General features: G+C 57.0%; 33 protein-coding genes (2 of these 33 only partly in view). 14 read left to right on the plus strand and 19 right to left on the minus strand.

The features are described from left to right. Positions 1–1,228: the 3' portion of an ATP-binding protein gene (locus Pla100_RS10525; protein ID WP_231602929.1), read on the plus strand. It extends 356 nt beyond the left edge of the window; the window shows 1,228 of its 1,584 coding nt (coding positions 357–1,584); its start codon lies off the left edge, out of view; its stop codon occupies positions 1,226–1,228. A 523-nt stretch (positions 1,229–1,751) separates the two neighbouring features. Here the strand turns inward: Pla100_RS10525 and Pla100_RS10530 are convergent. Further along, a complete protein-coding gene (locus tag Pla100_RS10530) occupies positions 1,752–1,943 on the minus strand; it encodes a hypothetical protein (RefSeq protein WP_146577640.1) in 192 nt (63 codons plus the stop codon). Between the two features lie 399 nt (positions 1,944–2,342). Here Pla100_RS10530 and queG point away from each other — a divergent pair, with 399 nt between their 5' ends. The 6 genes from queG (at position 2,343) to Pla100_RS10560 (ending at position 13,068) form a co-directional block, all read left to right on the plus strand. After that, positions 2,343–3,503, plus strand: coding sequence for a tRNA epoxyqueuosine(34) reductase QueG (gene queG / locus Pla100_RS10535; RefSeq protein ID WP_231602930.1), 1,161 nt, complete (start codon positions 2,343–2,345; stop codon positions 3,501–3,503). A 145-nt stretch (positions 3,504–3,648) separates the two neighbouring features. Further along, positions 3,649–6,696, plus strand: coding sequence for a zinc-dependent metalloprotease (locus Pla100_RS10540; protein ID WP_146577641.1), 3,048 nt, complete (start codon positions 3,649–3,651; stop codon positions 6,694–6,696). A gap of 27 nt (positions 6,697–6,723) precedes the next feature. Further along, positions 6,724–7,380, plus strand: coding sequence for a tRNA (adenine(22)-N(1))-methyltransferase (locus tag Pla100_RS10545; protein WP_146577642.1), 657 nt, complete (start codon positions 6,724–6,726; stop codon positions 7,378–7,380). 238 nt (positions 7,381–7,618) lie between these two features. Further along, on the plus strand, positions 7,619–8,176 hold the full coding sequence (locus Pla100_RS10550; RefSeq protein WP_146577643.1) for a hypothetical protein: 558 nt from the start codon (positions 7,619–7,621) through the stop codon (positions 8,174–8,176). Between the two features lie 60 nt (positions 8,177–8,236). Next, entirely contained in the window at positions 8,237–9,520 is a 1,284-nt protein-coding gene (locus tag Pla100_RS10555) for a metallophosphoesterase family protein (RefSeq protein ID WP_146577644.1), read from the plus strand. Next, entirely contained in the window at positions 9,517–13,068 is a 3,552-nt protein-coding gene (locus tag Pla100_RS10560; RefSeq protein WP_197167825.1) for a YhaN family protein, read from the plus strand. The genes Pla100_RS10555 and Pla100_RS10560 overlap by 4 nt, the downstream gene beginning before the upstream one ends. Before the next feature lie 151 nt (positions 13,069–13,219). Here the strand turns inward: Pla100_RS10560 and Pla100_RS10565 are convergent, their stop codons facing one another. From Pla100_RS10565 to Pla100_RS10590, 6 genes are all read right to left on the minus strand, one after another. Further along, positions 13,220–14,755, minus strand: coding sequence for a hypothetical protein (locus tag Pla100_RS10565; RefSeq protein ID WP_146577646.1), 1,536 nt, complete (start codon positions 14,753–14,755; stop codon positions 13,220–13,222). A gap of 207 nt (positions 14,756–14,962) precedes the next feature. Further along, positions 14,963–17,647: a VWA domain-containing protein gene (locus tag Pla100_RS10570; RefSeq protein ID WP_231602931.1), complete on the minus strand. Its 2,685-nt coding sequence runs from the start codon at positions 17,645–17,647 to the stop codon at positions 14,963–14,965. Beyond that, positions 17,644–19,581: a vWA domain-containing protein gene (locus tag Pla100_RS10575; protein WP_146577647.1), complete on the minus strand. Its 1,938-nt coding sequence runs from the start codon at positions 19,579–19,581 to the stop codon at positions 17,644–17,646. Before Pla100_RS10575 ends, Pla100_RS10570 begins: the two co-directional genes overlap by 4 nt. Then, complete coding sequence (locus tag Pla100_RS10580) at positions 19,578–20,468, minus strand: DUF58 domain-containing protein (RefSeq protein ID WP_231602932.1); 891 nt, start codon at positions 20,466–20,468, stop codon at positions 19,578–19,580. The genes Pla100_RS10575 and Pla100_RS10580 overlap by 4 nt, the downstream gene beginning before the upstream one ends. 418 nt (positions 20,469–20,886) lie before the next feature. Continuing rightward, positions 20,887–21,351 carry an IS200/IS605 family transposase gene (tnpA, locus tag Pla100_RS10585; RefSeq protein WP_146577649.1) on the minus strand — a complete coding sequence of 155 codons (465 nt, stop codon included), beginning with the start codon at positions 21,349–21,351 and terminating at the stop codon, positions 20,887–20,889. Between the two features lie 339 nt (positions 21,352–21,690). Further along, the gene (locus tag Pla100_RS10590) at positions 21,691–22,692 is read right to left on the minus strand and encodes an AAA family ATPase (protein ID WP_146577650.1); all 1,002 of its coding nucleotides are present in this window, start codon (positions 22,690–22,692) and stop codon (positions 21,691–21,693) included. A 117-nt stretch (positions 22,693–22,809) separates the two neighbouring features. Between Pla100_RS10590 and Pla100_RS10595 the strand changes: the two genes are divergently transcribed. The 3 genes from Pla100_RS10595 to Pla100_RS10605 all read left to right on the plus strand — a co-directional run bounded on the left by Pla100_RS10595 (position 22,810) and on the right by Pla100_RS10605 (position 35,331). Continuing rightward, positions 22,810–32,496 carry a tetratricopeptide repeat protein gene (locus tag Pla100_RS10595; RefSeq protein ID WP_197167827.1) on the plus strand — a complete coding sequence of 3,229 codons (9,687 nt, stop codon included), beginning with the start codon at positions 22,810–22,812 and terminating at the stop codon, positions 32,494–32,496. 362 nt (positions 32,497–32,858) lie between these two features. Continuing rightward, positions 32,859–34,175, plus strand: a complete 1,317-nt coding sequence (locus tag Pla100_RS10600) for a Gfo/Idh/MocA family protein (RefSeq protein ID WP_146577652.1) — start codon at positions 32,859–32,861, stop codon at positions 34,173–34,175. 109 nt (positions 34,176–34,284) lie between these two features. Further along, positions 34,285–35,331 (plus strand): leucine-rich repeat domain-containing protein, encoded by a 1,047-nt coding sequence (locus Pla100_RS10605; RefSeq protein WP_231602933.1) that lies wholly within the window; start codon positions 34,285–34,287, stop codon positions 35,329–35,331. 16 nt (positions 35,332–35,347) lie between these two features. Here Pla100_RS10605 and Pla100_RS10610 read toward each other — a convergent pair whose 3' ends face one another. The 8 genes from Pla100_RS10610 to guaA form a co-directional block, all read right to left on the minus strand. Beyond that, positions 35,348–35,905, minus strand: coding sequence for a hypothetical protein (locus tag Pla100_RS10610; RefSeq protein WP_146577654.1), 558 nt, complete (start codon positions 35,903–35,905; stop codon positions 35,348–35,350). A gap of 21 nt (positions 35,906–35,926) precedes the next feature. Continuing rightward, entirely contained in the window at positions 35,927–36,973 is a 1,047-nt protein-coding gene (locus Pla100_RS10615) for an ankyrin repeat domain-containing protein (protein ID WP_146577655.1), read from the minus strand. A gap of 385 nt (positions 36,974–37,358) precedes the next feature. Next, positions 37,359–37,937, minus strand: coding sequence for an ECF-type sigma factor (locus tag Pla100_RS10620; RefSeq protein ID WP_315853465.1), 579 nt, complete (start codon positions 37,935–37,937; stop codon positions 37,359–37,361). 133 nt (positions 37,938–38,070) lie between these two features. Next, entirely contained in the window at positions 38,071–42,345 is a 4,275-nt protein-coding gene (locus Pla100_RS10625; RefSeq protein WP_146577657.1) for a hypothetical protein, read from the minus strand. A gap of 361 nt (positions 42,346–42,706) precedes the next feature. Next, positions 42,707–43,045, minus strand: a complete 339-nt coding sequence (locus Pla100_RS10630; RefSeq protein WP_146577658.1) for a hypothetical protein — start codon at positions 43,043–43,045, stop codon at positions 42,707–42,709. Positions 43,046–43,185: 140 nt separating this feature from the next. Continuing rightward, positions 43,186–44,865, minus strand: a complete 1,680-nt coding sequence (gene ettA, locus Pla100_RS10635) for an energy-dependent translational throttle protein EttA (RefSeq protein WP_146577659.1) — start codon at positions 44,863–44,865, stop codon at positions 43,186–43,188. A gap of 212 nt (positions 44,866–45,077) precedes the next feature. After that, a complete protein-coding gene (locus Pla100_RS10640) occupies positions 45,078–45,683 on the minus strand; it encodes a Uma2 family endonuclease (RefSeq protein WP_146577660.1) in 606 nt (201 codons plus the stop codon). Positions 45,684–45,687: 4 nt separating this feature from the next. Continuing rightward, on the minus strand, positions 45,688–47,298 hold the full coding sequence (gene guaA / locus Pla100_RS10645; protein WP_146577661.1) for a glutamine-hydrolyzing GMP synthase: 1,611 nt from the start codon (positions 47,296–47,298) through the stop codon (positions 45,688–45,690). A gap of 201 nt (positions 47,299–47,499) precedes the next feature. On the opposite strand from guaA, the gene Pla100_RS10650 reads away from it, so the two are divergent. After that, positions 47,500–49,572, plus strand: a complete 2,073-nt coding sequence (locus Pla100_RS10650) for a c-type cytochrome domain-containing protein (RefSeq protein ID WP_197167828.1) — start codon at positions 47,500–47,502, stop codon at positions 49,570–49,572. 632 nt (positions 49,573–50,204) lie between these two features. Here Pla100_RS10650 and Pla100_RS10655 read toward each other — a convergent pair. Together Pla100_RS10655 and Pla100_RS10660 are read right to left on the minus strand one after the other, a co-directional pair. Then, positions 50,205–50,672: a YraN family protein gene (locus Pla100_RS10655; RefSeq protein ID WP_146577663.1), complete on the minus strand. Its 468-nt coding sequence runs from the start codon at positions 50,670–50,672 to the stop codon at positions 50,205–50,207. Next, on the minus strand, positions 50,669–53,032 hold the full coding sequence (locus Pla100_RS10660) for a DUF4159 domain-containing protein (protein WP_231602934.1): 2,364 nt from the start codon (positions 53,030–53,032) through the stop codon (positions 50,669–50,671). Before Pla100_RS10660 ends, Pla100_RS10655 begins: the two co-directional genes overlap by 4 nt. Before the next feature lie 247 nt (positions 53,033–53,279). Here Pla100_RS10660 and Pla100_RS10665 point away from each other — a divergent pair, with 247 nt between their 5' ends. Then, positions 53,280–54,275, plus strand: a complete 996-nt coding sequence (locus Pla100_RS10665; protein WP_146577746.1) for an AAA family ATPase — start codon at positions 53,280–53,282, stop codon at positions 54,273–54,275. A 310-nt stretch (positions 54,276–54,585) separates the two neighbouring features. Here Pla100_RS10665 and Pla100_RS10670 read toward each other — a convergent pair whose 3' ends face one another. Then, the gene (locus tag Pla100_RS10670) at positions 54,586–56,241 is read right to left on the minus strand and encodes a putative ABC exporter domain-containing protein (RefSeq protein ID WP_146577665.1); all 1,656 of its coding nucleotides are present in this window, start codon (positions 56,239–56,241) and stop codon (positions 54,586–54,588) included. Beyond that, positions 56,234–56,965 (minus strand): ABC transporter ATP-binding protein, encoded by a 732-nt coding sequence (locus Pla100_RS10675; protein WP_146577666.1) that lies wholly within the window; start codon positions 56,963–56,965, stop codon positions 56,234–56,236. Before Pla100_RS10675 ends, Pla100_RS10670 begins: the two co-directional genes overlap by 8 nt. A gap of 229 nt (positions 56,966–57,194) precedes the next feature. On the opposite strand from Pla100_RS10675, the gene Pla100_RS10680 reads away from it, so the two are divergent. Continuing rightward, positions 57,195–57,452, plus strand: coding sequence for a putative signal transducing protein (locus tag Pla100_RS10680; protein WP_146577667.1), 258 nt, complete (start codon positions 57,195–57,197; stop codon positions 57,450–57,452). Positions 57,453–57,504: 52 nt separating this feature from the next. Then, a protein-coding gene (locus Pla100_RS10685) for a DUF4832 domain-containing protein (RefSeq protein ID WP_197167829.1) crosses the window boundary here: on the plus strand, positions 57,505–57,671 show its 5' end (the start). The gene runs 1,126 nt beyond the window's last position; 167 of the gene's 1,293 nt are visible here — the first part of the coding sequence; the start codon lies at positions 57,505–57,507; the stop codon falls past the right edge of the window.

The raw sequence follows: 57,671 nt of genomic DNA on the forward strand, positions 1-57,671 counted from the left end.
GCAGGAAAGTCGGATCAACGAAACACTGCTCGAAGCCATCATGTTTCGCTACCTCGTCAATGCCGGAGAAGCGGAAGGCCGCCAAATCGCCGATCAAGTCCAACTTCCGTTTCGTTTGATTGAACCAATCCTCGAACGATTTAAGAAAGACCACCACGTCGCCTACAAGAGTTCGACGGCCACGAACGATTACGTTTACGTTCTGACCGAATCGGGGCGAGCCATCGCCCGCAGCCACCTGAGCGACTCAACCTACTACGGCAGTTGCCCCGTCAGGCTGCCGGACTACATCGAGAGCGTCAAAAAACAAAGCATCGAAGGACAATTCCCCAAACGCAGTGACCTGGTTCGCGCCTTCAACGACTTGCTCATCAATCCCAAGATGCTTGAGCGATTGGGACCGGCAATCGCAAGCGGACGAGGAATGTTCCTTTTCGGCTTCCCCGGCAACGGCAAAACATCGATCGCCGAACGGGTGACCGGCGCTTTCGGAAAGTACATCTGGATTCCTCGATCGGTCGATATCGACGGAGAAATCCTGCGGGTCTACGACCCGATGAACCATGTCGTCCGAATGCCGGAAGCCTCCAGCGGCTTACTCGACTCGCAGAATTTCGACAAACGCTGGGTCCGCATCGAACGACCGACGATCGTGGCCGGGGGCGAATTGACGATGGCGATGCTCGAGGTCCTCAATAACCCGACAAGCAACATCAGCGAAGCGCCGCTTCAAATGAAAAGCAACTGTGGAACGCTCGTCATCGATGACTTCGGACGCCAGAAAATGTCGGTCGATCAATTGCTCAATCGTTGGATCATTCCGCTCGAGAAACGCTATGACTATCTCAACATGGCTAGCGGCAAGAAGATTCAGGTTCCGTTCGATCAATTGGTAATCTTCAGCACCAACCTAGAACCCAAAGACTTAGTAGACGATGCTTTCTTAAGACGGATTCCTTATAAAATCGAAGTGCAAAACCCACCCGAACAAGACTTTCGCAAGTTGTTTGAAATTATGTGTAAGGTGACGAAGATCCCCTACAACGCAGCCGCTATCGACTATTTAATCAAGACGCATTATCTGCCGATCAACCGACCGTTTCGCAATTGCCAACCCAGAGACTTGCTTCTCCAGGTTCGCAATTATTGCCTTTATAATGACCTCGAAGTCGAGCTTAAAAACGAATACTTCGACTTCGCCTGCGACAACTATTTTTCAGTAATGTAAGTCACCGTGATAACGAAGTGGTGATTGCCCATGTTGGCAACCGCACTGTTCACAAATGTTTTCTCATGGGGGGAGGATGCAGGCTCTGGAAAAAATTTCAAACATTGGAAGGTCTGGATCAAGGAGTATTTGCGGCAATTCTGCAGCCATTTCGGCGTGGATCTGTTCAGCTTTCGTGCTTGCGTCACCCCCGAAACCCGAGACCGATCCCGCACGAGGTTCATGCAGCATGCAACTCTTGTTGCGATTGCTGTGGCGGATTTGGGAACGCTAATCTGAGCTAGTCGAACACTCATTGGAGCCTCCTGCTCATCGTGTTGTATATTCTGATCAGTGTGCGATCAGCGGAGATTAGCGTTCCGGTACCTTCGGTAGCGAGATTCGGGGTCAACGTTCATTCCTTTCTTCGTTTTCCACAGGTGCACTGCGTGACCTGTGGCTGATGGCTTGGATCCCTGCGGGATGGTTGATGACAAGTTCGCCCGGCAACTCTCCGACCGGACTACCTTGTTGTTCGAACTTGTCAGTGACCGGGACCACGCTGATCCCCTTCGTAATGTTCCTCGATTGGGCCGTATGTTTGGTTGTTGTTGGCTGCGGATCTGGCACAGACGCCGACGAGATCCTCGGTGCAGGTTTCCAGCGAAACGACCTGCAGATTGGAAATCGCTTGGGGCGGCGGATCGGACTGATCCTCAATCGCAACGATCAGCACCGGTCCTTTTGCCGATCGTTCTCGCGAATAGATGTTAAGGCGGCTACGCCGCAAACAAACGAGCCCGACGCGCAACGGCGTGTTGATTTAGTACTCATCGAAACCCGAAGCGTGAGCGAGGGATACTTAAAAGAGAATTAATGGCGATCAATCCCTCGCTGACGCATCGGGTTACGATTAAACCAACACGCCGCTGCACGTCGGGCTTGTATACATTGCCTTCAAAAAACACCAAAAGCGGCGATAATGGATGTAGAACTTATCCGGAAACGATTCACCGCGTGGCGTTCGTTGGGACTGTTTTGAAGAGAACCGGGGTTAATGCCGTTTCGGCTGCACGCGAATTGAACGAATGAAGATGAACTTGTGACACTGCCTAACGACTCGATCGATCCACGCGTGCTTGTTGATCAAATTCGACAGGCCGCTATCGAGGAAGGGTTCGCCGCCTGCGGGATCACCCACGCCGTGCCCAGCGAGGGGTTTGCGGATTTGGTTGCGTGGGTCGATGCGGGTTACGCCGCCGGCATGAGCTATTTTGCCGATCGCATTGATGCCTACCGACATCCTTTAGGTGTTTTGCCGGGTGCGAAATCGTTGATCGTTTTGGCGATGCCGTATGACGCCACCGACCCGAGACCGCTTGTTGATGCCCCGGATGTTTTGTCGGTGGCTCCCGGCGAAGCGAGCAGACGGATGCCTGTCGGACGTGTAGCTCGCTACACGTGGCGTGGCACCGACTACCACGATGACATTCACCCAAAGCTAAAGCGACTGTGTCGGTTGATCACCTCTCTCGCGCCGCAGTCGAAAGCACGCGGTGTCGTCGATACAGCTCCGTTGATGGAGCGTGAAGTCGCCCAATTGGCCGGACTGGGATGGCGCGGCAAAAACACGCTTTTGCTCAATCGAGATTTGGGCAGCTATTTTTTCTTGGCTTGCGTGTTGGTCGACATCGAGTTGCCCGCCGACGAAGCTCATGAGACGTCGCATTGTGGCACCTGCACGGCTTGCTTGGACGCTTGCCCGACCGACGCGTTTGTGCAGCCACATGTGTTGGACGCGTCGAAGTGCATCAGCTACCTGACGATCGAAAGCCGCGATCCGGTGCCGCTGGAGTTGCGTTCGGGAGTCGGCGAGTGGCTGTTCGGGTGTGACGTTTGCCAAGAGGTTTGCCCATGGAATCGCAAGCCGACGCGGCGGGCGATGCAAGAACGGGGGCAAGAACGGGGGCAAGAACCTCAGCCCGAACCCGGGCTGAGAATTTCAGAGCAGCCGCAAAGCCCAACCGAGATGAAACCTTCGGATCTCGGTCGGGGATATCTCGAGTTGCTGCCCTTTTTCACGATGTCCGACGGCGAGTTTCGGCAGACGTTTCGCAAGTCGCCGCTGTGGCGACCCCGGCGTCGGGGGTTATTGCGAAATGCGTCGATCGTGTTGGGGAACGTGGCCGGGCCGGAAGCGTTGCCGGTTCTACGAGCCGCCGCCGACGACGAGGATGCGATCGTCCGTGAATCCGCCCAATGGGCGATCGACCAAATCGAAGGCCGAATTTCCTGACGGATTGTTTCGCCATTAGCGGTTTTATCGGATAAAACTATAGGAATCCCTTCTTCGTCGCGATCCGTGGGGCTGGGTTGTGACGTAAACTAACTCGTTGTTTGACCCCACTTTGACGGACCTCTGGACCATTTGGACGCTTGGTATGAAACTGAACTGCCGTTTAACCGCTCTCCTGCTCGCATCGATCGTGGCGACCACGTCTGGTGCGATTTCATCGGCATCGGCCGCTGACACGTTGCCTGAATTTTCGAAGGTATCCGAAGGATTTGAGGCCGTTCCCGTATCCGATCAACAGATCGACAAAGGTCTTTTCAACGTCTGGAAGCGTGAAAAAGATGGTGCCGTCATCGGCGAACTGCCCAAGAATTTCAAAGGCAAGAACTACTTCATTGCCTTGACGCTTAGCAGCGGTGACCGCTACGCGGGTTTGCAATCGGGTGACTGGGTCGTGCAATGGCGACGCTACGATGATCGATTGGCGTTGATCGCCCCGAATCTCGATGTTCGGGCCACCGGCGACGATGAATCCAAAGCCTCGGTCAAACGTTTGTTCACCGACCGTGTTTTACTTGACGTGCCGATCTTGGCGATCGGTCCCCAAGGCGGTCCGGTAATCGACTTGGATTCCTTGTTGGTCGGCAACGCGACGAAGTTTTTTGGTGCAGCGATTCGCATCACCAACTCTGGCTTGTATTCGGTCGAATCGCTCAAGGTCTTTCCAGCAAACGTGGAACTTGCGTTCGAAGTCGTGGGCATGGGCGGTCGTTTGCAGACGCTGCACTATTCCTTTAGCGAAGTCCCCAGTGCAACCAGCGGATTCAAACCGCGTCAGGCTGACGAACGTGTTGGCTATTTCACGACCTCGTTTTCGGACTTGAGTAAGTATGAAGATGAAGACACTCGGGTGCGATTCATCAACCGTTGGCAATTGGAAAAACGCGATCCAAATTTGAAACTCAGCCCGCCGAAAGAACCGATTCGGTTCTACGTCGAACACACCGCCCCGGTCCGCTATCGCCGTTGGATTAAAGCGGGAATTGATTATTGGAACAAAGCCTTCGAGAAGATCGGGATCGTCGATGCGATCGTCGTGGAGTACCAGGACGCCGTGAGCGGTATCCACATGGAAAAGGACCCTGAAGACGTTCGTTACAACTTCGTTCGTTGGCTCAACAACGATATCGGAACCGCCATCGGCCCGAGCCGAGTTCATCCCGCGACCGGACAGATTCTTGACGCGGATATCATCTTAACCGACGGGTGGATTCGACACTTCAACTTCAACTACGTCGACCTCATGCCAAAGCTTGCGATGGAAGGCGTCAGCGCTGAAACGCTCGCTTGGTTGGGTACCCGCCCGAATTGGGATCCCCGCGTTCGCATGGGGGCACCTGAGAACAGCCATGCTCTGAGTGCCAAGTACGCTCGCCAAGCCGCTCAACCGATGGCCGGCTACCAAATGGCCCAAGCCGACCCTTCACTACTCGGCGATGATGAGTTCGACGGATTGATCGGACACATCAGCCAAAAGAACGGGATGTGCATGGCCGCCAACGGGCGCAGCATGGACTTGGCGCTGGCCCGCATGAACTGGGCTTTGTCGTTGCACGCGGATATGGAGGCCGAAAAGAAAAAGAAAGACAAAAAGAAAGAGAAGAAGGAAGAAGAACAAGAGAAGGCCGAAGCGGCAAAGACCGACGAAGCCAAATCCGACGACGCCAAGAAAGATGACGACGCTGAGAAGAAGGACGAAAAGTCCGACGACGAAGCGAAGGACCAGAATGACGAATCCGGTGAAAAGAAGGATGCCGACGACGAGGAGAAAGACGAAGTCGCCAAGGAGGACGAGGCCGACTTGCTCGACGGTATGCCGGAATGGTTCGTCGGTCCGTTGCTTGCCGATCTTGTCGCCCACGAAGTCGGACACACGCTCGGCTTGCGACACAACTTCAAAGCCTCATCGTTATTCACGATGGACGAAATCAACAGCGAGAATGTCAAAGGCAAAAAACCTTTCACCGCCTCGGTGATGGACTACACGCCGATCAACTACCGCTACGAAGCCGGTGAAATCCAAGGCGATTACGCAATGACCGACATCGGCCCTTACGACTTTTGGGCGATCGAGTATGGCTACACGCTCAAGGACGCTTCGCTTCCGGAAATCTTGAAGCGTTGTTCGGAACCCGAGCTGCAGTACGCAACCGACGAAGACACCAGTGGTCCGGATCCTTACGCTCGTCGTTACGACTTTGGCAAAGATCCGCTGAAGTACGCAACCGAACAAATGAAGCTCGTTGAACTGTATCGCGAACGATTGCTCGACAAGTTTGTCAAAGATGGTGACAGTTGGGCGAAAGCTCGACGCGGTTACGAATTGACGCTCGGGTTGCAAATGCGATCGGTCAGCATGATGGCCAATTGGATCGGCGGCGCGTTCGTGCATCGTGACAAGAAGGGCGATCCGGGCAACCGTGTTCCGGTCGAAGTTGTCCCGGCGAAGGACCAACGTGACGCATTGCAATTCGTCATCGAAACCAGCTTCGTGGACGAGGCCTACGGCTTGAAACCGGAGATCTTAGAACGTCTTGGTGTGGATAAATGGATCGATGGGAACGCAATGCACGGCATGTCGGCGGAAGCCACCTGGCCGATTCACGATCGTGTGTTGGACATGCAAGCCTCGGCGTTAACCTTGTTGCTCAACCCTACGACGCTGCGTCGCGTTTACGACAACGAACTGCGATTGCCGGAAGATCAAGACGCGTTGACTCTGCCAGAGTTGCTCGCCAAGGTCACCGACAGCGTTTGGACGGAACTCGACGAAGCCTGCCCGGACGACCGCAACGATCGCAAACCGATGATCTCGTCGCTGCGACGCAACTTGCAACGCGAACATCTGCAACGCTTGGTCGATTTGATCTTGGAAGATGCACCGCGAACGGCGGCTTATCATCCGATCAGCAACCTCGCGCGGATGCAATTGCGAACGCTCGGTGAACGAATGGAATCCACGCTCAGCAAATGTGGCGAGAAGATGGATGCTTACTCGAAGGCTCACCTGACCGAGAGCAAAGAGCGAATCGCTCGGGCTCTCGAAGCCGGGTACACCTACGGTGGCAAACAGCAAATGTCTCCGATCATGATGTTGTTGATGGGACAACAGCAACAAGAAGACGCGACCAAGTAACGGTTCAACGAATCGTTTCCATTCGCGATGCCGCGACTCGACCCACGCTTGCGATTCGTCGCCGGTCGGATCCGATCTCAAGTTCACGCTGACATCGGGTCCGACCACGGTCATTTGTTGGCGGCGCTCTTGGCGACCGGCCGAGTCGTTCGCGGCATCGCGATCGAGAATAAACCCACGCCTCTGGCCAATTCGCGGGTCGCTCTCGCACGTTATGCCTGTGACGTGCGGAGCGGTGACGGACTCGAGCCACTCCAACCGGGCGAAGCCGATTCGTTGAGCGTTTGCGGCATGGGTGGGCGAAGCATGGTTGAGATCCTAACGCGTTTTCCAGATCGCGTTCCCGACCATGTTGTCCTGCAGCCCAATCAACGATCCGACTTGATCCGGCGGTGGGGGTTGGCTTCGGGATTCCACTTGATCGACGAACACTGGGTGGGCGATCACCGTTTGTTCGAAGTCTTGGAGTTCTCCCGCGCGGCGGCCGACGTGTTATCGCACGATGATCCCGCTTATGAAGGACTGGATCGTTCCGCAGCCGTACTACTGGGACCACACCACCTCCGTCGCCGCGAAACCAAGTTTGTCGAGCGGTTGTGCGAAGAACGAGCTTACTATCAAGGATTGCAAGTCTTGACCCCGGCTAGTCGCGAACGACTCGACGCGATCGAAAGATCAATCTAAATCCTCGTTCCCAGGCTCCCGCCCTTTTGATAGGCCACAAGTCCTTATGGATTGCTCCCCTGCCAGCTCGTCTGGCAGGAAGCCGAGGTTGGCAAGCTAGACACAAGCCTCAATTCGCCCAACCTTCCGATTTTCACTTGTGCTCGCCGCTTGAAGCGGCGAGCACAAGTGAAAATCGGAAGGTTGGGAGGGCGTCGTTGTCTAGCTGGCGAACCTAAATCACCCACGAGACGAGCTCGTGGGGGTCAAAAAAGAGGTGGCCTATCAAGAAGAGCGGGAGCCTGGGAACGAGTTTCAGCATGCGTTCCAATCGGCCGCAAGCTGCTATGATGTTGGAAAAGATTTCATTTTCAACAAGGAAACCACAGTGAGAGGATCGGGCGGAACCGAGGGAGGCACGCGGATGTTCGGGATCGGCGTCGCGATGGCGATCGCGGCGGTCTATCTGTTCTTTGATTCCGTCCGAGTGGCGACCGGTCACCCCGGCGCGATCTCAGGCATGTTGGGCGGAGGACGCGGTCGTTTGATCGAAACGACGTCGATGGGAATCGTGTTTGTCCCGTTCTTCCTTGGCGTGTTCTCGTTGTTCGTCGACGCGCAGCGAAAGTGGGCCTGGGGGCTGACGTATCTGGGAATCGCGATCCTCGCGGTCGAAGTCCTCAGCCGGGTGCGTTTCATCATCGACACCAAGTTGACACACATGTTGTTGATGTTCACCCTGTTCGCCGCCGGATGTGCGTTCATGTTCCGCAGCTATCGCCCCGACCCGTCCGATGGGCCGCGTTCGTCCGGCTAGCGGCTTGTCTAAATTTAGCGCACCGTTTTCACGATCCATCATTTCTTTTGAGAGAAGCGTTTGTTTAAGTTCATTCATTGTGCGGATATTCACTTGGACAGTCCGCTGCGTGGGCTGGAGAAGTACGAGGGGGCTCCGGTCGACGAGATTCGAGGAGCCGTTCGCCGGGCGATGAATCACCTCTTCGAACTCGCGATCGAAGAAAAGGTGACGTTCGTATTGATCGCCGGTGACATTTACGACGGCAAATGGGACGATCACCAAACCGGCCTGTACTTCGTCAAATGGTTGTCGCGTTTTCACGAGCACGACATCCCGGTTTACGCGATCACGGGCAACCATGACGCCGCGAATAAGATGACGAAGTTTTTGCACTTGCCGTCCAACCCGAACGGGCAAGCGGTCATGCTGTCGTCTCAATTCGCCGAAACCGTTCGCCTCGATGACATCGGTGTGGCGATCCACGGCCGAGGATTTGCCGATCAAGAAGAACGCGAAAATTTGGTGCTGGATTATCCCACACCGGTATCGGGTTATTTCAACATCGGAATGTTGCACACTTCGCTCGACGGTGCCGTCGGAGGCGAACATCAACGTTACGCACCGTGTTCGCCAGCGGACCTCTGGCAACGCGAGTATCAGTACTGGGCTCTCGGGCACGTTCACACCCGCAAGCATCATCACAAACCCGATCAAACCCCGATCGTCTTTCCCGGCAACCTGCAAGGCCGACACGTCCGCGAGACCGGGCCGAAGGGATGCGAACTAGTCACCGTCGATAATGCCGGAAATGTCTCACTGAGCTTTCAAACGCTCGACGTGTTTCGTTTTGAAATATGCGATGTCGATGTCGGTGGTGTCCGCGAACCCGACGAGGTGTTCGGCCGATTCAACGAGGCAATGCAACCGCTGGTCACGACCGCGAACGGGCTGCCGATCGCCGTTCGGGTGATCGTTTCGGGAGCGTCGGAGGCCCACAATCGTTGGCTCAGCGATCTGGAAACGTGGCAGCAGAGCATTCGAGCCAACGCATTCTCGATCGATGCCGACGTGTGGATCGAAAAAGTCCAATTCAAAACGCAGCCTCTTCGAACCCTTTCGGCCGAAGACATGAGCGAGGGCGCGATCGCCGAGTTGATGCGGTGTTTCGAGGAAGCTCAAGATGGAGGCGATTTGGTTTCTGAGTTGCTTGCGGAATTGGAACCACTACGAAAGAAGCTTCCGATCGAATTGCAATCCGATCACGACCAATGGATTCCCGGCGATGCGGCAAGCCTGCGCGAGATCTTGGCCGAAGTGCAACCGATGCTTCTGCAGCGTTTGATGACGGAGAATCAGCGATGAGAATCCGACAACTCGATCTGATCCGCATCGGTCCGTTTACCAATCAATCTTTGACGTTCAACGATCGACCGATTGCCGAAGACTTGTTTGCTGAAAGTTCGTTCGACTTCCATTTGGTCTACGGTCCCAACGAAGCCGGCAAAAGTTCATCGCTGCGAGCGCTCACGCAGTGGTTATTTGGGATCGCCGGTGAAACCAAATGCCGCGACCATTTTGTTCACGCGTACAAAGACTTGCGGATCGGTGGAACGATCCAAAGCCACGACGGCGACACGCTGACGTGCATTCGACGGCCCGGCGGTCAGGCTTCGTTGCGAGCCGAAGGAGACCGAAAGAAACTCGATCCGTCCGTGCTATCTGAGTTTCTCGGCGGCTTGACCCGGGAACAATTCGAGACGCAATTCGGGATCGACATTCACCAACTCACCAACGGCGGCAAGGCGATTGCCACCGGCGGCGGCGAGATTGGCGAATCCTTATTTGCCGCCGGATCAGGGTCGGCCAACATGCCGACAATCCAAAAGCAACTCGATGATCAGTGCGAAGCGTTGTTCAAACCGTCCATCGCGACCAAACCGATTATCAACGCCTCCATCGCCGACCTGAACGCGGCTCGCAAAGAGGTACGCGAGAAAAGCGTCAAGAGCAAAGATTGGCAACGCCGTTTTGACGAACTGGCGGAGTTAAGAACGGAGAAAGTTAAGCTCGATCAACAACAAATCGAACTGCAAGGCGAGCGAGATCGGCTCGGCCGAATCCGTGATGCGTTGCCCGCGATCGGACAATGGAACGACCAACAACGCGAACGGGCCGACTTGGGAGAAGTCATTCGTTTGCGAGACGACTTTGTTTCCCAACGCGTCCAGGTTTCTTCCGAATTGACGGCCGCCCGTTCCGCACAAAAACTCGCGACCGAGGAAATTGAATCACTCTCGGCCAAGCTCGAGAAACTCGGCGACCGGCCGATGATCTTGGATCACGCCTCCGCCGTCGAAAGCTTGTTCGAAAACCTCAGCCTCTATCGGCAATGGGTTCAAACGTCGCCGACCCTCGCGGCGCGGCATCGTCAATTGCAAACCAGTGTCCAAGACGCGCTGAAGACACTCGGCAAAGAACCAGATTGGAAAAACGCCGACGCCTTGCGGATCAGGCCGGATGTTCGTGTTCGGATACGCGACCTCGCCGAGCAACGATCAGGCTTGTTCGCTTCGGTCGAACAAGCCAAACGGGAACTCAACCGCCGAAGCGTGGATCTCGAAAGCCTCACCGCTCGCTGGCAAACACTGTCACCTCCCGACGACGCCACGGGGCTCAAGCGAACGATCGCGGCGGCACAGAAACTTGGTGACCTCGACGCGACCATCGCAACCCAAACGGATTTACTTGCTGACTCTCGATCGCGGGCCGCCGGGCTGCTCGAACGCTTGCCGCTGTGGTCGGGCCGGCTCGATGACCTGGAATGTTTGTCGATCCCGAGCCCCGAAACCGTGCTGCGTTTTACCCGCGATTTCGAGCTGGTCGATCAAACGCTTCACTCGCTGAACGACGAACTCAAACGGATTCAAGACGAAGTCGCGACGGTCGAAGAATCGTTGCACACGCTGACGATGCAAACGGACGTCCCCACCGAAGAATCCTTGGCTCAAGCTCGCGATCAACGCGATCAACAATGGTCGGAACTGCAAGTTCAACTGCGTTCGACATCCGATCCGAACCAAGACGACCGTCTCGACGAATCTATCGCGGAATTGACCGAATCCGTTCGGCTTTGCGACGAAATGAGCGATCGGCTGCGCCGCGAAGCCCAACGTGTTTCGGAGAAGGCCAGGCTGCTTGGTGCTTTGCAGCGATGTCGAATTCAAATCGAGAACAACACCGCCGCTCGCGATGAGGCGCAGGGTGAACAGGAATCGATCCAGAAAGCTTGGTTGGTTGTTTGGGAGCCCTCCGGTATCACGCCGATATCGCCGTCGGAAATGACCGGTTGGCTGGCCAAGTATGACGAGTTGATCGAACTGTCGGAGCGCATCCGCGGACAACGCGGCGAACTCGAACGTCAAACCAAGATTCGGCAAGAACACCTTGACGCGTTGCAAGTTTATCTTCCGAACAAAGTGAATGATTCGTCATTGTCGACCGCCTTGGACGCGTGCGTTGACCGATTGGACGCCAATACAACCGCCCTGCAACAATTCCAACAACTGTCCCAGCAGATCGAGGATTTGCAGAAAGAGAAGTCCAGCGCGGAGACCGACTATGCCGAATGCGAACAAGCCAAGACGCAATGGCAATCGCAGTGGCAACATGCCATGGTCTCCCTGCAATGTGACGAGGAACTTTCGGCCAAAGAAGCTCAAGCGGTCTTGGACACGATTGACCAGTTAGTCGCCGACATGGACGCCGTGGCCCAAGTCGGTGACCAAATCCAAACCAATCAACAACAAATCGAAAGTTTTAAAAGCCAGATCATAGCTTTAACCGAATCGCTCGGCGGCGAGGATTTCGTTATGAAATCTGAGACGTCGCCCGATCAAGTCGTGGCGTACTTGCACGATCGACTCAAACGAGCTCGCACCGAGCAAACGTCTCGAGACCATTTGCTTTCACAACGACAAGAAGCCGAGACGCGATGTCAAAAATCGAGCGCCGATATCGAAGTTCAGATGGCCAAGTTGTCGCAACTTTGCCGGGAGGCACAATGTGATTCCGCCGATCAATTGCCTGAAATCGAACAGAGATCAATCCGTTGCCGCGGGATCGATCAAGCGATCGCGGAAAAAGCAAGCGAACTACGTGGGCTCGCCCAAGGCGCCGATCTCGAAACGTTCATCGCCGAGGCCTTGCAGGAAGATCCCGATCGTTTGAACCCGCGAATCGAACAACTCAACGAACAACTCACCCTAATCGAACGGGAACGCACCGAACGCTCCAAAACGATCTGGGAGCGTGAACACGAATTCAAACAGATCGACGGCAACGATCAAGCCGCGATCGCCAACGAGAACGCCGAAGAGGTCATCGCCCGATTGCAAACCCAAGTCGACCAATATGTACGAACCAAACTCGGGTCGGCCATGTTGCGAAGCGCCGTCGCCCGCTACCGCAAGCGGAATCAAGGCCCCGTTCTCAAGCGAGCCAGCGAACTGTTCGCGAGCTTTACGCTCAGTAGTTTTTCCGGGATCGACACCGATACTAACGATGAAAACGAAAACGTCATCGTGGGAGTTCGAGGCGGAGAACACTCAACCGATCGGAGGTTGATTACCGTCGACCAGATGAGCGAAGGAACCTGCGATCAACTTTTCCTCGCGTTGCGAATCGCGTCGTTGGAATGGCATCTCGAATCCAATCCCCCCGTGCCGTTTATCGTCGACGACATTCTCCTGAAATTCGACGATCAACGGTCCGCCGCGACATTGCGTTGCCTAGGCGAGTTGTCGTGCAAAACCCAAGTGATCCTGTTCACGCACCACGAGCATTTAATCGACGTCGCGCGGGAAGCACTGCCGGCAGATGTTTTGCAAGTCCATTCACTGGGCAAAGCTTGAACCAACGATTGCTGAACTTTTTGGGTTGCGCAAAAGTTTTTTCGAAAAATGGCAGGCGGGCGGGAGTCGCGGAGCGACGGAAGCGATTCGCCCCATGCGTGAGCATGGGGTGTGGATCCGCGGCCCCCATGCTGACGCATGGGGCTACATGCTATCGCGGCTCCGCCGCTGGAAGCGTGCTCGGACGAATGTTTTCGAAATACTGACGGACCGTTTCGCGATGACCGAGCGGCAACGGTTCGCTGTCCAAGACCGCTTCGGCTTGGTTGCGGAACTTTTGGTATTGGTTCGCGTATAGTCGGGCCGCGTCCTGTTCGCCTTCGGGGGCCGCGATCACTTCGGATTCACTCGGGCCGTCGCCCTGTTGTCCGGTCAGCTGTTCTTGATTGCGTGTCGCGTCGAGCCGCGTCGCCTCTCCGTCGTTCGCTTTTCCGGTCGCACCACGTCCCCACGAGTTCTTGGGGCTGTTGCTCTTGCTCGCATTGTTGCCTCCATTCTTTCCGCCCCGGCATTGACTTTTGCATTGGGACAACTTGTTCAATTGGCACGCCATGCATTCGCCGATCTTTTTGCATTGGCTTTGGCTCTTGCAAAGCCCCGCCAACTTGCACATCCCGTCTTTGCATTCGGATAAGTTCTTCGATTCCAATCCGGCCTGCATCTGCTCGGCGGCACCGGACAGTTTGCCTTGTTTGCCGGCCGGTAATTTCGACAAGAACTTTTTCAAGTTGTCCGCCACGGCGCGGCGTTCTTTATCGCTCAAATCCGCCGGGTCGATCTTTTCGAGTTTTTCGGATGCCTTGTCGTAGTCGCCTTCCTTCATCGCGGCCGCAGCCGCCTTCATCGCTTCAGATGGCTCGATCGCCGCCGCGAGGGCTTGCATTTGGGCATCGGTCATTTCCAATTGCATCGCTTCACGAGCTGATTGGATGGCTTGCTCCATTTGCGACAGTGTCGCCAACATGTCCCGCTCGTCCATCGATTCCTTTTCGAGTTCCTCAATCAAGTCGTCGAGCTTCTCGGTCAGTTCATCTAACTCCGGCTGGTCGATGTTCTCTTTGAGTTGTTCCAATTCATCGAGCATCGTCTCACGCAAGTCGTCAGCTTGATCGACCGCGAGAGCGACGGGCATCGCATCGATTCCCGAGTCGAGCGGCGGACGGGCCAATCCCAACAACGCCGTCGCGATCACCAGCATTGATGCGGCCGAATACAACGCGGGTCGGTTGGCGGTGATGGGGACGCAAGCCTGCGGATTGATTTGACTTAGATGCCGACGGGCGTCGTCGGCTTGCAACAACCGAACCGGATCGGCGTCACATTGGAACTGCAGCCCCGAGATCGTGCGATCCTTCAACTGGTAATGTTGATCCACCAATCGCGCCGTGACGCTCGAAGGCACGGGAACCAGTGCACCGACCAACGCACCGGCCGACGCAAACGCGAGCATCACAACGGGCAACACCATCCAAGATACCGGTGCGACCGCGACGCTGATGCAAGCGACAATCAACGCGACGAAACAACCGGCCGCCAACCCGACGCTGGCCCAATGCCCCACATTACGAAGCCGGATACGCTGCGAAACGCTCGCGAGCAAACTTTCGATCGTCGGGAGATCCGATGTCGGTGTCGTCATGGCTTGGATTCCTGTAGAAACCGGTGAAGGGTTCGATTCAACAGACATTCTAGGGGTCCGCCCAACCCACCGCGACGCAAAAGCACGAAATTTTCGCTGCAATGCCCCCGCAACCCTCGCCTCCCCTCGTTCCCAGGCTCCCGCCTGGGAACGCGATGCGCCGCAGGCTCCCGCCTGCCGAGTTCAGTGACCAGGAGGCGGGAGCCTCCAAGACAGTGCGTTACCAGGCGAGAGCCTGGGAACGAGTTTTTGCGGCTAGGCCTGTGTCCATTCGATTCGGCGGAGGCCTACGTCGGCGATGAACAGGCTCACGGCTGCCATCAACAGCCACGGCCACATCGGGACCGGGTCGCGAGCGGTCCGGTCATCGGTGGCCAAAATTGCCTCGACATCCTCCCCGAACCGACCGCCGCTGACCTCCGAGATTTGAGTCAGCTTTGCCTCGTCGGTCGGACGCAAACGCAACTCCTCCGGATACCCGATCGCCAAACCACGAGATTGGCGGACGGTCGTTCCGTCATTGGCAACTTGGGCTAAATCCAATTGGTACGTCCCCCGCTCAAGTGAAGGCAACTCGGCTTCGTATCGCCCCGCTGCGGTTTGTCGCATTTCGATCTTTTCCAACTTCAACTGCGGATCGATCAACGTCACCGTCGTCGGCCGCTCGTCAATGAAATTGCCGTCGTCATCGACCACGTCCATTTGCACCGTCGTTCGTTCGTCGTCGGTTTGAATGTCGACAAAAATTCCGCGAGCGTCACTCTTACGCATCGCGTGACGGATCACCTGAGCCCAAAACGGTCCGAAGTCGGGCCACGCGAGCCACTCCGCCGCCCAACGTGCTTTGGCATCGCTGGTGAACGCGACCGTCATCCCCAACCCGTATCGCCACCAAGCCAACAACGGGTCGCCACTTTCACTGGCCAACACGAACTCACAAGTCGGTTTGGGACGCGTGACGACATAACCCAACAACAACGGCGCGAACTCCAAGTCAATGCCTTCGAGCACCTGAGTCGGCCGGACGACTTGGGGCAAGAACGGCAGTTCGTTGATCGCCGACTTACTCGCCTCGACGGTCTCCTTTGCGAACACCTGCGGGATGGATTGGGGGTCGTCGCAGAAGTAATAACGTCCGCCGCCGATCCGCGCGATGTCCTCGAGCAACTCCTCCGACGACCCTTGACCGAGTGCCACCGTCGACACCGTCATCCGGCTAGCGGCCATCTCGCCGGCCATTCCTTCAAAATCACCCGGCGACGAAATGCCGTCAGTCAACATGATGCAGTGTTTCAGTTTGGCTGACGCGCCGGCGAGCGCCTCGTACGCGTCCGACATCGCCGGATACATGTTCGTCCCACCGCCGGCATCGATCGTGGCGATTTGATCGATCACGTATCCCTTGTCCGACGCCGATCGCAGCTCATTGATCCAGTAACTTTCACCGTCGAACGCGATCACGCCGATCGAATCGCGGGGACCGAGCAACTCGACGGCCGCCCTCGCGGCGTCTTTAGCCAATTCGATCTTCTCACCTCCCATCGAACCACTCTTGTCGATCACCAACACCATCGCCAGCGACGGCTTTTCGCGTTCCTTTTCGAAGTTGCTGCGGACGGGCAAGATTTCTTCGAGTTGAGTTCGGTAATAGCCACCGAGCCCGAACGATTGATCGCCGCCCATCATCACCAACCCGCCGCCCAAGTCTTGCACATAAGTCCGAATCACATCCATCTGCCGCATCGTCATCGCGGTCGCCGGAACGTTAGACAAGATCAAACATTCATAGCCCTGCAACTCCGAAAGCGACTGCGGCACGCCGGCGGGCGGACGAACTTCGACGTCGATCTTTTGTTCGTCGAGTGCCCATCGCAGCGAATCGGTTTGATCGGTATCGGGATCGATCAACAACACGCGAGGCCGACCCGACGCGGCGACGATGGCGGATTGCTCGTTGTTGTCGAGCAACGTGTCGGAGTCTCCGAAACCGCGGAGCCGCGCCGCAAACGTAACTTGCCGTTGGCCCGTGACCGTTTGACGAATGCGAAACTTGGTCTCGCCGGCTTTGACTTCGATCGGTTTGGCTTCCTCGTCGCCGATCCGGATATCGCCGCGATAAACATCCAACATGCCCGTCGTGTCGGTGTTGCTGTTGACGACGACTTCCAAATAGAACGGTTCGCCTTGGCGAACCTGAGCCGGTGCCCGCAAGCTGGCGACTTGGACTTCCGGTTCGCTGCGACCGGGCAGCGGCACGGTAAAGATCGGCATCCCCGCCGACGTCGCCGCCGCCACGCCGTCGTCGAACGTCTCGTTGCCGTCGCTGACCAAGACGACTTTGGAAACGTACCGGGGCGGGATCGCGGCCGCCGCAGTCCGCAGCGCTGACGCCATGTCGGTCCCGTACTCTGGTTCAGGCTCGAGTTCCATGGCTGGTTTGGCCGGTCGTTCGGCGTCGGCGTCCAACTCCGTGTCTTCGGATTCCGAATCGGATTGCTCTAGTGCAACGACTTGTTCCTGCACGATCGGGCGATGCGTTTGCGTCAGCTCGCCGGGGACGCGGTCGAACTCTAAAAAACGCAGCTCGATGTCTTCGCGCAGATCCGCCGCCCGGGCCAGTGTTTCGGCAAACCGATCGGCGACCTCGCCCGCTGCCGCGTCGATGCTGGCGCTGCGGTCGATCGCTACCACGATCATTTGACGCTGCGTCGCTCGCAACCAAACCAATCCGGTCAATGCCAGAGTCAACAGCAAGACGACAACGATCCGAACGGCTAAACTGACACGACGCTGCCAAACGGGAAAATCGCTGAGGCTACGGACATGAAACCACAACAAAACCGGAATCGCGATCAACAGCCACGCCAGCAACTCCGGCCGCATCCATTCCCAAACGCTCGCGGCCAACATCGATGGAAGACTGGCGATTGGTTCGCTCATCCGACGATCCTCCGTTGGTACAGAAACCATTCGCCGACGATCAAACCGAGCGCCACACAAGTCAAATAGAACCAAATCGAGCGGTATCCGGCTTGCTGGCGCCGCGGTGCCGCCGATTCCAATTCGCCGCGCGGCCGCAAATCGCTTTCCGACGCGTCGCACAAGTTCACCGCCGCCTTCTTGATCGTTTCACCAGAGCGTTGCAACGTCACCAACCCGGCCCGCGCGACCGGACCGACCAATGCCGTTTCACCTTCGGTCGTCGTCACGTGAACGACGCCGTCAGGATCGGTCCATGTCCAAGCGTTCTCGGGGACGGCGTTCTCGGGGACGGCGTTCTCGGGGACGGCGTTCTCGGTTGTCACGGCTTGTTGCGTTCTGGTTCGCGTGGGCAATTCAATTTTGGCCAGCCGACCGGTTTGCAGGGACGGCTCGATTTCACCCGAACGCGAAAGAAACCAATTGACCGCGTTAGTCATTAGCACCGGGAATGCAATCCGCAACGGCAAATCGCCGTCGTCCAGGTTCGCCGTCAGAACGACCATTCGATCTTCGCCCGCGACCCGAGACGCCATCAACGTTTCTCCGCCCGCGTCGACCAACAACGGCGTCGCCGCGTCGGTCATCGTTACCCCGCGGGCTCCCGCCAGGATTACGTTTTGCAACCGGACGTGCGGCATCAACGGCGAGGTGCTGTCCTGAGACACCACGATCGGTTGATCGATCGGTTCTCCTAACGTAAACGCGTCGGTGTCCGCGCGCGGGTCGATGATCAACACAGCACCGCCGGGAATCGTTGCCGATTCGCTCCGGTGCAACACCGTGAAACCATCCGTCGGGGAATCCGCCGAGGCTTCGTCAGTGATCGTCAACTCGACCAGCGGAATCGCACCCAAAACACTTTCCAGGTACAAGCTCGGTTGACTCGTCACCAAAGTTACCGGGATTTTCGCCCGCTGCGGCAAGATCGCCCGGGCGACGTTGTCGACGGCTAACGCATCGACGGCCAAGGCATCTTTGGTTTTCGCATCGTCGGTGCCGTTCAGTTCGATCGTCGCCGAAAGAATTCCTCCGGCGGCCGACGCGCCCACGATCGTGCGTTTCCAAACTTCGCCGGGTGCCAATTCGATCGGGATCACGTCGACCAGTTCTTCATCCAACTCCAGACTCAACCGACATCGCGTCGGTGTCTCGGCGAACGAAGAAACCTCGACCATCGCCGCGTAGCCGATCGGATCGACCAGCGACCGACGGACTGCCAATCGCGTGATGGCCACGTTGTCTCGTGGCGAGCCGACCAAAACCAAACGCACGTCGTCGGCGGCTGCGATGGTTTGATTGCCGGAAAAGGCTCCGTCGCTGATCACGACGATCTCGCGTCGCTCGGGGGAACGGGTCATCCGCCTGGCCGCTTCGACCGCCTCGACGACACGCGTCGGACCGTCGGTCGGCGAGACCATCAGCAACGCGTCGCGAACGGCGGGCCCGAAATCGGTCATGCCGACAACGACGCGAACGGCACCGCCGGCGGTCACCAGTGCGATCTCGTCGCCGTCGCGCAGTTCCCGCACGACGCCTTCGGCCGCTCGGATCGCGGCGGTGAATCGGTCGGTGTCGTCCGGCTCGATCGCCGACATGCTGGCCGAGTTATCGACGACCAACACGATTTGCCGAGTCGCCTGTTTTTGCCCCGTCCACAACGGATCCAACAGTGCCAACACGATCAAAGCCAAAAACGCAAGTTGCAGCAACAGGCTCAGCAGATGTCGAAGCCGTTGCCACCACGAACGTTGTCGTTTTTGGTCGAACAGTTCGTCCCAAAACAGCAACGTCGAAACCGCCTGTTTCTTCAGCCGCGATCGCAAAATATAAAACACGATGATCGGGATGGCGGCGGCGAGCCAGATCCAGCGTTCCGGCGAGACGAAGTTCATGATACGGCTCCGGCCATACGCATCATTTTCAACAACACCACGTCAAAGGGCACGTCCGACGTCGCCCGCGTGTGGCTGAGTCCATACGTGCGGCAGTATGCTTCGACATCGCGAACGAAGTTTTGGAACAACGTTTCGTATTGTTTCAACTTGCGTTCGGTGATCGTCACCTTGGTCGACCGGTTGGACTCAACGTCAAACAACTCGACATCGCCGAGCAGGTTAGGGTGTGCTTCGGCGGGAGTGTGGACCTGGATCACGTGCGGTTCGAATCGTTGATGCCGAAGCGAATCGACGCCCTCGCGAAAGCCGGCTTGGTCGAACAGATCACTGACGATCAAAACCAAACCGCGTCGTGGAGCGCGGCGGGCAAAATCCTTGGCGACAACGGCTAGGTTGGTCGCGATGCCCGAGGTTTGCAGTTTTTCCAGGTAGCGGAGCATCGACAGTGCGTTGTTTTTGCCTCGGATCAACGGCAGCGTCGAGCGAATTTGATCGTCATAACTGATGATCGAAACGCGGTCCAAGTCGGCCAGCGCGATGTAAGCGATGGCGGCGGCGATTTGCCGAGCGAAGTCGAATTTGTTGACCGCTTGAGCAGGATCGGTCGCCGACGAGTCCATACTGCGGCTAGTGTCGAGCAGGATATAAACGTGTAGGTCTTCTTCTTCCTCGAACCGTTTGAGCAATCGATCGCCGTGTCGTGCGTAAACGTTCCAATCGAGATAGCGAAGATCATCACCTTGAATGTATTCGCGGTGATCGGAGAACTCGATCCCGCCACCGGTTTGCTTGGTCCGACGCTGAGCCAATAGTTGTCCCTGAAACGCTCGCTTGGAAAGCAGCGACAAGTATTCGAGCCGTTTGAGAAAGTCGGAATCAAACAAAGAACGATTCGCAGGGACGTGTGATGGAGAACTGGAAGACAAAGGATACAGGAAAAGTCACGGTCCCTCTCGCGTCAGCGATGGGTTCATAAAAAAACAGATCGGCGAGTCGCGAAGCGACGGTAGCGGTTAGCCCCACGCGTGAGCGTGGGGTTCGCGAGAAAATTTGAGTCCGGGAGTCGCGGAGCGACGGCAGGCAATCTGTCGCCGCTTCGCGGCTGGGTGTATGGTTTCACTCCAAAATCCCCACGCTGACGCGTGGGGCTACATGCTATCGCGGCTCCGCCGCTGGGTTCGCCACGTGACTCCGTCGCGGTGTTCGTTTTTAGTCGCGGAGCGACGGCAGCAGTTAGCCCCACGCGTGAGCGTGGGGTTCACCGGAAAATACGAGTCCGGGAGTCGCGGAGCGACGGCACCTTCATCCGAAATGCTCGTCCTCGAAAAGCCGATCGGGATCAAATTCGATGTCATGGCGTTTCAGAAAAGACCGATACTCCTCGGCAAACGTCAGTTTCCGATGATGTTTCCGTTGATTAATGATGTAACGTCGCACCTTTGGGAGTTGCGGATAGCTGACGGTGAATGCGCTATATCCCTTCTGCCATTCGAAACGACGCTTGATCTCAGGCAGCTCGTTGACCCACCGGGACGCATTGGCTTTGATGTCGCGGATGGCGTTGGAAACCGTTTGAGTCGCCGAGACATGCAGCAACAGGTGGATGTGATCTTCGATCCCTCCAATTTCAAGCAACACGCCGTCCTTCTGGCGGACGATCCCTCCGATGTATTCGTATAAACGTTCACGCAACGAATCGACAATGATCGGTTTTCTGTACTTGGTACTCCACACGGCATGGTAGGTCAGTTTCGTGAACGAACTCATGATTGTGCTCCGACGTGGGTTCCTGTCGCCGCTTCGCGGTTGGGGTAGGGAAAAAACTGAAACCCCCACGCTCACGCGTGGGGCTACATGCTATCGCGGCTCCGCCGCTGGGACCGCAACGCGACTCCGTCGCGGTGTTCGTTGTTAGTCGCGGAGCGACGGTAGCAGTTAGCCCCACGCGTCAGCGTGGGGTTTGCGCGAGATAACGAGTCGGGGAGTCGCGGAGCGACGGCAGGCAATCTGTCGCCGCTTCGCGGCTGGGTGTGTGGTGTTGTTCCGGAATCCCCACGCTCACGCGTGGGGCTACATGCTGTCGCGGCTCCGCCGCCGGGGCGACCGTTACACCGACACCACGCCGGACTCCAGCAAATCCGTGATGATTTGATCCGGTTGGATTGATTCGGCTTGGCCTTCGAAATTCAGCATGATCCGGTGCCTCAGCACGTTCGTGGCGACGGCTTGAATGTCCTCGGTCGCGACGTGATAACGGTCGTCCAATACGGCGTGAATCTTGGCCGCGAGAATCAATCCTTGAGCGCCGCGTGGGCTACTGCCGTATCGCACGTATTGCCGCACCATCTCCGGTGCAATGTCTTGATCCGGATGCGTTCGCATCACCAACTCGATCGCATAACGCCGCACGACATCGGCAATTTGAATTTTGCGACTGATCGCTCGCATTTCCATCACCCGTTCCGGCGAAACCAATTTGGACGCCGTCGGCATGTCACCAGCCGTCGTGCGGTCCATGATCGTTTCCATTTCCACCACGGTCGGAAACGGTACTAATATCTTGAACAAAAACCGATCCAACTGCGCTTCGGGCAGTGGATAAGTGCCTTCCATCTCGAGCGGATTCTGCGTCGCCAACACAAAGAACACGCCTTCGAGTTGATGAGAGATCCCGCCGACCGTCACGCTGTGTTCTTGCATCGCTTCCAATAACGCCGATTGAGTCTTCGGCGTCGCCCGGTTGATCTCGTCCGCCAAAATAATATTGGCGAACAACGGACCGCGTTGAAAATCAAACGCTTTGCCGCCACCATCCGATTCGATCAACACGTTCGTGCCGATCAAGTCAGCGGGCATCAGATCAGGCGTGAACTGGATTCGTGAAAAAGACGAATCGATCACATCGGCGAGTGTGCGAACCAATAACGTTTTCCCGAGACCGGGGACGCCTTCGAGCAAAACATGACCGCCGGCGATCATCGCGATCAAGACGCCGTCGACGATCGGCCGTTGCCCGACGATGACTTTCCCCAACTCGTCTCGCAGGTTTTGAAAATCGGCTCGGAAATCGCGAAGCTGGTCGCGCAAGTCAGGGTCCACGTCACTCATCGAGTACATTCCTCAGATAAAAATTCTCGGCCTTGCGGCCCCCAAACGTTGCAATCGGACGGGCCAGCGGTTCCGATAGCGTATCCGAATTGTCCGTCCCGTATGGAAAATCTACTGATGGTCGCAAAACGATTCCTCGAAATTCTGGTCGCGCTCGCTTTGGTGATGCCGGTTGTTGTGGTGACGGGCCAAGAACCCGGAGATTCGGCGGCGGCCGATCGCGAAGCCCAGATCGCCGAAAGATTCATGCAGGTTTTATTACGAAGGCCCGCCCAAGGAACGGCTCTGGACCGCGTTTATGGGTACCACGTTCAAGCCGGTACGCTCGACGCGATGCTGGAAAACCTCAAAACCGATGTTGATGCCGGTACCGACAATGCGGGCGCGAAGGCCATGTTGTTGGGGCTGTTGCAATTGCAACGCGGTACCGACGCCGAAGCCGCCGAATCGCTCGGCCGCGCCGAAAAACTAAGGCCCGATGATGCCATGGCCAGCTATCACTTCGGGAAAGCGTTGCTGTTAGTCGGCCGAGGCGAAGCGGCCGCCGAGGCATTTGAACGGGCTATCGATCGCAAACCCGCCCGCAACGAAGCCCTACCCGTGTTCACCGAACTGGGCCGGCTTTATGGGCGGAGTCAACAAACCGACAAGGCGCTCGCGGTTTGGAATCGCCTCGAACAAACCTTCCCCGGCGACACCCGCGTTGGTGAACAAATCGCCCAAACATTGGCCGAAGAAGGTCAGAATGAAGAAGCCCTCAAGCGGTATCTCGAACTCGCCAAGAAAACCTCCGCTTCAGGCGACGCGCGCGGCATCGGTTACCAAGTTGCCGCCGCCGAATTGAAACGACGGATCGGAAAATCTGACGAAGCACTCGCGGATTTCGAAGCGATCTTGAGCCGATTGCGGCCGTCGAGCTGGCTGCACTCAGACGTCCGGCGACGCATCGAGGCCGGATTCCTGCGCAGCGGTGATTACGCTGCGTTGGCCGATTACTACGCGGGCCAACTCGCAAAACAACCCGACGCGATGGAACTGCGGATGCGGCTTGGCCAAGTCCAATCCAAGGCCGGGCTGTTGGCCGACGCGGAAAAAACGCTCGTCGAAACGGTCGAGTTGGCACCGACCGAAACCGAGCCACGGTTGGCGCTGATCGACTTGTATCAAGCGACCGCCAAGACCGCCGAAGCCGCCGAGCAATTGCGGGTGCTCGTCGAACAGGATCCCGAGAACCCGGATTACCTGATCCGGCTCGGCAACACGATCCTGGAAGACACGACCCAGGACAAGCCGGCTCGTCAAAACGAAGCTGCGGCGGTTTGGCAACAACTCGCCGATGCCCGCAAGGACGACGCGGTCATCACGGCGCAAGTCGGCGACTTGATGCGGCGAATCGAACGGGTCGATGACGCGATCGCGATGTACAACCGGGCGATCGAATTGGCTCCCGACCAACCGCAGTATCGCGAATACTTGGGCGAGTACCTGCATCGACTCGGCCGCCAAGACGAAGCGATGACGACGTGGAATTCGATCGCCGAAGGTAAACGAGGGACGCGTGACAATTACATTCGTTTGGCCGAAGTGCTCAACACGTTCGATCATCCGGACAAGGCACTCGACGCCTTCGCCCAAGCAATCGAACTGGACCCGACGTTTTCGCATCGACTCCGGTACACAGAACTGTTAACACGTGCGGAACAATACGACGAGGCAATGTTGCAACTCGACGCGTCCGAGGTAGCCGCCGAAACACCGGAAGAACGCGAACAATTGCTGAGATCACGGATCGGCGTTTACGCCAGCAGCGGAACGTTGGAAGAACGGACCGCCGAAGCCTCGAAAACGGCCGAAGCCTCGGGATCGGCTCAAGACTACCGGCGATTGGCGTTGATGCTGGACGCGTCGGCGCGAACCGACGACGCGGTCGCCGCGATCGAATCGGCGATGAAAGCCGACCGGGCTGACATCACCGCCATGGAAGTCGCCGCAGAACTGTATCGCAAATCATCACGCTCGGCCGACGCGATCACGATCTATCGACGTCTCGCGGAAGTCGATCCGCGGTTCCTGCCGAACTACTTGAAACGGATCGCGTCCTTGCACATGGAACTCGGCCAAGTCGAACTGGCTTTGTCCGCAGCTGAGGAATTGATCCAAGCCGGGCCGGGCAATCCCGAGTCGTACCGGTTTTACGCCGAACAGTGTTTCCGAGTCGGCCGTGACGACGAGGGTATTGAAAAACTTCGCCGGGCTCTCCGCGCCGCCCCTCGCGATCGCGACGCACGGCGGGCACTCGCGTCGGCGTTGGACGATCGGTTCCGCACCGACGAAGCGATCGAGTTGTACTGGGCTCTGTTGGAAGACAACGATGATCTCTCCGAGCAACGCGGTTTGATCAAATCGCTCGCCTCGCTTTATGGTCGCAAAGGCGACTTCGATCGGTTGCTCAGCCGGTTGGAACTGCGCGGGCGGGAATCGTCCGATATGCGCACGGCGACGTTGTTGATTTCCGAAGCTCATCGTTCGATGGACGATCTCGGTGCCGCCCGGATGACATTGGAACCGCTGTTGGCCGAGAATCCCCGCGATGCGGAACTGATCGCCCAATTGGTCGACTTGTCCGAAGCGGCCGACGACTTGGAAACGGCGCTGCAGTATCAAGCCCAACTGACCAAACTCGCCGATACACCGGAGAACCGAAATCGCGAATTGAAACTGTTGATCAACAGCGGCCAAATGGACCGAGCCGAAGCGACGCTGCAACGGATGCAGGCGATTACCGATCCGCTAGCGATGATCGACATCATCGATCGATCCTTGATCCGAAAGGAAAGCGAGTCGGTGGTGCGGTTTTGCAAACTGGCGTTGGAAAAAGACCCGGGATTGTGGGAAGTCCGCCCGCGTTTGATCGCTGGTTTCATCGAAAGCCAACGCTACGACGAGGCACTCGAGGAAATCGAAAGAGTCATTGATCTTGATCTGCCTGGCGACGTGCTTAGCGAAAAACGCAAGGATATGATCGAGAAAGCGAAAGCCCGGGCACGGTCGTCATCGACATCATCCAACGCCATTTACCCGAACCGCGAATCCGACGACGGGTCAAGATGGATCGGATACGTCGGCGGCATGTCCAGCTTGGCCCGCTATCACAAACTCGGCCAATACGCGCGGATGAACTTCAGTTCGTCGCAGACTTCGGGAATCGATCCCGAAGACGTGTTGCACGCCAAGCTGTTTGCCGAAACGTATCGCATGATCATCGCGTCCAAGCAAGGAAAGCTCGATGAGTTCGCGACGATCGAGGGATTGAATGATGAAGATAAAGTGAGCGTGACCGACGACATCGAGTGGCTGAAGCGTTTTTATCTATTCGCGTCGTTTCGCCCATCATTGGAATCACGATCGACGTCGCAACTGGAGCCAAATCTGGAAACGGCGACTTGGAAATTGATCGAACAAGTCCCCTCGTTCCGGCCCAGTATGCTGTACCGGGTTCTCAGCAGCCGCGCTAGTCTCCGAGCACGACAGACGCGATCGGGTGCGTCCAAAGTCAACATCGAACCGCTCAGTGATGAGCGAATCGAGTTGATCGCAAACGTCGTGGCCGGATTCAATGAAAAGGACCTCACCGGCAACACGGTTCAGGGCTACACCGCGTCACACTTTTACAATGAACTCAAAGAATCAGGTCGTGAAGAAATAGCGGCGAGCGTTCGCGATTCGTTCCCGATGTCGACCGACACGCTGCAGGATGCGATGGCGTCCGTGTCCATCGCCGCCCGGTTCCAAGACACGGGCAAAGCCGCCGAATTGCTCGATGGGGTGATCAAAAAATTGCCCGGTTGGGCACCGACGATTTCAGCGAACGACGCCTACGCGATGAGCCGAGCCTCCGCGCAGTTTGCCAACATTGCGGAGATTGATGAAGCGACTCAATTGTCCATCGCCGATTTGACGATTGCGCTTCAAGCGATCGTGAATCAAAACACACGTCGGTCTCGGCGGTCGACATCCTCATCGCTCGGTTTGGTCAACACGTACTCCAACCGCAATGGATCGTATCAACAACTGAAACTTCAAGTGCCACTGGCGAGTGACCGACTTCCATCGAACCTGGTCACCGCACTCGCCCAATCTGGCTTTGCTAATCCCGGTTCAGATCTTTTCGAGAAGGCGAGGCGAAATTGGAAAGACGGCGACTTGGTGTTGGCCGGGCAATCCTCATTGGCCGCCACCGAACGAGAACTGCGTGACGTGTTGGTCGCCTATTCCCATTGGTGGGACGGCGAGATCACGAAGACGTACGACGCGATCATCCAACTCTCCGAAGCCGACCCCGAAGACAACGATTGGTGGATCGAGCGGGCTCGTTTGGCGGCCGAGCTCAAGATGCCCGAAGCCTCACTCGAGGCACTCGATTCGATCCACCCGACCGATCAATCGACACTGCAAATCCGCGAACTTGCGGCAATGAATCTCGCGTCGCAACTCGGTAACTTGGACCGTGCCAAAACGGCCGCGCAGCGACTCTTCGGTATGCGGCTGGACGTACAAACCGAACTCGCGTTGGCGGACCAATTAACCCGTCTGGGCATGCGTGAAATGTCGGCCGCCGTGCTGCAGCGGTCACGTCGCCGGGGCGGACAATCGGTCAGTGACCTGCTTTCGCTCGCCGATCGTTACGTGACCAATGGCGACACCGACGCCGCCGCCGAGATCGCTTACAGCGCGATGCGAAAACTCAGCCGTGGAGGCGACTCCAATGAAGATTATTACCGCCGCCGAGCCGTGGAAATGTTGCGCCGTGGCGGACGTTTGGACGCCATCATCGAAATGGCGGAAAAACGGGTCGCGTCGTCGTCGACATCACTGTCGCTGAAGTCCGAACTGGCTCAGCTCTACACCGCCGCCGGTCGCAAAGACGACGCCGAAAAGGTTTTCGGAGAGATTGCTAAATTAGAGCCGAACGACCCCAAGACGTTATGGGAAACGGCCAAGCGTTTGCAATCCGCTCGAAAGTACGACGAGGCGGCTGTGAAGTTTGCCATTGCCGCCGTGAAGGAACCCGGTTTACTCAACAACGGCTACTACGTGATGACCAATTGCATCGGCCAGTGCAAGGACCGCGAACCAGCCTACAAAGAACTGATGGGTCTGAATCTGCAGTCCGTTCAAGGATACATGCTCAGCCAACTCGTCGATGTCAATCGCGGTCGCAGCGGCGATCAAACGCCCGGTCCGTTTGAGAAATCGTTCCTGGCAAAAGTGTTAAAGGAGTGTTCGGTAGAGGACCTCGAAAGCGTCTTGCGGACTGTCATCCGCGACGCGGCGATCATGAAATCCGAGGCGGTCGTCGATACGGTACGGCGAGTCCTGACGAGCGACGAGACGTTCGATCCGCGCAGCCAAGTCTGGCAACGCGGTTCCTACGGCAGCGATGGTCGTTTTTACGGCATCATCGACCCGTGTTTGCAGGTGCTCGGAAACCACGATCAACTCCGAGCCGAAATCCAAGCCGCCTTGCTTCAACGCATTGAGATGCCTAAAGCAAAAGATTCCGAGGCCGGATCACCGATCGCTGAAATGATGTTGGTCGCCACGCGAATCGGTGACGAACCCGAGGCGAAGTACCGGCCGACCTTGGATCGCATGATGGAAATGGGGCATGATCAAATCCCGTATCAAATGTGGTGGCAGATCGGCCAGGTGCTTGAAAAACAAACCGAACTGACGCAGATCACCGTTGAGGTCTATGAGAAGGGCATCGCCGCATCGGAAGGTAACAACACAATGCGTCAGTTCCAATATTCAATGCATCCACGCTTGGCCGATGCCTACGTGGCCGCCGGGATGAAGGACAAGGCTCGCGAGAAACTGTTGGAGATGTACGCCAACACGGACCACAGCCAAGACAACCAATACAACCCCGGCTACGGTGATTATCAAGATTTGGAAGCGTTCAAAAGCATCGCGAGCAAATTGGTCCGATCTGGTTCTCGGGTGTCCGCCATTCCAATCTACGCCGAAGCGTTATCCAAACCCGAACGGTTTCAAGCCGCCAAGAACTGGGGTGGCGGCGATCGATACCAAGCGATCTTTGAAAAAGAACTCGCCGCGACCTTGAAAAAGCTGGACGAGAATGACTTCGCCGAATACTTGTCGCTACCGCCGATCGAACAAAAGACTGAGCCGGCCGCTAAACAACCCAAGCCGTCATCGAAACCGGTCGCATCTTTTTTTAGTACCCCTGGATCGACCACCAACTCCACAAAAAAGCGAGAGTTCGAAACCGGGTTCGCACTATGGCCGATGCCGCTGACGACGGATCTTGAGCCATCACAAAGCAGCGTTGCGGCGATCGTGGCTGGAAAACTCGCCGAGAGCGAACCGGGTCGCGAAATGATGGCCGAATTTGATGAGAAACTAGCCCAACGGCTCAATGAAACGCCCGAGGATCCTTCGCTCGTCGGCATGCGAGCGTTGATCGCGATCGCGACGGAACAAGACACTGCACCAGAGCACTTCGATCGTTTGTGCGAGATCGTCCCGAAGGTCGAACCGCAGGGCAAAACCGCAATCCCGAGCCCGAACATACTGGCGTTGGTCTCACCGGCGTTGGTCGGGTTGGCATGCAACGACGCACAAACCAAAACCGCAGCCGGTCGTTTGGCCGACCGTTTGATCGCGCTGGCCAACGCGTCAGAACGAAAAGGGATCGCTGAAGCCTTGACGCTCGGCAAGATCCGCTATTCCGAAAGCGACGCCGATAGCGACGAGGGCAAACAAGCGATCTTACGAGCGTTGTTGGATCGCGCCGCACCGGCGACGACTCCGCCGAAGGTACTCGGCGCGGAGGCGGCGGAAGATTGCGTCCGCGTGGCCGAAACGGCCGTCGCGGCGGAAGCTTGGTCGGTGGCGATCGATGCGATCGGCCGGGCATTCGGTGGCGGTCCGCCACTGCGGACGATCGGTGGCGATGACGCCAGCGGAACTTTCATGCTGCAAACACGCAATCGTTCATCCAACCGCGAACCCAACACCAACGAACTCGACGCGATCATTCGGCGAGTGCACGGAGTCTTGGAAACCATGACTCCCGCACTGGAAGAAGATCATGGATTGGCCGAGTCCGCGTACGAAATGTTGATCTCCGTCGTGATGCCAATCGAGCGAGACAAGGAAGTTTTTCCGTACCTGAGGGATTTGATGCGTCCCACTCAAAACACTCCCTTTGCGATTGCTGAAAAGGAGAAAGCCTCTAATTTTGCCGGCCATGCCCAAACGCTCGTCGTCGCAGCCAAGGCGGCCGGAAAGCTTGACGAGTTAATGTCGCGTTTGTCCGAACGAAGAGAGACGGTCCTGTCAAAACCGCTGATCGATTTTATCTCTTTCGAAACGGCCGCCGCACAAGACGATGAAGCATTGCTATCCAAAGCGATCGACGATCTTTTTGCCTCGTGCGGCATCGTTGAAGCATCTGCCCAAGGCAAGACAAGCCCCGCGGATGCGGCGACTCCGTCACCGACAACGGAGATGTCTGCCCAAGCGAGTTTGGACAATCAAACGATCGCCAATGTTCTGTTGCACGTCGCGTATCGACTCGAGGAGCGTGAAGGAAAGACACCGCAAGTTCAGTCGATCTGGCGGCACCTGTTGCATCTCGCCGGCAAAGACAACGCCATCAGCCAAGCGATGGCCCATTGGCGTCGTATCATCGACCAGACGGTCCGCAACGCAGACCTCAACGACGACCAAGTCCGAGAATGGATCGAGTTGTACCTCGGCAGCGTTCGCCAGTTTTATTCTCGATACAACCAATCCGGTTTGGCCGAACAACAAACCGCCTACGCCGCGAGCAACTTGGCCCGTTCGGCGATAGCCGGTAGCCGATTCTTGATCGCGGCTGAATTATCTCGTCCAAGGATCATCGAATCGCATCGGCAATCCGATTCCAATAACAACGCGTTCTCAACGCTTGAAATCGCCGGAGCAGATGCCAAAACGCGATTCGAATACCTCTCCTACTTATTATTCGGAGATTCGAATCAAGAAGTTGCTGGCGAAGGTTTAATACCGATGGTCGGTTATTCGGTGTACGCCGAACCGCCGGAGGTTCTCGCCGAGGCCGCACCATCGTTGTCTCAGGCTCGCAACCTGGTCATCGCCGCCGACGATGTTCCGCTCGAGTCGATCGGTTTGGCCTTGGCCGTCACGGCCGCCGAATGTGGGCAAACCGACGAGTTGATCACCCGACTGACCAAGTATGTCGTGACGCCCGGTGACGAAGCCGACGCCATGATCGGGCTCGCGTTGCTAGCCGACGGCCGCAACGACGCGGCTGGCGAAGTGCTGCAACGCATGTCCAAGCGACTAAAAGACACGCTCCCAAAAGAAACCGTCGACTCACCCTTGCCTTACGAATCGACCATCTTCCTGGTGCGGGCGTACGATGTCGATTCGATGCGAGACGCTGTCAAAACGGCTTACAATCATTTGATCGTTCATGCGAGAAAACGTCGTCTGGGAAACAGGGCGGGCTACTACAACAAAGCTTTGACCCGAATCACCGACTCCTTTGCCGCCACTTCAGCAACCGACACGCGATTAGACCATTGGGTCGCCTACCAAACTCCCTTGCCGTACACGTCCGTAACGCAACACAACATGCCTAAATGGGCGGTTGATGATGGTTCGCTGCTGTACGGTGGCGGACTGGACGTAAACCTGATGATGTTCAAGTATCCTCTGGTTGGCGATTTTTCATTCCAAGTCGTCCAGCGTCCGCAGATCAGAGGTGCGTTCTCGGTTACCTCCAATGGCATCGCCTACATGACTCAGACTTTCACCAAACTCGCATTCGCTCGCGGGCTCGTTGGTCGTGGTCAAGTCCAACGCGACATCGCCGAGACGGAAAAAAACAAACCCGTTAAAATGGAACTGATCCATCGAGGTGATGAGATCACCTTTCGGGCCGACGATGAAGATCTATTTGTCGATGAGCGATCCCAAGCGTTTCCATTCGTCGGCCTCTACATGCAAAGTGGCTCCACCAGCGAAGCGTCTGATTTCGTCATCTCCGGCAGCCCGACGATCCCGCGGCAAGTCGATCTGTTGCATCCGAGGTTGCGTGGTTGGTCTTCCCACATCTTGAGTGCCGCGTTGCCTCCGCTGCATTTACCACTCACCTCGGACCAGAACGCCAAATCGCTCACCAAAGAAAGACTCGAGCAAGCCGAGCAAGCCGCCAAGAGCTTGCGATGGCTTGTCGTCGAGGATGAATTGCGAAACCGGATTCTCGATGAGGGATACAACCAGGCCGCCACGTCTCACGTGCATTACCAACGGCCACTTCTCGATGGCGAAAGTTTCGCCTACGAATTCTGGTACGATCCAGAGAAAATGGAAGTCCATCCGACGATGGGCCGGGTAGCAATGATGGTGCGCCCCAGCGGCATCCAACTACGTTGGCTGCCGCAATCAAGCTCGTTCGAGACGCGTATCCGTCCGGAAGTTTCCGCCGAGTCAACCAAGCAAGAACGAGACTTTGATCCTGATGAGATACTCGTCGACGGCAACTTGACGCTCCGCCCCGGCGATTGGAATACCGTCCGCATAACAGTCCAGGGTGAACAAGTCGTCATCACGGTCAACGAACAACCGGCCGCACGGGTTACGATGGCATTGGACCGACGCCCTGGTTTGCTGTGTGAGAAAGAACGTCAGTGCCGCGTTCGCAAGCTCACCCTGTCAGGCGATTGGCCAGAAACCTTACCCGACAACTTGCTGTCTCAACCAAAATAGTTCACCAATCACCCGAATCCCTCGTGCCCAGGCTCCCGCCTGGGTACGCACTGCCTTGGAGGCTCAGCCTCCCGTTTCCAATCTCTGTTCCAACTCCTCAAGCGAGTCCCCGCCAACCAGCTTTGTCGCACAACAACTATCAGCCGCAACACAGCATCGATGATCTCAGATAAAATACGCACCCGTATTACATCAGTTATCGCCGCGTTTGGTGTTTTTTGAACGCAATTAATACAAGCCCGACGCGCGAGCGAGGGAATTCGTTCCAAACTTTTTGATACCAGCGAATCCACTCGCTTGCGCGTCGGGCTTGTATGCTTGCGGCGTAGCCGCCTTAAGAACTAACAGAACCAGGATCCATCATGCAAACATTCAATCGACGCCAGTTCATCCGTACCTCCGCGATCGGCTGCGGCAGTTTCGCGACGATTGCTGGAGGTTTTTTCAGCGAGACGCAAGCAGAAACCAGTTCGTCGGCGAATGAGAAATTGAAGATCCTTTGCATCGGAACGGCCAACCGGGCTGCCGCAGACATCAACGGGGTCCAAGGCGAAGACATCGTTGGGTTGTGCGACGTGGATCAAACCTACTTGGACCGCGCCGCCGTCGGGTTCCCCAACGCAGCCAAGTTTACTGACTATCGCGAGATGATCGATCAGGAAGCTTCTCGCGTCGATGCGGTCGTGATCGGCACAACGGACCACCATCACGCTCCGGCGACGATGCGTGCGATCAAAGCGGGCTTGCACGTTTACTGCGAAAAACCGCTAACGCACACGGTCGCCGAAGCCCGCATGATCGCCGAAGCGGCCAAAGCCAAAGGAGTCGCGACTCAACTGGGAACACAAATCCACGCCAGTGACAACTACCGCCGCGTGGTCGAGATCGTTCAAAGCGGAGCGATCGGCGATGTCGGCGAGGTCCACGTCTGGGTGGGAAAAGGTTGGGGTGGCGGTGATCGTCCCGAGCAAGCCGATCCGGTGCCCGAGCATTTGAACTGGGATCTGTGGCTCGGCCCCGCGCCCGAACGCCCTTACGCCAACGGCCGTTATCATCCGGCCCAATGGCGACGTTGGTGGGACTTCGGACAAGGAACCCTTGGTGATATGGGCTGCCATTACATGGACCTGCCCTTTTGGGCCTTGGGACTGCGGCATCCGACCTCTTGTCAAGCGGAAGGCCCCGAAGTTCATCCAGAAACTTGCCCCTTGGGACTGAAAGTCAACTACCAATTTCCCGAGCGCGACGGGCTGCCGCCGGTCAATCTGACGTGGTACGACGGCGACCAATGCCCGCGAGAAGTCGCCGGCGAACGTGTTCCTGGTAGCGGCGTGATGTTTATCGGAAGCGAAGGCAAACTGTTCGCCACCTACACGAACTACAAACTCTTTCCCCAAGACAAGTTCATCGACTTCCAACCGCCCGAAAAAACAATCCCAGACTCCGTCGGCCATCATGCCGAATGGATCCAGGCGTGCAAAGACGGTTCACCCACAACTTGCAACTTCGATTACTCCGGGGCCTTAACCGAATCAGTGCTGTTGGGTAACGTGGCCTATCGAACCGGCCAAACGTTGAACTGGAACGCCTCCGAACTGAAAGCGATCGATTGCCCGCAAGCCGACGCGTTCATCCACAAGGACTACCGCCCAGGCTGGGAAGTCTCGCCGCTTGCTTGAATTGAATTCGAGTGAACGATCACATCACCATTTTTCAATGATCCGGAGTGTAAAAGCCGCCGGTTCAATATCGTATTTGTCTCTTTCAGTAGCCCGAGGAACGTTTCCCTTGAAACCCTTTCTGCTTACCGTTGCCTTCGCCCTGATCACGATCGGATGTGATCGACAACCAATCACTGCACCCGAATCCGTGTCCACACCGACAACAACACCTTCCGCACCCGCGGCAACCGTACCGTCGGACGATGCGGAGGCGGTCGCGGTAGTCGAAGCGGTCACCGAACAGATTCGCCGCGGAGACCAGGGCCAGATCATCGGTTTGGATTTTCGCGAAACCGGAGTCACCGACGATACCTTGGTCGCGGTAGGCAAGCTGTCGCAATTGCAGCAACTTGACCTACGTGATTGCAGCATCAGCGACGCGGGCCTCGCTCATCTAGACAATCTAAAACAGCTCAAAGCGTTGCGATTGTCGGGAAAAAGCGGTGCCACGAATGTGACCGACGATGGGATGAAACACCTCGCCAAGCTACCAAGCCTTAAGCTACTGAGCCTCGACTCGTTGTGGGTTAGCGAAGTGGGCCTAGAGGAACTTCGTGGCATGAATAGTTTGCAAGAACTCTACATGGCCGAAACGACCATTGGTGATGAAGCCATCGAGATCATGGCGTCGATGCCCAACCTCAAGAAACTCCGGGTCGCGAAAACACAGATCGGAGCACCGGCAATCGCCGCCATGCCGAAATTGCAAAAACTTGAGGAGCTCGACATGAGCGAGTGCGCCCAAATTTCCGACGACGCGATGGAGCCGCTCGGAAAAGTAACAACGCTGAAAAAACTGAACCTGTGGCGTGTGAATGTCTCCGACGAAGGTCTTCAACCGGTCGGCGAATTAGTCAACTTGGAGTCCTTGAATTTGGACAACACCCGACTGACCGATGCCGGACTCCCGACGATCGGAGGACTAACCCGATTAACCTTCTTGCACCTCGGTTCGACCTCGATATCCAACGCCGGACTGAAGGAACTCACTGAGCTGACGAAGTTACAAAACTTGATCGTCACCCGCACCGCCGTCACCCAAGAAGGCGTCGACACATTGCAACCCTCGCTACCGGATACGGAGATCCAATTGGTTCATACAGACGACCAATAACCCGATTACGCAATGTCTACTTTTCATCAGCGTTTGTTGTTGAAATCGCTGCATCGGATGCGTGGACTTCCGATACCGACCGGACTTCGATCCCCGATCCCCTGACCACCATGGCATCTTCGGCAAATATCGGATTTTGCGAAAAATCATCGTCGTCGGTGAGTGTAGGTTGACTCCATGTTTTGCCCGAGTTCCATACGCCTTCCACGATCACGGTTCGCCCGACCATCCCTCTCAATGTTTCTGATGGTACGAACTTGGTCGGTAGAATCGGCGTTTCGCCAACCATGAATTCATGCCCCAACCAGGCCTGCGTGCTCTTCACATCCGGTCGATAGTGCCTCAAAACGCCCTGAGCGGATCTTGTGTCAACGGATTGGAGTTCGCTGGTTGGAAAAGCCGATCCCGCCACATTCCCTGGCACACCGGGGGCATTTCCGTTCTTTCCAGAGCAGGAAACTAAAAAACCGACCGCAATCATCATCGAGAATAGACGCATCGCTCTACTTTGAGGGTTCTGTTCGGAATTGAGTAACCCGTTTCGACCATCGGGAGATTCGTAGATGAAACTCATGTCATTCGATTGTTGCAGGAGTCATGAAGTTCGGGACTGCAGCAGTTCGACGATCGCCTGCCATTGACGAGAGTGTTTTCCGACAACATCGATGGCCGACTTTCCAGCGCTGTTTCGGATCGTCGGATCGGCCTCGTGTTTGAGAAGTAGTTCAACCGATTGACGTTTGCCGAGACGCGCTGCTCGAATCAACGCCGTCGCATCGTCTCCATTGCATACACGATTAATGTCAACGTTGTGCTTCAAGAGCAGATCGATCGATTTTGGATTGCATGCGGCCTGAACGAGAAGAGAGTAACGCTTCACGTCAGTCGTCTCAGGCGGTAAGCCAGCATTCAACAACATCCGAAGCAGCTTTGGGTCGCTAAAGTTTCCGTGCGGGTACTCGCCATCACCTACCTCGCTCAAGTCATTGCCGCATGCTTCCAACTCCGCCTGAATCTGATCGAACAATCGATCTCGATCGGGCTTGGCCAACAAACGGAAAAGCTTTTTCAAATTGGGTGCATGTCGCTTACCCGTGTTCTCGATGGCATTCGTTTCGTCTGCGGCAGGTTTCATCGACGCGCGAACCTTGAAAGACGCCGAGTCCATCTTCTCAACGAGTTTCGAGGCAGCGGCAATGCGTTGCTCGTTGCCCCGCTGCGTGGATGCCTTCGGTCGCCACGCGACGCCTTCTGTCTGTGTACACTTGGACCGAAGCGGAAACCTCGATACCACGGCAAGGCCAGTCGAAGTCGTCAGTTCATCAAAGCATCCGGCACCGATTCCGTCGGTCAGTTGCCCCTCGAAGTCCTCTCGCAATGCCTTGATTTCTTTCGGAGTCAGCTTGCGTCGACTGTCGACCTCAACGGTCAAGGCAAGGTTACGCTTCTCATCGACAAATAAACGCGGATAACCACCACGTAACGCACATTCTTCCGCAAAGGCCAGCTCCGCATAATTCAGCACAGAATCGGTGTGACAAGCAAGGCCGTCAAGTTTTGGGATAAGCCGCTCCGACGCAACAATGGCACCGTCGTGATCGACCAACTGTGCCCGCAACGAACTCAGGATTTTAAATCGCATTTCATTGACCACTTAGGATTTCGAATAAAGGCTAGGATAAGCGATCTAATAGGGTGCCGTCCATTATTCATCCCAGTCCGGGTGGTGCCATCGACTTCTCACTGCGTTGAGTGCACGGTCTGGTTTTGACTTTCTTCCGTGCTCGTACTCAGCATCGCTGTGCGCGTGCCGGTAACGCTTCGACGCGCCGCCGTAGATCGATGTCTTCGCCACAGGCCTTGTCAAGGAACGACGCGTGCGACACCTCATCGGGCAACTCAAGAGCTGCGGTAAAAATTTCCTCTTCGGTCACAGCCAGATCCAGACTCTGCAGGGAGGTGATTGTCGGAAAGTCGACAGACGTAACCTCAATGCGAAATTTCTGCCACTGGCTAGCCAACTATTTTCAAGATTTCTTTTCGTTTGTTTCAATCGCCCGCCTCAGCCAGGCCCGCGCATAAGTCCAGTGCCGCCCTGCTGTCCGCTCAGCAAGTCCCATTGTGGCGGCAGCTTCCGCGAGCGTCAGTCCACCAAAATAACGCAACTTGACGAGTTCCGCTTTCAAAGGATCTTCCGTTTCCAGTTGCCGCAGTGCTTCATCAAGTGCGATTAAGTCTTCGTGAACTTCAGGAGCCGCGGTAATCTCCGGCATCAGATCGAGCCGCACCAGACCTCCACCATTTCGCACTGCCGCTTTGCGGCGGGCACGGTCCACGAGAATACGCCGCATCGCTTCCGCAGCAGCGGCAAAGAAGTGACCGCGACCGTCAAACTGCTGATCGCCGACCATTCGCAAGTAGGCCTCATGCACAAGCGCCGTCGCACTCAGCGTATTGCCAGGGGCCTCGGCAGCAATCCGCACGGCAGCAAGCTTGCGTAACTCGTCATAAACAAGCGGCAAGAGTTGCTCTGCCGCTTCAGGCTTTCCTTGACCAATGATCGTAATCAATCGAATGACTTCATTCATAGTCGCGTAATTCACCATCTTCAATACGAGGGCAACCAAGTCAATCGAGAAGATGCTGCCCGTTGCCAATAGTGCCAGTTGCCAATGGTGCCAGCTGCCGGGTCTTCGCTATCGCTGCGACCCAGCCTACGAATTTATCGGGCGGATTGGTTTATGGTCTTTTTTTGCGCATGTGGGGTAGGCGGCGGCCTTGGGTGGCGGCGGTGGTGAGTTGAATGCGGATGTCGTCGAGGGTGAGAGGGCTGACGGGGATCGTGATGAGGTCTTGGAGGTCGATCTCGCTGACTAAGTTTCGCTTGCCGATCTTTTCGACTTCTTCGTCGAGCGCTGATAGCCAAGGTGGTAAGTCCAAACCGACTCCGACGGGGCGTTTGGATAGCTCATGGGCTTCTTGTTCGAGTTGCTCGAACGCGGCGCTGTCGCGGTTGGCTTCCGCGTCGGCCATCGCGGGGGCGATGAAGGCTCGCATGCGATCGATCGTCATCGGCTGGACGAAACGTTCTTCGATTCGATCGGCGATGGTGGGCATTCGCATCGAGTATCGTTGTTGAAGTTCACGCAGTCGCTTGACGTACAGTTCGGCTTCCGAGGTGATCCGTTCGTTCAAACTGTTTCGCCAAGCCAGCGCGGCGTCGTCGAGGCCCATCCGCACGAGTACTTGGTGCGTCCACATGATCGGTTTGAGGTTCCAGGCGACGCGTTCATAGCGGGCTTTGAGTCGCAAGAAATCCAAGAACGTGTAGATCATTTCACCACGATCGCTTTGCGTCGTTGTGCTGTTGTAGTCTTGGTACTCGGCGTGATGATCCATCAAGGCTTCGAAAACCAACGTGATCCAGCGGGCCGCTTCGGGGAGTTCGATCCGCCCTTCTTCGATCGCGATCATCAGGTCGGTGTCGTCGAGCAGATCGTCGCCGTCTTGCCATGACCGGCTGAGCCAGCTCTCGACGCCTTGATGCAGGACCGCGCGGATGTTGCTGAGTTGCAAGAAGCCTTGGGTGAACAGTGGATCGCCGAAAGTCCGAATGAATTCGACCAAGCGTTTCCATTTGGCTGTATCGCCGACCGATTCCAAGGGTGAAAGCCGCAACGTTTGGCTGTGGGCGAGCCAACTGCCGAGCATCACTTCGGTGAGTTTTTCCAATTGAGGGATCAGGGTATCGGCAATCAGCTTTTGATCCGTGGGGGTCAAGTGGCGATCGGCGGCGGTGGACAAGCCGGCGTCAAGATGCGGGTAAGGCGGCAGCGTGGAACAGGCGTGCAAGACGGCCTCAGACATCGAACCTACCATCGAGCGATACCCCGCTCGATACAGTCCGTCGAACTCGGTGACGGCACCCGCGCCGATCGGATTGCGTTGTTCCATTTGCCGGGCCGTTTCGATCAACCGGCAGGTTTCGGTCATCAGGCCGCGTCGGGGTAACCAGTGCAATAAATGACGCAGCACCCGTTCGCGGAGACGGGCGACATAAATCTTGACCGGGTCACCGCCGCGAGAGAGCGGAATGTAAAGGAGGCTGCGATGGATGACCGACTCGACGAAGGCGGGGAACGTATGACGGGCTCGCTCGGCGTCGCCTGCGATCAGGGCGGCGAACAGTTCGATCGCGCCGGCATCGTCTTCGGCGAACTCTTCGCCCGCGTCCGAAGCGATCTTGCCGTCAAGGGCCAACAACGCGCTGGCGATCAACCGCCGCGCATCGGACATCTCGACGGCGGTTTCGATGACGCGTTCCATCAACGAATCACGCAACACGCGTCGACGGTCGTAGGTCCGCATGGATTCGTTGTCGGTGCCGGCCGGCTTGACTTGATAGGCCCGCACGTCACTGAGTAGTTTCAACAAGCCGATGCGATTTTCAACGGCGCGACGTGCCCAAGCTTGCAGCGACTGGATCTGTTGACGGCGAAACTCAGGGTCAACTTCGGCTGCCTTACCAACTTGGGATGTCACATCGACGGGCGATTCGAGATCCACGGTTTGGTTGGTGATGGCGACATCGGCACCGACGGCCCACATGCGGGCGAGGGCTTGCAGGAAGTCCAAGCGGTTGCCGAGGCGTTTGACTTCCGTTTCGAGTTCGTCGACGCTTTCGCTCTCGCCGCTAGTGTCGAAAATCGCACCTTCGTTTCCGTCGTCGGTCGTGTCGCGATAAATCACGTCTTCGTAAGCGGCGTCGAACAATCCCGATTCATCATCGTCGTCACCGGGATCGAGCAGATCATCGGTCGCCGAGGCCAGTTCGCGTTCCCACTGGTCACCCGAGCGTGATGGGTTGTTTTCGTCGCCGACTTCGAATTTCGGTGCCGACCAAAACGATTCGGCGTTGGCTTCGAGATAGTCAAAGAACTTATTGACCCGCGGCCACAGCTCACCGGGTTGGTCACGCAAGTGACCGCGAAGTTGCAACAGCCAGCGTTCGGCAAGCCGCGGCAATGAACTCGCCCCGCTGCGCAGTCCGACACGATCGGCTTGTCCGAGCCAATGAATCAACAAGGCTTGAGCGGGGATGAAGTCTTTGCGTTCGAGCAGTGCCGAGATCACGAGCATGTAAGCCCGCGGTGAATCGAACAGATCGGCGTGGGGTGCCCAAAATGCGATGTCGCCTTGGCGAGCCCCGCCGCGATGCCACAGTCTGAGTGCTTGAGCGACCAACCGAGCCGAATCGTATGACTCCCAGGGATCGGCGGCTTCGACCGATTCGACGGTGTGGGCGGCGAAGGTTTGCCACCACTGGGCGATCTCGCGGTACTGGGTGTCCATTTGGTCGTAGGCGGCTTCGTCATCACGGGCAGCCGCTTCGCTCCAAACGCGGGCGATGTAGCCGAACAAACTTTCAATGATGTAAAGCAGTTCATCCAAGCGGCTGTCGTGGATCGAGTTTTCGATTCCCGGATACAGGCTGTAGTTGCCCATGAACCCGAGGATATCCCAAGGGTCCATCAGTGCGCCACATTGGATCGCTCGTCGGATCAGGTCGTAGGTTTGTTCGGGAACTTCGATCGCCCGTTCAAGATCGCCGGCTCGTAGGGCTCGCAGCCCGAGCGTCATGCAGCAATCGATCCGGCACATCAACCGGGCGGATGCGGCCGAAACCACATCGGCTTGTTTGGCGGCCGAATCGGGGTAACCCATGCGGGCGTAGATTCGGGCCAATTGGACGTGTTGCAATTGGACGGCGCGGCTGCGGGCGAGCGACGCGTTGAGATGCTGCCTTGCCGCGCCGAAGGGTTGGTGACGTTTTTCCGCTTCGAGCATCAACCGTTCCCCGTGCGGTCCTCCGATTTGCGAAATTCGCCATCGGTAGAACTCGTCGCGGTAATTGGCGATCGGCACCATCAACGACCGCAAGGTCACGTCACTGGAATACGCACCCGGCCCCCAACCGGAAACGCCCGAGGCCATCAACATCGTTCCGGCGAGCACGGAAGCGGCTTCCTCTAAGATCTCGTCGGCGTCTAAATCGGTCGCTTCGCGAACCCGTTGCATCAGCGAATCCAACGTGACGCTGCGAAGGATGAAGCGATCGTACTTTCCGTCCGCGTCGATCGAGCGTTCGTCCCAACCGCCGAAATGGTAATTGGGTCGTCGATTCACCGGATGATCAAAGTCGTAGGCGCGTGGGTCCAGGCACAGTTCTTTGATTTGGTTGGGGTCCATCGCGGCGGCACGCAAGACGTCTTCGGGTGCCGTCGTGATGCACCGTAACGCCCGGCGAACTAACTCGCGCCAGGGTCCGGCGGAGATCCCGGCGCCGTCGATGGCCAGCGGAATCGGTCGGACGAATTCATGCGAGTAAGGCTGGCACGCTCGGTTCTCCAAGACGGCGACGGGCCGATAGCCGACGTAGTCGTTGAGTTGCGAGATGACTTGATCGACGAGTTGGTTTTCGTCGTCGATCGAGGATTGTTCGCCGAGCCGTTGCAACATCGCTTCGGCACAGCGAGCCAGAAAAAAACCGTTGAAGATGATCTCGGGTTCGAGATGAAACAGCAAGTCGCGATGAAAGTCGAGGTAGCTCGGCAGCAATTTCGACCACAAGATTCGAATCACGCACTCGGCTCGGGAGACATCGCCGAACGCCGACGTGTTAGCTTGCAACGATTCAGTGGTCTCTTCGAGCCATCGCCGGATGATCAAGAACGGTGGTGGTCCGGATAGCACATCACCACCGGACGCTTCGTCGTGAACTCGGTTCCACGCTTTGAGAATCGCGGGTTGGGCCGGCCCGGACGAGAAGTTCAGATAACCGACGAGACTTTGCAACGCCTCGCGTCCCGCTGCGGACGGGCCTTCCAAGGCGGCACGCCAGGACGTTTCGAAGTTTTCTTCAGACACCAGGGAATGCAGCGGCGAGGTGAACGATTGAGAACCCTTGCCCTTGGTCGAGTCCGCAGGACGGTCGCTGGAAGGATTCGAAGACATGGAAGGGGAATGCCGAACAAACGGGAACGGGACGCCATCTCTCCCGACGAAATCGGAGGAGATGGCTGAATGCTTTAAGGTTGCGGCCGGTTGAGTTAGTGCATTAGGCAATTCTTGTGAGCCGATGACGCTAGCCACGGGCCCCGCAGGACGGATAATATACCGCAAGGCCCGAGGCTAGCGGGCTGTTGATTTAATCGTAACCCGAAGCGTGAGCGAGGGATCGAACACAATTAAATCCTCTTTTTATATCCCTCGCTCACGCTTCGGGTTACGATGCAAACTATCAACACGCCGCTAGTGCCATCGGCTCACTAAATCAACAGCCCGATAGTGCGTTGCCGCTGATACCGTGGTTGATCTAGCTTCGCTTCTTTTTGGCCGCCTTCTTCACGGTTTTCTTGACGCTCTTCTTGGCCGCCTTCTTCACGCTTTTCTTGGCGGTAGCTTTTACCGCTTTCTTGGAAACCTTGACTGACTTCTTTACCGACTTCTTAGCGGGTTGACTGGCGGACTTTTTCGCCGATTGCTTGACCGATTTTTTAACGGACTTCTTCGCGGACTTTTTAGTCCCCGCTTTCTTGCTTCCCGCCTTGGCGGTCTTGGGGGAGGTCTTAGCGGTTGTCTTGGCACCGCCGCCGAAGGCGGAGTCCCAACCGTCAGAGTATTTTTCGTTTGTGCCGACTCGCAGGATCGTCATCGTGTCGATTGCCTCGCAATAAAATGGATGGGTAACGGTGAAAGGGATCGTCGCGGCTGACGATCGAACCCTTCACCGTGTGAACGTTACCACCATGTTTTATCGCATCTGCGAAAATCTACGAGGGGAGAGAGAATCGATCAGCCTGCGTGAATGCTCTTATATCGCGAACGCGGCGTGTCGTCTTCGGCGTCTTCACCCATCCGTTCGCGGCGGTTGCGTTCGTAGGTGTCGAAATTGCCTTCGCACCAAACGACCTTGCCGTCTCCTTCGAATGCCAAAATGTGGGTCGCCAAGCGGTCGAGGAACCAACGGTCGTGCGAAGTCACGACGACGCAACCGGCGAAATTCGCGATCGCTTCTTCAAGTGCCCGCAACGTATCGACGTCCAGATCGTTCGTCGGTTCGTCCAACAGCAACACGTTGCATCCTTTGCGAAGCAGCGAGGCCAAGTGGACGCGGTTTCGTTCTCCACCGGAGAGGATACCGACTTTCTTCTCTTGATCGGGACCTTTGAAGTTGAACTTGGAAACATACGATCGGGCGTGCATGACCCTGCCTCCCATCTCGAAAGTATCGTGTCCGCCGCTGATCTCTTGATAGATCGTCTTGTTCGGATCGAGCTTGTCTCGCGATTGATCGACGTAACCCAGGTCGACGGTTTCGCCGACCTTGATGGTTCCCGAATCGACCGGCTCGTGGCCGGTCAACATCTTGAACAGGGTCGTCTTGCCGGCTCCGTTGGGACCGATGATGCCGACGATACCGCCGGGCGGCAAGCGGAACGACATGTCCTTCATCAACACCTTGTCGCCGAACGCTTTGTTGACCTTTTCGGCTTCGATGACGAGAGACCCCAAGTGTTTGCCCGAGGGGATCTGGATTTCCAGATCGTCGGGACGATCTTCGAACGTTTGGGCGGACATTTCCTCGTATGATTTGATCCGTGCCTTGGATTTCGCTTGGCGCGCCTTGGGGCTCATGCGAATCCACTCGAGTTCTCGGGCGAGGTTTTTCTCGCGAGCCTTTTGTTGACGTTCTTCGAGGGCCATTCGTTTGGTGCGGTTTTCCAACCACGCGGTGTAGTTGCCTTCGAACGGCATTCCCTTTCCGCGGTCGATCTCCAAAATCCACTGGGCGACGTTGTCGAGGAAATAACGATCGTGGGTCACGGCGACCACGGTGCCGGGATACTTGGCCAGGTGTTGTTCGAGCCAAGAAACACTTTCGGCGTCGAGGTGGTTGGTCGGTTCGTCGAGCAGCAGCAGGTCGGGTTGTCGGATCAACAACTGGCACAGCGCGACGCGACGTTTCTCACCACCGGAGAGATTGGTGATCTCGGCATCGCCGGGGGGCAAATGCATGACGGCCATCGACATTTCGACGAAACGATCGAGTTCCCACAGGTTGTTCGCGTCGATGATGTCTTGTAGCTCGGCCATCTCGTCGCACAGCTTGGTCATTTCGTTGTCATCGGTGACGTCACCGAGCAATCCCGTGATCTCGTTGAACCGATCCAAGATCGCTTGCCGTTCGGCGACGGCGACTTGCACGTTTTCGAAAACGGTCTTGGTCGGGTCCAGGGGCGGTTCCTGTTCGAGATAGCCGACCGTGTAGCCTTTGCCCAAACGCGCGGTGCCTTCGAATTCGGTGTCCGTCCCGGCCATGATCTTCAGCAGGGTCGACTTACCGGCCCCGTTGGGACCGAGAACGCCGATCTTGGCACCGGGATAGAAAGCGAGGTTGACGTTCTCGAGAACTTTTTTCTGACCGTGTTTCTTGGTCAGGTCGACGATTTGATAGATGAATTGACCGGACATAGTGGAAGCTGTTGGCTCTCGGCGATTGGCGGTTAGCGATTGGAAACGGAAGGATTGGTGGGACGATGCGAGTGGCTAGGGTTGCTAGTGGCTCGTGACGATTCAAAATTCGAGTGTTCGTGGTAGCTGGACTCGCAAGAGTTCAGTCGGTTTCCTGGCGAAGACCGAAGGCTTGCGACTCCGGCTACCACATTTTGATCGGTCTCAAAGCACTAGGTAAAAAACTCGCTGACTTTTGCTTGAAAGGTTGGTTGGATCTCGGGTAGTTCGATGGTGTCGTTTTCAGTCAGCACGGTGTCGCTGCCATCGCCACGAAATAAACGCACGGTGCGTTGTTTCGGATCGACGACGCATACGACTAAAACGTCAATGCCCAAGTACTCACCGATCTTGATATGAGTTTGCGACCAACGATCGGTTTTTGAAAGCACTTCGAACACGACTTCGGGAGCGGGAGCGTCATAGCTGTCTGGGACCTTCTCTTTCGGCATCCGTTGATACGAACAGTAAGCCACATCGGCACCGCGAACCGAATCGGGGTCGCGTCGGACCAAAATGCCCGCGTCGTTGCCGAAGACGGTTCCACATTCATGCTTTTTGCAGTGAACTTTCAACAGGTAGGCGATTTCGAGACAGATCGCGCCGTGTGAAATCGACGGCTGGTTCATCGCAACCACCTTTCCTTGGATCAGTTCACTGCTTGGGGGAAGCCCTTGGGCGACTTGGTACTCTTCGGCAGTCATCAAACGATACGACGTATCGTCCGATTCACGCACCGCACCCGAGTCACCGATTCGTCCGCCGATCACATCGTTCACACTTTTACTCCCATTCGATCGTCGCGGGCGGTTTGCTGCTGATGTCGTAACAGACCCTGTTGACGCCTTTGACTTCGTTGATGATTCGCGTGCTGATCCGGGCGAGCAACTCGTAAGGCAGGTGGCTCCAGTCGGCCGTCATGAAATCGTCCGTGTTGACACAGCGAACCGCGACGGCGTTGTCATACGTTCTTGCGTCGCCCATGACCCCGACACTTTGGACGGGCAACAGCACCGCGAACGCTTGCGAGGTATCCCGGTACAGACCGGCGTTCTCGATCTCCTCGACGACGATCGCATCGGCTTCCCGCAAGACCTTCAGCTTGTCGCGGGTGACTTCGCCCAAACAACGCACCGCCAACCCGGGGCCGGGGAACGGATGTCGCCAAACGAGTTTTTCAGGCAAGCCTAATTCCAAACCTAACCGGCGGACTTCGTCTTTGAATAAATCTCGCAGCGGTTCGATCAGCTCGAACCCGAGTTCTTCGGGCAAGCCGCCGACGTTGTGATGCAGCTTGATCGTCGCGGCGGGGCCATCTTTGTCGGCGCCGCTTTCGATCACGTCGGGATACAGAGTGCCTTGGGCAAGGAAGTGCGCCTCCTCGATCTTTTCCGCTTCGGCTTTAAAACATTCGATGAACGCGTGACCGATGCGGCGACGTTTCTCTTGAGGTTCCTCGATACCGGCCAAGTCGCTGAGGAATTGATCTTCGGCATCGACGACGTGCAAGTCGGTTTGGAAGTGGCTCGAGAATTCTTCGATGACGAGTTGTTGTTCGTTCTTACGCAACAATCCGTTGTCGACCAAGATGCACGACAACTGCGACCCGATCGCTTTGTATAAAAGTGCCGCGACGACCGACGAGTCGACGCCACCGGACAAACCGCAAATCACTCGCTTGTTGCCGACTTGTTCACGAATCGTCTCGATGGCGGCGTTGGCGAAATCATCCAAACGCCACGTCCCATCACACCCGCAAACCTCGCGAACGAAGTTGCGAAGGATCTGCCCACCTTGAGGCGTGTGGGTGACTTCGGGATGAAACTGCATCCCAAACACGGGCCGGGTGTTGTGCCGGATCGCCGCGTAGGGGCACGTCGACGTGCGAGCCATCACGGTGAACTGATCGGCGATTTGAGAGACTTGATCTCCGTGACTCATCCAAACTTGTTCGGAATCGTTGAGTCCGCGAAAGATCGAATCGCGATCGACAAACTCGCACATCGCCCGGCCGAACTCACGACTGGGCGTGTTGTCGACCTTGCCGCCGAGAGCTTGGCAAGCGATCTGCATTCCGTAGCAAATCCCCAGAATCGGGATGTTCAAATCAAAGATCGCCGGGTCGACTTGCGGGGCACCCTCGGCGTAAACGCTCGACGGGCCGCCGGACAAAATCACGCCCTGCGGAGCCAATTCGGCGATCCGCTCGGCGGTGATATCGTGACGGACGATCGTGCAGTAGACGTTTTGTTCACGCACCCGTCGGGCGATCAACTGAGCGTATTGGGACCCGAAGTCCAAAACGACGATCCGTTGATCGGTCAGCGCGGCGGCGGGGGTGTCGCCGGAGACGGATTCGGGTTGGGTGGTGGCGGTCAGGTCACTCGTGCTCATCAAATCTTCCGAAAACGACGGATAGGGCCAATCCAACAGTGTAGAAGTTGGCTCAAAGTTACCCAAGGGGCGAAATGGCGGGTTCATTGGCGCGTCGAGGGCGTTTCGGGTTTAAGATAAGATAGAGTGTCCCCCGGACGCGTTCGCATTTTCGCCCGCAGCTTCGTTCATTGACGACCCAGATTCATGAAATTGGCAAATATGAAATCGGCCTCCGTTTCTCCTCTACGCTGGCTCCTTACCCCCTGTTTGGCGGCTTGGATCGCTGCGGGGTGGTCGACCACGCCGGTGAGCGGGCAAGCCCCTGACCAGGCGACCGCCGCGAAAATGGCATTTGACAAGCTCGATACCCGAGCCCGCCGGATCGTGATGACGATCGGCGCGTCGATGAAAACCGCTGGGACAGAATTCCAGGCCGGGCGTTTCGCCGAATCGACCCAAACGCTCGACAAAGCGATCGAGCAGATTCGCGTCGGCTTGTCGACCGGATCGCCGGATTTGTACGACGCTTTGCTGCCGACGATGGAACGAATCGTCAACGCCCGGGCGTTGCTGGAATTTGAAGGCGTTCCGGTCGATCCGTTCTCCGTCCCGCCGCGACCGAGCGAATCAGGTGCCGCGATGGCAATGGCGGGCGGCAAAACCAACCCGGCGAACATCGACCCATTCGCACCGGCCACCCCGCCCGCAACTCCAGCCAATCCTGTCCCCGGCACTCCGGCGACTGGCACCCCGGCAACCGGAGGGGTGAGCTTCGTCGGCGAGGTCGCGCCAATTCTGGCCAGCAAGTGTGGCGGATGTCACATCAACGGTTCCAAGGGTGGATTCTCGTTGGCCACGTTTGCAGCGCTGATGAAAGGGCCGCCCGAAGGCGTCGTCATCTTTGCCGGTGATACCGTCGGCAGCCGTTTGATCGAAACGATCGAAACCGGCGACATGCCTCGCGGCGGCGGCAAGGTCTCGCCAGCCGAATTGATGACGCTGAAGAAATGGATCAACGAAGGTGCCAAGTTCGACGGCACCGACCCCTCGGTTCAGCTGACCAGTCTGACCAAAGGAACCACGCCGGCCCCCGCCCCGATGCCGCCAGAGAAGGTCACGATCAACGCCCTGACGGGCAAAGAAACCGTTAGTTTCGCCAGCCAAATCGCTCCGATCTTGGTCGATAATTGTGGCGGGTGCCACATCGACGCGATGCGAAACCAAGGCGGCCTGAGTATGGACACGCTGGCCCGACTGTTCCGTGGCGGAGACAGCGGGAAGATCGTTCAAGCCGGACGCGGCGAACAGAGCTTGTTGGTTCGTAAGCTTCGCGGACTCGAAGGCGATCAAATGCCTGCCGGCGGACGTCCCCCGCTAAACGAAACGGACATCAAGTTGATTTCCACTTGGATCGACGAAGGAGCCTCGGTGGACCCGGCCCAGCAAGAAATGCCACTCAACATTCTGACCAAGCAAGCGTGGCTCGCCGCCGCATCAACCGACGAAGTAACCCAACGCCGCGCCGAATTGGCCGAAACTCACTTCAGCCTCGCCGGCGCGGACTCGAGCCGGTTGGCCCAACATCGCAGCGAACACTTCGCCGTTTGGGGCGATGTGTCACCGGACCTGCTCCAGGCCGTCGCCGAGCAAGCCGAATCCGCACTGCAGAAAACTTCGGTCGTGATCCCGTCGAGTCAATTGCAACAACCCGCCGATACGTTCTTCAACGGTTTGGCGTCGATCTATGTTTTGCCTCGGCGGTATGACTACAGCGAGTTCGCCAAGATGGTCGAAGGCCGATCGGTTCCGACCGATTGGCAATCGCACTGGAAGTTCGACGGCATCCAGGCTTACGTCGCGGTCGTCGCATCAGACCGAGACGAAGACGCCGAGATCGCCGATCGCCTGGCCGGTTCGATCGCGAGTTTGGCCGTCGCCAGTCGTTCGGTCACGGTCCCGCGTTGGTTCGCCGACGGATTGGGCCGAGTTGCCGCGTCATCTAAAGTAAAACAGGACCGCAGCGAACTGGCCAAGACGCAAGCCGAATTGATCACCGCGATCGGCACTCTCAAGAGCGGCAAGGAATTCATCGAAGGCAAACTCCCTCCCGAACGGTCCGACCTGATCGCGGCGGCGGTTTGCCAATCGTTCCTGACGCGGGAAAACCGTCGCGGCTTCGATTCGATCTTGAGAAACCTGTCCGAAGGCAAGCCTTTCGACACCGCCTTCGTCGCCAGCATGAACGCAACGCCGGTGGCGTATTTTGATGCCTGGTTGCAATGGGTGAAGTGATCGGCAGTAGCAAAAAAACTCGTTCCCAGGCTCCCGGCCTCTTATACCCCACATCTTTTTGACCCCCACGAGCTCGTCTCGTGGGTGAATAAGGTTTGCAAGCTAGACACCGACGCCCTGCCAACCTTCCGAGTTTAAGTTGTGCTCGCCGCTTCAAGCGGCGAGCACAACTTAAACTCGGAAGGTTGGAAAAACTGCGGCTTGTGTCTAGCTTGCCAACCTCGGCTTCCTGCCAGACGAGCTGGCAGGGGAGCAATACCTGAGGACTTGTGGGGTATCCAGAGACCGAGAGCCGGGGAACCAGCGATCCAACAGGCGACTGCCACGCGACGACGTCGCATAGGCATGACGCCAGCGGCGGAGCCGCGATAGCATGTAGCCCCATGCGTCAGCATGGGGACCCCGGTATCCAACGAATCATCCAGCCGCAGAGCGGCGACACATCCCGCCGTCTTTCCACTACTCCCGCACCGTTTCGCATATGCACACCGCATGCTCACGAGCGTGTTGATTGAGTGCACGTTTGGGCGTTTTCGTTTAACGGCAAGCCGCAGGCGACTGCGTTTTCAAACTCTGTCGCCTGCGGCTTGCCGTTAAACAATTAAATCAACAGACCGGTAAGCAAGAGATCCCTAAAACATCTGATACTCCAACGGCGACTCGAACGCCGATTCGTAGTGTTCGATCTTGGTCGGCAGCGGTTCGTTGGTCGGCCACCACACCGCGACGACGTCGAATCGGCAGGGCGTGCCGAGCAATTTCTTCCGCTTGAGATACCTCATCGCGGCGCGGGCGATGCGGGCTTGTTTGTTCTCGTCGACGCGATCGGCCGGATGACCGGGTCGTCGAGTCGCTAGCGTTTTCACCTCAACAAAAATCACCAAGCGACTACGGGTGTCCAATGCGATCAAGTCGATCTCGCCGCCTCGGTCGGATTCGCTCTCGGCAATGATTTTGAGTCCTTTGCAACGCAGATGCCGGGCGGCAATCTGCTCGCCACGTTTGCCGACTTTCGCGTTCGGGTCAAACGTCCCGTAACGCCAATCGCAATATCGCTCGCGCCAAGTGTCCAACCAGTTCATCGAGTCCAGCCAGTTCATTGGTTCAAACCGTACAAGATCAAACCGGCGATGATTTTCGCGGCGTCTTCGGTCGAATAGCCAGGACACTGGATCGAGTTTTGGCTCTCCAAAGCGCAGCTCAGATCCAGAGGCGAATAGAACACATTATCGACTCCGAGCGTTGACATCGTTTCGATCAAGGGCGATCCCACCCGGCGTGAGACTTTGACCGGTTCCTTGCGAGCGACCGCTTCGTCGTTACCATCACGTGCACCCGGGCCTTGCACCGGTCGGCGAATCTCCACGCGACTGAGGTCATAGCCACCGAACTGTGTCCCCAATGCCGGGTGATCGGCCGGCAACGGTTCGAAGGATTGTCCGTCCATGATGGACTGCAATGCGTCGACGACGGAGTTCGCAAACGCGGCTTCACCGCAAATCGGACTGGCCACGACGATGCCTTCGCGTTCGATGAATCGCTTCAGCGCCGACCTAGCCACTTCGTCGAGCTGGAATTCGGTTTGCCCGGTCATATACAATACGCCGATCCGCTGCAACGATTCATCCGTCAGCGCGATCGGTTGATCGACGGCGAGCACTTCGATGCCGAGCTTGTCGCGAATGATCGCCGCCGCGTGAGGAATCGCTTGGCCGACCTGCCGCTCACCCGCCCCGAGGGCGGCGACGGCAATGGGGATCGCGCCCCGGGTCGGATCGGGGGCGGACGCGGCGTTGATTTGATTCACCGCGTCGAGTTTATCTTTCAACTCACGACCGGTCGCGTAGGCGACGAGGTTCTCACCGATCGTGATCCCGGCGACGACCTGTTCTTGGATGCTCGGCGATAGGTCTTCGTTTCGTAACAGCGGCCCGCCGTAACTCCATCGACACATCAAGCTTTGACGTGAATAGAACACCGGCGTTCGGCAACACGCTTGGACTCCTTCGATGTCGAACGGTTGACCGTCGTCGTCTAATAAGACCTTCGGATCGACAAACCGCTCGGCGAACCAAATCGGATGCGAGGGCGGCAAGGATTCCAATCGCGAATTGGGGTACCACTGCGAACACATCGTTTCAACGGCTTGACGAAACACGCGGTCGTCCCCGCAACCATCACCGGCTTGAGCATCGAATAAGATCGTGCCGCCTTGGTCGAGGTACTCTTTCATCCGATCCAACAACGGGGCGTCGAATTTCAGATCCTCGCGACCTCCGATGACCAGCACCGGCGTTTGCAGCAAGTCTTCCACTCCCGCTTGGCGGGCGGAAATGTTTTGCCACGTGAGCTCTCGCGACCAAGAACGCTCAACATGACGAACCAGGGTTTGCAAGCTGGTCGGATGAGCGTTTTCGGATGCATCGGCGTCGTCTTGAGCGTATTCCAATCGTCCGATGACGACTTGCCGTTTGCCTTTGGCCAAGAACAACAACGCAAACGAGGTCGCGATGTCGCGGTTGGATTCCACCGGCCCACCGCCCCGCCACGATCCGTCGAAATCATCCTGCAATCCCACTAATCGCTCGGCCCCTTCGCGATACCAGTCTCGCTCGCCGATCAATCGCCGCCCCGATAATCGGCCAACCCGCTCGACCGCGTAAAGGTAATAGAAGTAACTCAACAACTCACCGCCCGGATTGGCTTCGATGGTGAAACGTCGGCTGAGTGCCTCGAGCCCACGCTCGACGGTATCGTCGAGTTCTTCGCCGCCACAACACTGCAAGCTTGCCGGTCCGATGCCGACGGCATCGCGTAAACTGCCGCCACAGATGATCATCGAAGCGATGCCGGCGCACGTCATGGACCCGGACGGCGTCGGACCGCCATAGGACCAACCGCCGCCGGGCAGTTGAATCTGTTTCCAATACTGGGACGCGAGAGCAAAGACTTCCGAGTCGATCTCGATCCCTCGCTCGGACGCCGCCCCGAGCGCTAAAACGGCGAATTGAGCATTGGAGGGATCGCCGTTGCCGCGACCGCCGCCGTAACCCCAGGCGCCTTCGAACCGTTGGCCTTCGCCGATTTGCTGTTCGACCAACCAAGCCACGTTTCGGCGAATGCGGGGAAGGTCTTCGATCGCGCCGACTTGGCAAAATACCAACGTTTGCAAGGCGACCGAGTACGTTTCGTCGGGGCGAAACGCACGCAGGTATTCCATCGCGCGAATCATGTCGGGATCTTGACGCGAAACCCCCGCGTTGACCCATGCGAGGGTACACAAGGCGGACAAACCACAAGATTGATTGCCATACTCGTTCCATCCGCCACGCTGGGTTTGCGTCTTGCGAAGATAGTCGATGCCGCGGTCGATCGAACGTTGGACCTGTAACGCATCGACCGCCGCGTGGGCGATCGGTCCGTGAACGACTAGGCCGATGGAAACAAACGCGAAGAACACCACCGTCCGCACATTAAGCCAGGAACGACGAATTCCAGGTGCACACCGATTTTGATTTCGGGCCTGAGCCCTTAGACTTTTGGGGTACCGCCGGCTTTCCAGGTCACGATCGTGTCGAGTGTCCTTCATTCTTTCCCCAATTGTGTCTTCCTCGATGACTGATTCGCCCAATCCTACGCCGCCGCCGATTCAAAGTAAAACCGCCGAGGCGGCCGCCGGTGCGGCGAAACCACGCAACTTGGCCGACGTGTTGCGTGAATTCTCCGAACATCAACAGAAGATGCGGGACGAACTCGGCAAAGTCATTGTCGGCCAAACCGATACGATCGAACAACTCCTCGCGGCGATCTTTACCCGCGGGCATTGCCTGCTCGAAGGCGTTCCGGGACTGGCCAAGACGCTGATGGTTAGCACGTTGTCGAGCATCTTGGACGTGTCGTTTAAGCGGGTGCAGTTTACCCCCGACTTGATGCCGTCGGATATCACCGGGACGCAGGTTCTCGAAGAAGACGATGCGGGCAAACGCAGCTTCCGATTCGTCGAAGGGCCGATCTTTACCAACATCTTGCTGGCCGACGAAATCAACCGAACGCCACCGAAAACTCAGGCCGCATTGCTCGAAGCGATGCAGGAACGACAGGTTTCGATCGGCCGTGAAACGCACATGCTGCCTGATCCGTTCTTCACGATCGCGACCCAAAACCCGGTCGAACAGGAAGGCACCTACCCGTTGCCCGAAGCTCAATTGGACCGATTCATGTTCAACATCAAGATCGGCTACCCCTCGGCGGATGAGGAAGAACGGATTCTCACGGCGACGACCCGCGGCGATTCACCGACGGTCAATAAGGTCCTGTCCGCGCGGGCGATTTTGACGTGTCAAAAACTCGTCGCCAGCATCGCGGCGGGACCGCTCGTGATCCGGTACGCATCACGCTTGGTCCGGGCGACCCGCCCCACCGACGAAACCGCGCCGGAGTACGTCAAGGAACTCGTCGACTGGGGAGCCGGCCCTCGAGCGGGTCAAAACTTGATCGCCGGTGCCAAAGCGATCGCCGCGATGCAAGGCCGGTTCAACGTCGAACCGGCCGATATCCAACGGATCGCCTTGCCGGTCTTGCGGCACCGCATCGCGACCAACTTCCAAGCCCAAGCCGAAGGCATGGACACCGACGCGATCATCAAACGATTGCTCGAAGACATCGCGATCCCCGAACCGCCCAAGATGGCCACGCAATCGTAGGCGAATAGAACGGAGTCGTTTTTAATTCTTATGGAGCGGCTCCGCCGCAACCAAACAAGCCCGACGCGCAACGGCGTGCTGGTTTAGTGAGCCGACGGCGCTAGCGGTCTGTTGATTTAGTCGTTTAACGGCAAGCCGAAGGCGTCGGCGATGCCCCCAATTGACGCCTACGGCTTGCCGTTAAACGAAAAGGGGTCGCGATACCACTAAATCAACAGCCCGCTAGCCGCGGGCGTGACAGTGAGAACTCAGCCCTTCGAGGCCCGTGGCTAGCGCCATCGGCTCACAAAAATTGCCCCAATGCATTCATTCAACACGCCGGCAGCTCTCGATTCTGGAACCGGTTACCGGTAATCCACCATAACACCGGCATCGTGGCCAAGACAACCATCGCGGCAGACAAGACACAGGGAACGATCGCAAATCCCCACCACAATCCGCCGATCAATGCACCCAGACCGGCGGCCAAACCGATCGGGATCATCACGATCGTGGCGGCGAGCATGAAGACCATCGCCCGTGCTCCTTGAAAGATGTCGGGCGTTCCCGCAGTCGTGATCCGCAGCGGCGTCGCAGCGGCGACCGAGTTCAAGACCGATGCGATCGCGATGTCGATGACGATGAACCCGACCAAGATCGCAACGGTATCGGCAAACGATTGGTTGGTGACGGCCCAACCGATGGCCGCCGCCGACATTCGGATCGCGAACATCAAACCAACGCTTCCCATCGCCATCCCGATCGCCAAGGGCACCGAACGGATCGGCAACGTCTGATACCAAGTCAATAACGATTGTTTGATCGAGAATCCCGATTGTGTGATCATCGAAACGATGAACCCGAGGTAAGACGCCGCAATCATCGCAACAAGAAAAAAAATCAAACGAGAATTCGATTCGAGACGCAGCGAGCCTGTCCGCATCCCGATCGCCAAAGCGACCGCGGTCACCAACGCCGCCGCAATCAGCCATGTCAGCAGCGTTCCGGTGCGCCGCCATGTGATCGTCATTTGTGACCAAGCTACGGGCCCGATGCCGCCCCACCAACCCAACATCGGCAGGCCGCGTTTACGCTCGATGTGCTTCGGTTTGCGAGCATACACATTGCCGTCGCTGATCCGAGACAGACGCTCTTGGCGACGGGCGACGCCTTCCACCGCCAATTCCGAAAAACCGTCATTGAGCCGATAACAGCAAGCCACCGACCCGACCACCATAAGCGTCCCGATCAATGCGTTTGCGATCATCGCCCCATTGATTGCGCCGAATAGCAAATAGCTAAACGGCGTGAAGGGAAAGGCAAACCAAGTTGCCAAATAGCTCGAATCAATCAGCAACAAAACTCCATCATGGGACAGCCAATCGGGGTGTCGCGAAATCAAAAAGGCGGCTTCCAGAATGAGAGCAACGAGTGCCGAACGTAATCCGACGAGAACCCAGCGATTCGCCTGCGGTGACCATCGCGGTATGAGCAGTGCTCGTAAGAACGAAAGCGAAAACACGAACGCTCCTCCCAGTAGGATTCCCAAATACGCGCTCAATCCGTTTTCCACATAGGGCAGCGAGACGAGTGAAAAGAAAGCACTCAAGATTGACCAACTGATCGCCATCGTGGTCAGCCGATAGGACAAGATTTGCGAATGAGTGAACGGCCCCGCCAAAACAAATTGCAACTCCGGCGGACGAAGTTCCATTAACTTTTTGCCGGTTTCCGAAGCCACCATCTGGCTAGCAATGACGAACATCATCAACGGCATGAACGAGGGAAAAACCGAAGGCGTCGACGATTCAAAGATTGACGGATTCAAGAACGCCATGGCGATCGAAGGGATCACTGCGAAACCAACGCAAACCAACAAGACAAGTGTCAATAAGGCTCCCCCGGGCGTCTTGACGCGTCGCCATCCTTGGCGAAATGCTGCCCTGGATTGAAACCAGATGAGTTGCCGTAAGGCGGGATCAAACACTCCGTTCCGCCTCGCTGGTCAATCGGAAAAACACTTCTTCGAGTGATTGATTCGGGCCTCCAAACTCGCGACGCGCTTGGCTCATCGGCCCGTGGAATAAGACGCTGCCACGACGAATCAACACCAGGTGATCACACAGATCATCCACCAACGAAAGCAGATGCGAACTGACCAAGACGGTCGCCCCGCGTGCGCCCTGTTGTGCGATCATCTCCTTTAACGTGCGGATGCTCGACGGGTCCAATCCCGTCATCGGTTCATCCAACAGCAAGACATCGGGGCGACGCAGATAAACGCACGCGATCGCTACCTTCTGACGCATGCCTCGTGATAATTCCGACGCGAGCGTGTGTTTCTTTTCGGCCAGTTCAAACTGTTCGAGCAACCCATCCGCTTCCGGTTCCCAATCAACCAAACGATAGGCCGAGGCGATGAATTTCAAATGCTCCCATACCGTTAACGTATCGAACAAAGGTGGATCATCGGGGACGTAGGCGGCGCGTTGCTTCACGCCCAAAGGATCATCGGCCAGATCGCAACCGGCGACCCGGATCGTCCCACTCGTCGGACGCAGAATCCCACACAACGTTCGGATGGTCGTCGTCTTGCCAGCACCATTGGGCCCGACGAGCGCGGCGATCGCACCAGCCGGTACTTCAAACGAGGCCCCCGCCACGGCGACGAAATCACCGTACTGTTTTCGAAAATGTTCAACGGCGATCATCTACCAAACCTTCGCGGGGGTCACCTTGAGCCGCCGCAAAGTACCTTCGCGGCCCAACCGGCATCGAGACTCTAACATACCCAATCACACTCGACGCCGGGTGGGGGTGGTTCGACGATGGCCGCACGCGATCGACTCTCATTCGGTCTACGCTCACCGACGATTGTGCTTACAATGACGTTCGTCCCTCGCTTCATCCATGAATCGTCCGCTTGAAACCGATATTTCAATGAATCGTCCTCCCTCGAACGAATCTCCGACCGATCCGAATGCCGAAAATTTGGAAGTCGTCGCGGAGCGATCCACCGAAGTCGCTGCTAGCGTCTTGGTCAATGTTCTCGCCGACGAGGGAATCCGGGCCGTCGCGGTGGGTGGATTCACGGCCGGATTCCGCGCCGAAGCCCCAGGTTGGGTCCAAGTGAAAACGTTTGAACGTGACGCGGAGCGTGCCCGTCAAATCATCGCCGAACTTAAAAAGATTGGATAAGAAAACGGGAAACCACCCGCTGAACCGCGAACAGACTCGAAGCGAAGTCACTATGAAAACCAGCGTATTTTTCAAATCCGTTTTGCTGCACTGCACGTTGTCGATCTGCTCGATTTGGGTTTCGTTCGCATCGGGTCAATCCACCACAACGGAATCGATCTCACTGCGCAGCGAAATACGTGGCGTCCAACCGATGACGGGCATTGTATTGTGGCACGA

It is taken from the genome of Neorhodopirellula pilleata, from assembly GCF_007859915.1.
Taxonomy (GTDB): Bacteria; Planctomycetota; Planctomycetia; order Pirellulales; family Pirellulaceae; genus Rhodopirellula; species Rhodopirellula pilleata.

Excerpts from the sequence above, each read along its gene's own strand:
- Pla100_RS10575 (WP_146577647.1), bottom strand. The coding sequence starts at position 19,581 with ATGAACTTCGTCTCGCCGGAACGCTGGATCTGGCTCGCCGCCGCCATC.
- Pla100_RS10570 (WP_231602931.1), bottom strand. The coding sequence starts at position 17,647 with ATGAGCGAACCAATCGCCAGTCTTCCATCGATGTTGGCCGCGAGCGTT.
- Pla100_RS10630 (WP_146577658.1), bottom strand. The coding sequence starts at position 43,045 with ATGACGATCCTGCGAGTCGGCACAAACGAAAAATACTCTGACGGTTGG.
- Pla100_RS10655 (WP_146577663.1), bottom strand. The coding sequence starts at position 50,672 with ATGAACTGGCTGGACTCGATGAACTGGTTGGACACTTGGCGCGAGCGA.
- Pla100_RS10625 (WP_146577657.1), bottom strand. The coding sequence starts at position 42,345 with ATGTCTTCGAATCCTTCCAGCGACCGTCCTGCGGACTCGACCAAGGGC.
- Pla100_RS10620 (WP_315853465.1), bottom strand. The coding sequence starts at position 37,937 with ATGGTGAATTACGCGACTATGAATGAAGTCATTCGATTGATTACGATC.
- Pla100_RS10560 (WP_197167825.1), top strand. The coding sequence starts at position 9,517 with ATGAGAATCCGACAACTCGATCTGATCCGCATCGGTCCGTTTACCAAT.
- Pla100_RS10615 (WP_146577655.1), bottom strand. The coding sequence starts at position 36,973 with ATGCGATTTAAAATCCTGAGTTCGTTGCGGGCACAGTTGGTCGATCAC.
- Pla100_RS10650 (WP_197167828.1), top strand. The coding sequence starts at position 47,500 with ATGAAATCGGCCTCCGTTTCTCCTCTACGCTGGCTCCTTACCCCCTGT.
- Pla100_RS10565 (WP_146577646.1), bottom strand. The coding sequence starts at position 14,755 with ATGTCTGTTGAATCGAACCCTTCACCGGTTTCTACAGGAATCCAAGCC.
- Pla100_RS10595 (WP_197167827.1), top strand. The coding sequence starts at position 22,810 with ATGGTCGCAAAACGATTCCTCGAAATTCTGGTCGCGCTCGCTTTGGTG.
- Pla100_RS10590 (WP_146577650.1), bottom strand. The coding sequence starts at position 22,692 with ATGAGTGACGTGGACCCTGACTTGCGCGACCAGCTTCGCGATTTCCGA.
- tnpA (WP_146577649.1), bottom strand. The coding sequence starts at position 21,351 with ATGAGTTCGTTCACGAAACTGACCTACCATGCCGTGTGGAGTACCAAG.
- Pla100_RS10680 (WP_146577667.1), top strand. The coding sequence starts at position 57,195 with ATGAATCGTCCTCCCTCGAACGAATCTCCGACCGATCCGAATGCCGAA.
- Pla100_RS10610 (WP_146577654.1), bottom strand. The coding sequence starts at position 35,905 with ATGAGTTTCATCTACGAATCTCCCGATGGTCGAAACGGGTTACTCAAT.
- Pla100_RS10545 (WP_146577642.1), top strand. The coding sequence starts at position 6,724 with ATGCCGCGACTCGACCCACGCTTGCGATTCGTCGCCGGTCGGATCCGA.
- ettA (WP_146577659.1), bottom strand. The coding sequence starts at position 44,865 with ATGTCCGGTCAATTCATCTATCAAATCGTCGACCTGACCAAGAAACAC.
- Pla100_RS10540 (WP_146577641.1), top strand. The coding sequence starts at position 3,649 with ATGAAACTGAACTGCCGTTTAACCGCTCTCCTGCTCGCATCGATCGTG.
- guaA (WP_146577661.1), bottom strand. The coding sequence starts at position 47,298 with ATGAGCACGAGTGACCTGACCGCCACCACCCAACCCGAATCCGTCTCC.
- Pla100_RS10600 (WP_146577652.1), top strand. The coding sequence starts at position 32,859 with ATGCAAACATTCAATCGACGCCAGTTCATCCGTACCTCCGCGATCGGC.
- Pla100_RS10675 (WP_146577666.1), bottom strand. The coding sequence starts at position 56,965 with ATGATCGCCGTTGAACATTTTCGAAAACAGTACGGTGATTTCGTCGCC.